Genomic DNA, 57,671 nt, shown 5'->3' on the forward strand with positions numbered 1-57,671 from the left:
GCTCGCGCGGCGGCGTCGGCCCCTGGCGTCTCCTCGCCCGGCGCGTTCACTTGCCGACGGCCTCGGTCCAGGTGTTCAGCCACTCCTCGCGGTGGGTGGTGATCTCCTTGGGCTCGACCTTCACCGGCGACTTCGACAGCGGCCCAAACTTCGTGAGGGCCTCGGGCAGGGCGGCGTCGGGCAGGACCGGGTACATGTACATCTGTCCGGGGATGTCCTCCTGGACGGCCTTGGAGAGCATCCACGTCACGAAGGCCTTGCCACCCTCGGGGTTGGCGGCGCCCTTGAGGACCCCGGCGTACTCGACCTGGCGGAAGGCGGTGTCCAGCAGGGCGGAGGTGGAGCTGGAGCTCTTGTCCTTGGAGACCGTGAAGGAGGGCGAGGAGGCGTAGGACACGACGATGGGGTAGGTGCCCTTGCCGCTGCCGGAGAAGTCGGTCTCGTAGGCGGCGCTCCAGTCCTCGGCGATTCGGGCGCCGTTGGCCATGAGCTGCTTCCAGTATCCGGCGAAGGAGCCGGCGCCGAAGTGGCCGATGGTGGCCAGCAGCCAGGCCATGCCGGGCGAGGAGTTCGTGGGGTTGATGGCCACGAGCAGGCCCTTGTACTCGGGCTTGGTGAGGTCCTCGAAGGTGGCGGGGGGCGTCAGGCCCTTGCCGGTGAAGTAGCCGGTGTCGATGTTGAGGCAGACGTCACCGACGTCGATGGGCGCCAGGGCCGGGGTGTCGGCGACGACGTAGCTCTCGGCGCCCTTGGGGAGGGTGACGGTGGCGGAGGTGTCGATGACGCCCTGGTCGAGGGCGCGGGTGGCGTAGGTGTTGTCGATGCCGAAGACAGCGTCGCCCAGGGGCGCATCCTTGGTCAGGACGAGCTTGTTGACCAGGGCGCCGGCGTCCCCGGAGGTGGCGATCTTGAGGGTGTAGCCGGTCTCGGAGGTGAAGGCCTTCTGGAGGTCCTCCGAGACGTGGAAGGAGTCGTGGGTGACGACGGTGACGGTCTTGGAGTCGGCCTGGGAGCCGGCCTTCTTGCCCTTGCCGCAGGCGGCCAGGCTCAGGCCGACGGCGCCGGCGGCGGTTCCGGCGAGCAGGGCCCGGCGGCTGAGGGCCGGGCGGGGCCGGCCCGAACGGGGGTTGGACTGGATGCTCATGTGTGCCTCCTGGAAGGTTCTCCGGAGGGCCCGGCGACCACCTGCGGCGCGCCGGGGAGATGGTCTCGACTTCCTTCGCCGGTACTAACCGGAGCAGGTTCGAGGGTCTGCGGGCTTCCGCACTCTCAGCGCCGTCGGCGTCGGCCCGTCGGCCAGTGGCGGCCGGGCCGACGACGGGGCGCTCCCCTGTCGTTGCAGGTCAACTGTAGTTCGAGGGCGCCCGCTGACACCAACTCCATCCGGCCCGCGCCGCGCGCCCGAGCTCTGCCGCGGCTCCCGCACGTTCACCTTCCCGCGCCATCGCCTTTCCGCGCGATCGTAGGGTAATCCGCGAGGTCGTACCTTTAACCCTCGACAGCGCGACCTACGGTACGACCGCGCGCCGAGCAGCCAGAGCCTTGGCTGCGACAACGAGCGGATCCGTGGGCTCCCGGCCCAGCAGGTACGGGAGGTCATCACCCGTCCTGGCCAAGAACCCGTGCCGGATGACACTGGCGATCGAGAGCATCAAGGACTGGCGGAAGGCCGGCATCCCAACCTCGGCAAGCAGCTGCCGGTACTCACCCAGGCTGATGTCCCTCACCTCGCAGCCCAGACAGCCTGCGACGTCAGCGGCGGACACCGCACGGCTTCCCACCAACTCGTAGACCTTCCTTTCGTGCCCGCCCGGGTCACTGAGGACGGAAGCCGCCGCGCCGGCCAAGTCGTGCCGCGCCACCGCAGCCACGGCCCCGTTCCCCAGCGGTGACACAATTCTCAACGCTTCCCCGTGCTTCTCCCACGAGAGCGGAGCACCGAGAATCTCGGCGTAAACGCCGTTGCGCAGAATGGTCCACGTCATGCCGCTGGCCATGATGATTCCTTCGGTGACTCGGTGCGGCAGCGCCATTGACAGGTGGTCACCCGCACCAGTGAGGCTCGTGTAGACGAGATGGGAGACGCCGTCGCGCTCCGCGACCTCAACGGCAGCACGGTTGAAGGCAATCTGCCGGTCGTCCTCCTGCGCCCCGGCAGGCACCAGCAGCAGGGTGTCGACGCCGCTGAAGTCCAGGCTGTCCGGGACGCTGAAGTCAACATGCCGTTGCCCCTCCGACGGGGTGCGGCTGCCGCCCATCGCCGGAACGCCACGAGTGCGCAGTTCCGCCAGGAGAGCTGAGGAGAACCGTCCGCTTGCACCGGTCACCAAGATCATGAGTAGCCTCCTTCAGACTCAACCGCACCCCAGAAACCAGTTCCCGCGGCCACCGAACCTTCTGCGCATGAGCCTGAGGCATCGTGCACGCGCCTACAAGGAGGCAGTTTCTTGTCACCGACGCACAGCAATGTGACCACCGGCGATCCCAATCCGGCGCCTCTGGAGCGGTGCGCCCAGGCACACCGCGAGGATCCCGGCATCCGCGCGATCCATGACCGACTGGGGGACAAGTGGTCCCTGCTGGTCATCGTGGAGCTGACGCACGGTCCACTGCGCTTCCGTCAGCTGCAGCGCGCCGTCGGCGGCATCTCGCAGCGCATGCTCACCCTGACGGTGCGGCACCTGGAGCGCGACGGGCTGGTGCGCCGCACGGTCTACCCCACGGTTCCCGCCCAGGTCGACTACCGGCTCACCGAGATGGGGGCAAGCCTGACGCATCTGCTGAAAGCCCTTGCCGACTGGTCGCTGGCGCACCGGAAGGACATCGCCCGGGCCCAGACCGACTACGACCGCGCCCACCCGGGCAGGCCCGTGCGTTAGATCGCGGCGTGACCCTCCCGCCCGGACGGTCCGGCCACCTCACCCCAGGGAGGAGTCGGGGCACACGCCGTCGTCCGTAGGGTGGAGGGCCGGCTCCCACGAATCGTCCCAACGACGCTCACACCCACCGGCAGCCGCCTCCTAACCTGCTCATATGAGCGCAAGGCGGCACCAGCCGGCCCCGGTTCTATGATGAGCGCCGCCCCATCAGCACCCACCGTCCCGCGCCATGCCGGGAAGGCCCCGCCTTCCCCGCACCCAGGACAAACCCACCCCCTGCACCACGAGAGGAAGCCGCCCCATGAGCACCCCCTGGTTCCTCCCCGCTCCGCTGGTCGACGTCACCGCCCTAGCGCTGTGGTGGGGACTCCTCAGGCTCTCGCGGCGCCGCGACAACCGCCGGCTTCGCAACGGACTCCTGTTCCTGCTCCTGGTCGGCGCTACGGTGAGAGCACTGCTCCACCTGGCCTCCCTCATCCCCGTCCTCACGATCCCAGTGGGTCTGGGCAGTGTCGCCTTCTTCCTGCTCATCGCCCTCATGCCGTTCCTGCTCATGTTCAACGGCGTCGTCCTCATCCGCCGCGAGGGCCGGCGCCTGAGCAACCTGCTGTGCCTGGCGGCCGGCCTGGGACTCATCGCCACGCCGATGGCCGCGGTCGCCCTCGTGGCCACCGCCAACCCCTGGGCCCTGCTGGTTGCCGCGCTCATGTTCTGCGCCTGCGCCTACCTGGGCGTCTTCCTTCTCATCTTCCTGGGCCAGACGGCGGTACAGCGGATCTGGGGCGGGCGTCGGGCCATGCCGCACCCCGACGTCGTCGTGGTCCATGGCGCCGGGCTCATCAACGGAAAGGTCGGGCCGCTGCTGGGCTCGCGGATCAAGGGAGGCATCGATGCCTGGCAAGACGAGGAGGCTCTGCGCCCCGGGGCGCCGCTGCTGGTCATGAGCGGCGGGCAGGGCGCCGACGAGCCGGTCAGCGAGGCGCGCGCCATGGCCGACTACGCGATCGCCCGCGGCATCCCACCTGAGCGAATCCTCCTGGAGGACCGCTCGACGACGACCCGCACGAACATCTCCTACACCCGCGACCTGCTGGCCGAGCGCGGCATGACGGACCCGCAGGTGCTGCTGGTGACGAGCTCCTTCCACGCGGTGCGCACCGCGATCCTGGCCTCCGACATGGGGGTGCCGTGGGCGGTCGCGCCGGCGCGCACGGCCTGGTTCTACATCGTCAACGCCTGGCTGCGTGAGTACGTCGCCGTGCTGACCTACCGGCGCCGCCCGGCTCTGGCCTGCGCCGCCGTCGCCGGAGTCTTCGCCGTCCTGTACGCGCTGCTGGTCCTCGGCGCGCAGACGGGGCATATCGGCTGAGGGAGGCAGCCTTTCCCGCCCAAGAATTCCAGAACAGTTGTTCTTGACTGACTGTTCCAGAATGACTATTCTGGATTCATGGGACGACGACGCACCTTCATCGAGAGTGAGGTCATCGGCTCCGCCACGGCGGTCTTCGCCGAGCGCGGTTTCGCGGGAGCCTCTGTGGACGATCTGGTTCGGGCCACCGGCGTCAATCGCGCCAGCCTCTACGGGGTCTTCGGCTCCAAGGACGGGCTCTTCCAGCGCTGCCTCACTGAGGCACTGGCTGCTCTGAGTCCTGCGGCCACCCCCGGCGATTCCACCGACGCCGCAGGGACGGGACGCGAGGAGCTCGACCTGATCCTTGTGGCACTCATGGAGATCGCCCCCGGGGACCCGGCCGTGCGCGAGGCCCTCGAGGTCGCCTTGAACCGGGCGGGCATCACCGCCGAGGCGCTCGGCCGGCGACTGCTGGTGCGGGCCGGCGCCACGACGTCGGGCTCGGCCGCGTCAGCCCCGACGGCATCGGCCTCACCGCCGACGTAATCCGCTCCAGTCCCGCACTCACTAGCCAGACCACCAGCTCACTTCCACCCAACCGACCTGCCCGCGAGAGGAGCAGACATCATGAGCCGCAACACCGTCACCATCACCGACACCACCTTGAGCGTTGAGCCGCACGGGCTGGACAAGATGTGGTCCTACACCTCCCGGCTGGAGATCCCGCTCGCGCACGTACGCGGCGCCACGCACGACCCCGGCCTGCGCCACGAGCCCAAGGGCTGGCGCGGGCCCGGACTGCAGGCCGGCAGCAAGCTCTCCGGGACCTTCCACGCCGAGGGCACCGCGCAGTTCTGGAACATCTCCGGTTACGAGAACACCCTGGTCGTCACCCTGGAGGACGAGCGCTTCACGCACCTCTACCTCACGGTCGACGACCCCGCGGGCTTGGCCGCACAGATCAACGCCGCCATCCGTCCAGCCCAGGAGTGAGCCCAGGCCTGAGCCGCTGCCTCACCCAGGCCGCGGCTCAGCACCACACACCACGACACCCATCACTCTCCCGCGCGTTCGTGGGGTGGGGCGCCGCTTCGAGCCCTGACCCCCGAACGCGCGGCGCACAGTACGAACGCCCGGGCTCGGCAGTTGGCGCCACGCGAGCCCGGACTGGCTGCGCCGTCGGCCCGGGAGGTACCACACGCCCCGACCACCCTCACACATGAAGGGGGAGGCCACCTCCAAGCGCGGGTCCGGCGGCTGGCGTCACGCGGGCGGGCACTGGCTGCGCCGTCGGCCCGGGAGGTACCACACACTCCAACACCCTCACATACGAAGGGGGAGGCCACCTCCAGCCAACTGGCTCAACCAGATTGCTTCAGCCCCACCTTCTTTGAGGACCTCCAGGTTCGCCAGCAGGCGACTCCGACCAACAGAACCAGCGGCCCAATGACTCCCGCCGCGGAGCCGGCGTTCGTCCACATCGCCACCAAGGGCAGCGGCACGAGGAGAAGCGCGGCACCGACAGCCGCGGCGAAGGACTTTGAGTGAAGCGCCATCAATGCGCAGGCAATGACGGCAACAGAAGCCAGTGACAAGACTCGTCCCGAACCCGACCAGTTGACAGCAACAAAGAGCACTGCGAAAACAATGACAATGACATACGTCAGTAGGGCACTCACACTACTGTTCTCTCGCAGCATTCATGCACCCCCATCAAGCAAGCGCGGCACCTACTCTTCAGCAGACGAGCCCACCAGCAGGCACCCCCTGGAAATCCTGACTGTTCAAGACGAATCGAGAGACTTCCAACACCTCATGAAAGAAGGTAACAGGGCGAACTGACGAGTACAAGGCACCTGCCACTCAGTTTTCTGGGAACCACTGAGGCTCTCCCTGAAACGTCTTAACAATCCAATGCATTGATGCCATCCGCCCTGCTCGTTCAAGCGCCTGGCGCCACGAGAATCCCCCCAGCCGGGCCCGGCAGTTGGCACCACGCGGGCGGGCACTGGCTGCGCCGTCGGCCCGGGTACGGCATGATCGGGACGGAACGGACCGACTCCGTCGGCCCCACCACCAAGCAGGCAGGTACCCACGACACCGCCCGGCCCGGGCGCAAGGAGGACTCATGAGCGCACAGGACCCCGCCGAGATCGACCAGACCACCGACTTCATGTGGAAGGCGACCGCGGCCGTGGCCACGCTGGCCTCCGGGTTCGTGGCCGAGAAGGTCGTGGCACTCGGCTGGCGAGCCATCTCCGGCAAACCGGCCCCGCGCGAGGAGGACCAGCTCCTCAACTACAAGCTGGCTGAGATCGTCACCTTCGCCATCATCTCCGGGGCCACCGTCACCCTGGTACGTGAGCTCGGACTGCGCCAGGCCGCCAAGTGGTACAGCGCCCGCCGCCCCGACTCCCCCTACGCGCAGCGCGCCATCAGCGCCTGAGGACTCCATCGGTGCCGGCCCCAGTGCGGGGTCGGCACGCTTTTTTGCGGTCCCGTGTCACGATTGGCGACTTTTCCCGCCCGACCACCGTTCACGAGGGACCTCCACACACTCGACACCACAGCATCTTTGCAGGTCAGAGCCGATCTCCGGGGAACCGGCCGAACTCGCGGCCACCGGCCGCGCCTTGAAAAGTCGCCAATCGTGACACTTTTTCCTCTGCCGCGCCTCACCTGCCTCTTCCAGCTCCCCGCCGACCCACAGGTAGGCTGAAGGGAAGCGCCAACGGTGTGCCGCGCAGGCGACCCTCCGGGGCGCCACCGGCCACCTCCCAGCGCTTCCGCCTTTGCCTTCGGAGACCTGAGGAAACCCGCCCCGATGAGTGCCGTGCAGATCGCCTGTGTCGTCATCGTCGTCATTGCCACGACGATCGGTATCGCAGTTTTCGCACGCGCCTGTTGCACTATTGGCGCCCGCATGGCCGTGGGCCGCGCGACCGCACCGGAGCGCCTGCGCCCGGTCGGCCGGCGCCTGGCGCTCACACTGAGCGCACTCGTGGGCCACACCGCCTTCAAGGGTCGCCCCTTCGTCAAGGCCGCCCACTGGCTGGTCATGGTCTCCTTCCCCCTGCTGTTCCTCACGCTCGTGGCCGGCTACGGGCAGGTGCTGGGCGGTCCCGACTTCGCGCTGCCTCTCATCGGGCACGCCGCCTGGTGGGCCTGGATCGTTGAGCTCATCGCCTGGCTGTCCACCTTCGGGATCGTGGGGCTGACAATCCTGCGCTGGCGCCTGACCCGGGCCGGCCGGGCCGCCCCGCCCTACGCCCCGGACTCCGACGGCGGTAAGCGCCCGCGCACATCCCGCTTCGCCGGCTCGACGTCGGCCCAGGCGAAGTTCGTCGAGGCCACCATCATCGGCGTGGTCGCCTGCGTGCTGGCGCTGCGGATGCTGGAGCACGCCCACCTGGCCGCCTCCTCCGACCCGGCGCAGCGGGCCCTGGCCTCCTGGACGCACTTCCCCCTGACGGCATGGACCGGCCCGCTGCTCGCCCCCGCGAGCGCCGGCGCCCTGGCCAACGCGATCCTCGTCGTCGCCACCATCAAGGTGGTGCTGTCGATGACCTGGTTCGTCGTCGTGGGCCTGCAGCCCTCGATGGGGGTGGCCTGGCACCGGTTCCTGGCGATCCTCAACGTCTACGCGCGCCGCGAGGTGGACGGCTCCAAGGCGCTGGGCCCGCTTCAGCCGCTCATGGTCGGCGACGAGCCCCTGACCGAGGCCACCATGGACACGCTGGAGGAGGCCATGGAGGCCGCCGACTCCGGCGAGGGCCCCGAGGTGCGCCTGGGCGTGGGCCGCATCGAGGACTTCACCTGGAAGGGCCTGCTGGACTTCTCCACCTGCACCGAGTGCGGCCGCTGCCAGGACCTGTGCCCGGCGTGGAACACCGGCAAGCCCCTGTCCCCCAAGCTGTTCGTCATGGCGCTGCGCGACCACCACGCTGCGGCCGCCCCCTACCTGCGGGCCGCGAGCGCCCTGGGGGTCGAGCCCGACGACGTCACCGAGGAGATGGTGGCCTCCCGCCCCACCTCCGGCGGGCTGGTCGGCAAGGCGCTGGGCATGCACGACGGGCTGGCGCGCGAGACGAACCTGGGCCTGGTGCCGGGTACCGCCCACACCGGCGACGTGCTCGGCGCGCTGCTGGCGGCCAAGGCGGCCCCCACCGAGACGGGTGTGGCCACGCGGCCGGCGCCCCTGGCCGGGGAGGTCATCCCCGCCGACGTCCTGTGGGCCTGCACCACCTGCGGGGCCTGCGTGGACCAGTGCCCGGTGGACATCGAGCACGTCGACCACGTCGTCGATGTGCGCCGCCAGCAGGTGCTCATGGAGTCGGCCTTCCCCAAGGAGCTCGGCGGCATGTTCCGCAAAATGGAGTCCAAGGGGAACCCGTGGGGGCTGCCGGCACGCAAGCGCCTGGACTGGGCCAAGAACCTGGACTTCGAGGTGCCGGTCATCGGCGACGACGTCGAGAGCGCCGCGGACGTCGACTACCTGTTCTGGGTGGGTTGCGCCGGCGCCTACGAGGACCGGGCCAAGAAGACGACGCGGGCGGTGGCCGAGCTGCTGCACACCGCGGGGGTGAGCTTCGCGGTCCTGGGCGACGCCGAGACCTGCACCGGCGACCCGGCCCGCCGCGCCGGCAACGAGATCCTCTACCAGATGCTCGCCGCTCAGAACGTGGAGACCCTGGGCGAGGTCGGGGCGCAGCGGATCGTGGTGACCTGCGCGCACTGCTTCAACACGATCTCGCGGGAGTACCCGCAGATCGGGGGCCGCTACGAGGTCGTCCACTACACCCAGCTGCTCAACCGGCTCGTGCGCGAGGGCCGGCTGCGTCCGGCGCCGCCGCAGGCCGCGGGTGGTTCGACGGCGCCCGACGCCCCGTCCGCCTCCGACGCCCCGGCCACGCCGGCACCCGCCGCCGGGCAGGACGGGGGCTCACTGACCGAGGACGCCCCGACGTCGAGCACCGAGGCCGCCGAGCCGCAGGCCGAGGCCCCGGCGGCGCCATCGGGCGGGGAGACCGCCAGCAAGGCAACGGGCGAGTCGGTCATCCCGACGGTCACCTACCACGACGCCTGCTACCTGGGCCGCCATAACCAGGTCTACTCCCCGCCGCGCGAGCTGCTGGAGGCGACCGGCGCGACCACGGTGGAGATGCCGCGCAGCCGCGAGCGGGGCTTCTGCTGCGGCGGCGGCGGGGCGCGCGCCTTCATGGAGGAGACCATCGGGACGCGCATCGCCGTCGAGCGCTCGCGCGAGGCCATCGGCACCGGCGCGCAGGTCATCGCCACGGCCTGCCCGTTCTGCACCACGATGCTCTCCGACGGTGTCGCCTCCGAGGGCGCCGACGTGCGGGTCACGGACGTGGCCACCCTCATGCTGGAGGCCGTGCGCCGCGGCGGGGAGTAGGCGGACGTCGGCCTCACCCCGTCGGCTCGGCTGGGGGCACTCCACGCGGCCGGGGACACTCCCCTCCTCCCACCGGGGACATCACACGCGGTGGGGGACATTCCCCTCCGGCCGGGGACATCCTGCGCGTGCGGGGACCGGATTCCTGTCCCCAAACGCGCGAACCGCACCCGGCCGCACAGAAGTGTCCCCGACGGCGTCGATTGTCCCCGGCCGGGGCAGTACGTGTACGCGATGACGGAACGCCGGAGAGCTACACACCGCCCGACAGGCAGGACAATTCCCACCATCGGGCTGACATGGCCCCTCCACCCGGGGGAGACTACGAGGTGCGCGGCCCCGCTGCCGACCCCCGCACACGGGGCCGCCCGCGACACGACCGGCAGGACCGGCGGCGTCCCACCACGGCGCCTCCACTCGGGAGGACACACCCCATGACCTTCACCTACACGCTCACCTGCACACTCGACACCACCACAGCCCTCCCACCCGTGGCCGGCAGTGAGGAGCAGCGCGCCTACTGGGTCACCCCCACCATCCTGGCGTGGCCGCTGTCGCTGCTGCCCCGGGGGATGGACCGCGAGGTCGTCGTCACCGACGCCGGCGCCCCCCTCCCCGGCTCCGGCCTCGCCCTGCGTCTCATCACGGCGCCCGACGGCGGCGCCGCAGCCATCCACGGCCGGATCCTGGGCGCGGACGGCATGCCCGCCCCGACGGTCACGCCCCTGCGCATCGTCGGGAACCTTCCCGGCGAGGTCCTCGCCGCGCACCCCCACCTGGAGGGCTACATCGCCCTGAGTGCGACCGACGCCGCCGGCACTCCCCTGCTCGACGACGCCGCCGTCGCCTCCGCCCTGACCGGCCAGGTCGCCATCGCCCAGTACGTCGGGCTCCCGGACCCCACCGAGGACGCCGACGTCAGTGGCGCCCGCCTCGACGCCTTCACCGGGGTGCAGACCGCCATCCTCCTGGACCATCTCTACGCCGAGGCCGCCACCCGCGCCGAGCTGGGCGTCACCTTCACCGACGGTCTCCCCTCCTTCGCCCTGTGGGCACCCACCGCGCAGGCCGTCACCCTCCTGACCTGGGAGACCGGCGACCCGCTGGGATCGGTGCCGGAGGTCCCCGGCCCGCCGCGACGCACCCCGGCCGTCCGCAAAGGCGACGGCCGCTGGGTCGTGGCCAACCGCCCCGATTCCCCGGCCGACGCCGCCTCGAGCACCCCCGGCGGCGAGCCCGGCCCGAGCCGGCCCGCCGCCCCCATCACTGCCGGCTGCCAGTACCTGTGGGAAGTGCGGGTCTACGTACCCAGCACTCGGCGCGTGGAGACCAACGTCGTCACCGACCCCTACTCGACGACGCTGACAACGGACTCGACCCGCTCGGTCGCCGTCGACCTGGCCGACCCCCGCCTGGCCCCCGAGCAATGGGCCACCACCCGGGCTCCGGCGGTCCGCAACGACTCGGCCCGCAGCATCTACGAGCTCCACCTGCGGGACTTCTCCGCTGCCGACGGCACCGTCCCGCCCGAGCTGCGCGGCACCTACCGGGCCTTCACGGTGGCGGGCTCAGCGGGCGTGCGCCACCTGGCCGAGCTGGCCCGGGCCGGCATGAACACGATCCACCTGCTGCCCACCTTCGACATCGCCACCATCCCCGAGCACCGCGGCTCCCAGCGCCACCCCGACATCCCCGACGGCGCGCACCCGGCCTCGGCCGACCAGCAGGCGGCCATCGCGGAGGTGGCCGACCACGACGCCTACAACTGGGGCTACGACCCGCTCCACTGGGGCGCCCCCGAGGGCTCCTACGCGACCGAGGGCCACCAGGACGGCGGGGCGCGCGTCGTCGAGTTCCGCGAGATGGTGGGGGCCCTGCACGACCTGGGCCTCCAGGTGGTCCTCGACCAGGTCTACAACCACACGGCCGCCTGCGGGCAGGACCCGCGCAGCGTCCTGGACCGGGTGGTGCCGGGCTACTACCACCGTCTCGACGCCGTCGGGCGGGTGACGAGCTCGACCTGCTGCGCCAACACGGCCACGGAGAACGCCCTGTGCGCGCGCCTCATGGTCGACTCGGTGGTGCGCTGGGCGCGCTGGTACCGGGTCGACGGCTTCCGATTCGACCTCATGGGCCACCACCCGCGCGCCGTCATGGAGCGCGTGCGGGCGGCCCTGGACGAGCTGACGCTGGAGACCGACGGCGTCGACGGCCGCTCCATCTACCTGTACGGGGAGGGCTGGAACTTCGGCGAGGTCGCAGGCAACGCCCTGTTCGTGCAGGCCACCCAGGGTCAGCTCGACGGCACCGGGATCGGTGCCTTCAACGACCGCCTGCGCGACGCCGTCCACGGCGGGGGCGCCTTCGACCCCGACCACCGCGTCTTCCAGGGCTTCGGCACCGGCCTGCTCACGCAGCCCAGCGGCCTGGACCATCGAGGCTGGCACGAGCAGTCGGCGGACCTGGCCCACCGCACCGACCTGGTGCGCTTAGGGCTGGCGGGCAACCTCAAGGACTATGTCATGACGATCTCGGACGGGTCGGTGCGCCGCGGCATCGACCTCATCCACAACGGGGCGCCGGCGGCCTTCGCCTCCCACCCCCAGGAGAACGTCAACTACGTCGACGCCCACGACAACGAGACGCTCTACGACCTGCTGGCCTACAAGCTGCCCCAGGGCATGCCGGTGGCCGAGCGGGTGCGCATGAACACCGTGTGCCTGGCCACGGTGGCGCTGGCGCAGTCACCGGCCTTCTGGAGCGCGGGCACTGAGCTGCTGCGCAGCAAGTCGCTGGACCGGGACTCCTACAACTCGGGGGACTGGTTCAACGCCATTGACTTCACGGGGCAGTCCAACGGTTTCGGGCGGGGCCTGCCGCCGGCCAGCCGCAACGAGGGCTCCTGGGCGATCCAGGGACCACTGCTGCAGGACGACTGGCTGCGGCCCTCACCCGAGGAGATCGCGGCGGCCCGCTCCCAGGCCCTGGATCTGCTGAGGCTGCGCGCCTCGACGCCGCTGTTCAGCCTGGGCTCGGCCCGCCTCATCCAGGACAAGCTGAGCTTCCCGGGGGCGGGCTTCGGGGCGCCGGCGGGAGTGATCGTCATGCTCATCGACGACACCCGGGGCGCAAGCGACGTGGACCCCGAGCTCGACGCCGTCCTGGTGGTCTTCAACGCCTCGGGGCAGACGCTCACTCAGTCGCTGCCCGAGCTGGCGGGCCGGGACTTCCACCTCTCCCCCATTCAGGCCGAGGGGGCCGATGAGGTGGTGCGCCGCACCGGTTTCGACCGTGCCAGCGGGACGATCTCGGTGCCGGCGCGCACCGTGGCCGTCCTGGTAGAACCCCAGAGCCGCTGAGGCGGCGCGCGAGTTCCCGGACGGCTCCTCGATGAGGAAAACTGTCACGTTTGGCGACTTTTCCCCGGCCTTAGGTACCCCGCGGCAACCAGCAAACCGTCCTAACCTGGGCATATGCTCACGAACCGCGGAGGACCGAGGAGGCGATCAGCTCTAAAAGTCGCCCGCAGTGACACGAAGCGGCCCCGGACGGCTGATTCACAGGGCATGCGCGGGCTCAGTCCCCGCCTAAGACGTCAGCGGGGTCGACGACACCGCCGCGCAGGGCCAGCAGCACCAGCTGAACCCGGTCTCGGCAGCCGGTTGTGGACAGCAGGTGGCTCACGTGAGTTGTGACCGTGGGCATGGACAGCCACTTCCGGTCGCAGATCTCCTGGTTGGTGAGCCCCAGGGCGATGAGCGCCAGGATTTCGCGCTCGCGTTGGGTCAGGCCCGCGACCTGCTGGGAGGCCTCGGCGGCCCGGAGTGCCTCGACTGAGTCCTCTGAGGCGTGGCGCCCGGCCCCCTCCCTGGCCCGTACACCACTGACGTGGCCGGTACGCGCGGCGGTGAGCAGCCGGCGTGTGGGCCCCGGGGAGATGACGGAGCTGCCGTCGTGGACGGCACGGATCGCGGCGGCGAGCTCCTGGGGTGGGGTGCTTGTGAGCAGGAGGCCGGAGGCACCGGCCTCGATGGCGTCCATGACGGGGCCGTCGGTGTCGGAGGCGGTCAGGATGACGACTCTGCCGGTCGCACCGCGGGCCATGAGCTCGCGGGTGGTGGCCGGGCCGCTCAGGCCCGGCATCTGCACGTCGAGGAGGAGGACATCGGCCGGGTCGGCGGCGTTGCGCGCGAGCGCTTCCTTGCCGTCGGCGGCCCGCCAGATGATCTCCATGTCCGGCTGCGCCCCCAGCAGCGTGGCCAGGCCCATGATGTGCAGTGGCTCGTCGTCAGCCAGACCCAGACGGATCACAGGCGCCTCCCCTTCTTGACGGCAACTCACCGGAAGTATCCGCCCTTCCGGTTCGGCCGGTGCGGTTTTGTCCTGATGAAGTGCCGACGGCGCCCTGCGAGGTTCGCCATATCAGAGTGATTGGCTCTCACTGTGACCAGGCGGGGAGCCTTACTGCCACCCACCACCCCGGCGGAGCCGGCCAATCCGACCGACCCCGCCGGCGCCCGGCCCTCACGCGCCCTTGGCGAAGTGGTTGAGCAAGGAGTCGATGTCCTGCTGGATGCGGCCCCAGCGCACGACGTGGGCGCCGGTGTCCTCGTAGCGCTCGTAGCCGATGCCAGCGCCGTCGAGCACCTTCTCGAAGTTCTGCTGGCTGGGCAGCACGATGCTCTCGTAGCGATCGCTCTCGGTGCCGCAGACGAGGAAGACGCGCTTGCCGCGGTAGCTCTCCACGTGCTCGACCGGATTGTCGGCACTCACCCGCGCCTGGTCCCACGGGATCCCGTAGATGGTGCCGCCCTTGAGGTCAGTGGCGCTGGCGGTGAAGTTCGCCCAGTGGACCACCGCCCCGTCCTGGATGCGCAGGTCGGCCGGCCCCGAGTGGCTGGAGACCGACGCGAAGAGCTCGGGGTACTTCGCGGCGTACTTCAATGCCCCGAAACCGCCCATCGAGAAGCCGGAGATCGCGCGACGGGAGGCCTGCCCGGTGGTGGCGAAGGTGGCATCGACCCAGGGGAGGAGCTCCTTGATGTGGAAGGTCTCCCAGTTGCGCGGCCCCACGTTGGAGGACTCGGGGTCGCAGTACCAGCCGGCCGCCCCGCCGTCGGGCATGACGACGATGAGGTCGCGCCCCGCGGTGTGGTTGCGGATGTCGTACTTCGTGTCGAAGGTCGAGTAGTTCTCGCCGCCGCCGTGCAGCAGGAAGAGCACCGGGTAGCGGCGCGAGGTGTCGTAGCCGTCGGGCAGCAGCACGTTGACGCGTGGCAGCCAGCCGATCGAGGACGTGGTCAGCTTGTAGTACTGCATGCGGCCGTGATCCTCGTGCTCGGCCACCGTGAGGGCGGCCTGGGCCGGGGCCGCTCCGGCGACGACGGCGCCGCCCCCGATGACGGAGGCGGCGGCGAGACCACCCACCCCCTTGAGCAGGGTCCGGCGGCTGAGCCGGTGGACGCAGGCACGGTTGGGCTGAAGGTGGGATGGCGAGTCAGCGGGCGGGGTCTGTGCACTGAAAGGCATGGTGTGTCCTTGGATGTCGACGGTGACGGGCATGGCGGGGCGGACCTGCCACCCCGAGGACCGGCCGGCCGACGGGCACCGGCCGACCCTTGCGACAGGGCCTCACGGCGGCGCCTCCATCGGCATCCACCTATGAGACTTGCTTCACACCATACGCTAACCGATCGGTTAATACCACCCCTTGTCGTGTCCGGCCCGGAGGAGCTCAGGCGTCGAGCAGGGCGCGCAGGTTGTGCACGTACCGCTCGAAGGCCACGCGCCCCTCAGGGGTCAGCGCCAGGTAGGTGGCAGGACTGCGCCCGGCGTAGGTCTTGTTCTGCTGCACGTATCCCGCCCCCTCCAGCTTGGACAGATGGGTGGACAGGTTGCCCGCCGTCATGTCCAGCAGCTCGCGCAGCCGCGGGAAGTGCAGCTCGTCGCCAACGGGCACGGCGGCCAGGGTCGCCATGATCCGCAGGCGGGCCTGGGCGTGAATGACGGGGTCGATGTCGACGGCGGAGGCCGTCGCGACAGCCGGAGCTTCAGCACCGCCCGGCTCCGCCGACTCCCCCGCCCTGCCGGCATCCTCCGGTTCCCCAGGCCGCTGAGCCCGCGCTTCTCCGGTCACCTCACGCACCTCGCTTCGATTCTGCGGCAGCAGCGACGACGGCGGCCACCAACATGCCGCCCCCACCGGCCACGGACATGATCCACCAGGCCCAGGGCATCCCGACAATCGTGACCACGAGGGTCACCAGGAGGATCCATCCGCCCAGGACGCCCATGACCGCCTCATTCCACAGTGCGGCACTCATGAGGAAGATGACGCCGACGACGAGGCAGGGCACGGCGTTGGACACCACGCTCATCACCTCATTGGCCTCACTTGTGTTGAGGGTACCCAGGAAGGCGTTGACCCGGCTGAGGATAATGGCCCCCAGCGGCATCCCGAGGAACCAGGCGAGACTGTAGTAGGTGCCCTCTCGGCTGCTCCGGCCACGGATGCCGCGCACCTTGGGGACGATATAGGCGAAGGTGAACAGCAGGGCCGCCGCGAGGCAGCCGCAGAAGAACAGGTAGGGCACCAGCGGCAGGCTGTAGTCCGCCCTGCGGGAGAGGGCCAGGGCGGCATAGCCGATCAGCCAGGCCAGCCCCCAGGCGACCAGGACCGGAGTCGCCTTGACCCTGTGCCGCTTGAGATAGGCGCTCCGCTGGGCCTCGACGACGGCGAGGGCCTCATCGGGCCCCGCCGGAATCCGCTGATCCTCAGTGGCAGCACTCATGGTGAACCTCCTCGTCAACAGGGGTTTGCGTTTCAAACCAACTCCAGGATAGCGCCCATCGGTTTGTGTCGCAAACTACTTTGAACAAGCCAACGCCGCCGCGCGGCTCCTTCCGGCGTAGGAGGGTCCGCCCAGGCTCTCCCCCTAGAATCGGCGTCATGACAGATGCGGCACCAGGGTCGCCCCCGCCGGCCGGCGACCTCGACCACGCCTCGACGCTCACCTCGCCTCCTGGCGAGTCCCCCACCGCCGTCGACCAGCAGGCATCTGCGGCCGCCGTCCCGTCGGCCACCTCGTCCACCTCCGCGCCCTCCGCGGAATCGACCTCCACCTCTCCGGTCGGCATCCCGGTCATCGGGGTCGCCCCCATGGCCGAGCCCACCCCGGCCTCCGGCCCTGCCGCCCCCCGCTCAACGACGCTCCTGGTGGACACCACCGCGCACCGCCTGCGCCGCACGGAGGACCTGCTCGACCTGACCCTGACGCTCCTGGGCATCTTCGCCGTCCTCGTCCTGGCGATCTACGCCCACGAGACCACCACCGGCGTCACCCAGGACGTCCAGAACGCCCTGGCGGTGGTCCTGCGCCGCATCCTCGTCTTCCCCCTGCAGACCGTTGAGGGCCTGGTCACCTTCATCGTGCCGCTGGCGGTTCTGCTGGACCGGGTGCTGCGCCGCTCCTGGCGGTCCTTGGGCCAGGCCGTCCTGTCGGGGATCGCCGGCCACCTGGTCGCCGTCGCCGCCATGACCGGCCTCGTGGCCTGGGGCCCCACCGCCCTGGTCATGGGGCTGACGGTCACCGCCTCGGGCACCGCCCAGCTGGGCATCTCCACGGTCTTCGCCTCCATGGCCGGCCTGCTCACGGGCGCCGGCGACCGCAACAGCTCCACCGTGATGCGCTCGGGCTGGGCGTCCCTGTGGGTGGTCCTGGGCATGGCGGTCCTGCGCGGCGCCCTGACCCTGCCGGGCGCGGTGCTGTCCCTGCTGCTGGGCCGCGTCGTCGGCCTGCTGGTCCGTTACGTCTTCGGGGTCGAGGACCGCCGCGCCCACGGGGTCACACTCGTGCGCGCCCTGCGCCGGGCCGGGATCGACGCCGTACGCGTGGTCCGTATGGACCGCGCCCCCGAGGCGCGCGCCTGGGTCGTCACCACCGATGCCCCCCTGGGCTACACCGAGCAGGTTCGTGAGCAGGTGCGTGAGCAGGTTCGTGAGGAGGTGAGCGAGAACCCGCTGGCCCCGGCCCCGCAGGAGCCGGCGGGCCTCGAGCCCACCACCGACGACGCCTCCGCCCCCACCGACGCGCAGGTCACCGACACACCTACCGGCTCATCGAGCGGCGAGACCGCCTCCCCCCTCGACTCGACGCCGTTGGACACGGCCGGGACCGGGGGCCCTGGGGCGCCGGCGGGCGCGAACACGATCAGGCCGGCCACCGACGTCGACCTGGCCGCCGTCCTGGCCGAGGCCTCCAGCGAGGCCCTGTCCCAGGAGCGCGCCTCGGTCCACCGCATGTACGCCGTATGGGACTCGGCCGGTGAGCGCCACAACGTCACCCTCCTCGACGCCGACCGGCAGGTGGCCGGATTCCTCTCCAACATCTGGGACCAGATCCGCGTTCGGGGCCTGTCCCCCACCCGCGACCTGTCCCTGCGCCCGGCCGCCGAGCACGCCGCCCTCATGACGATGGAGGCCCGCCGCGCCCGCGTGCGCACCCCCGGCCTGCTGGGGATGGCCGAGGCCGCCGAGTCCGTGCTGCTGGTGACCGACCACGTCGTGGGCGCCCGGTCCATCAGCGACCTGGGGGCCGAGGTGGACGACGACATCCTGGACCAGCTGTGGAGCCAGCTCCAGCGCGCTCACGCCGCGGGGCTGGCGCACGGCAGCATCGACGCCTCGAGCGTCGTCGTCGACGAGTCCGGGCGGCTGTGGCTCCTGGACTGGGCCTCGGGCGAGACGATCTCCACCGAGCTCTCCCGCCGCGTGGACCTGGCTCAGGCCCTGGCGCTGACGGCGCTGGCGGTCGGTGCCCAGCGGGCCATCGACGCCGCCTCCCGCTCACTGACCACCGCCCAGCTGGCCTCGATCGCCCCCATGCTCCAGCGGGTGGTGCTGCCACGCCAGACCCGCGAGGTCATGGGGCGGCGCGGAGCGAGCCGGCAGGTCCTCCAGGATCTGCGCGACGCCCTCGTGGCGCTGACCCCCACGGCCGACGCCGAGCCGGCCCGCCTCAACCGCTTCTCCACGCGCACCGTCCTCATGGCCGTGGTGGCCCTGGTGGCGGTATGGACGCTGCTGGCCCAGCTGGACTTCCAGCAGGTCTCCGCGGCCGTCTCGCAGGCCAACATCTGGTGGATGCTGGCGGCCCTATTCTTCTCGGTGGCGACCTACGTGGGCGCGGGGCTCACGCTGGTGGCCTTCAGCCCCGAGCGGCTCTCCCTGTGGCGCTCCACCGAGGTGCACCTGGCCAGCGCCGTCGTCTCACTCGTGGCCCCGGCCGGTGTGGGCGGGGCGGCCATCAACCTGCGCTTCCTCAACCGCAAGGGGGTGCCCACCGCGGTCGGCGTGGCCACGGTGGCCCTGGTCCAGGTGGTCCAGTTCGTCGTCACCGTGGTGCTGCTCGTGGTGCTGGCGGCCATGACCGGCCAGTCGACCGGACTGACCCTGCCGTCCGGCTGGGTGCTGGTCGCCGCGGGCGCCGTCGTCGTGGTGGCGGCGGTGGTCCTGACCATCCCCAAGGCACGTACCTGGGCCTGGGCCAAGATCGAGCCCACCTACCGCCAGGTGTGGCCGCGGCTCGTGTGGGTCATGTCCAACCCGGTGCGCCTGGTGCTGGGGGTCGGCGGCGCGCTCATGCTGACCCTGTCCTACATCCTGTCCTTCAGTGCGAGCCTGTGGGCCTTCGGCTACACGGTGCCCTTCGCGGTCCTGGCCATCACCTACCTGGCCTCCAACACGGTGGGCTCGATCGTGCCCTCCCCCGGCGGTATCGGGCCTGTCGAGCTCGCCCTGACCGCCGGGCTCGTCGCCGCCGGCGTCCCCTACGGGGTGGCGCTGTCCACGGCGATCGTCTACCGCCTGGTGACCTTCTGGATCCCGATCCCGGTGGGCTGGCTCAGCCTCCAGCGCCTCCAGAAGGTCGGGGACCTGTAGAGCGCGCGCAGGGACACGGCTCTAACACGAAGGCGTCTTCGGTGCTGGCTAGTCACGCCCGGGCCGAGACACACACTCGATAGATAGCCCACAGTCACCGTGCGTCAATGGGCTCGTCAGCAACACGGTTGTCACCCTCAATCCAGGCGTAGGGGGCAAAGGGACCCCTATGCCTGACTTGGCTCATTGTGGGGTGGTTGGGTTGCTTGGGGGCTGGTTGTTGTTGGGATTGTGGGGGTTGCGTGGGTTGGGGTGCGCACTAACGTGGGGGTATGAGTCCGTACGTTCGCACGGTCAGGACGGCGTCGGGGGCCCGTGCGGTGCAGATTGTGCACTCCTCCCGGAAGGGGCGCGCAGCATCGAGCACATTGGCTCGGCCCATGATGACGCTGAGCTGGCGGTGCTCAAGGAGGTCGCCAGGCAACGGCTCAACGCCGGCCAGCTCAGCTTCGACCTGCTGGGCCTGAACAGCGAGAACGACGCAGGTTCTGCGCCGCAGGAACCGGCTGGGACGGGGTGCGTGGCACCTATCGCCTCCAACCGGATGGGAGTGCTCCTGGAGGCCCTGGAGGTGGCTTGGAAGGCGGTGGGGCTGGACAGGCTCGATGGTGCTGACGAGGTCTTCCGCCAGCTCGTTACCGCCAGACTGATTGAGCCGACCAGCAAGCAGGACTCGTTGCGGGTCCTTACCGAGGCGGGCCTGTCACCGGTGTCCTACGCGACAGTCAAGCGTCATCTGCCCAGCTACGCCGCTGAGGACTTCACCCGGAACCTGTCACGCCTGCTGGCCGGGTACGCCCGCATCGGCCGGGCCTCGCTGGTCCTGTTCGACGCGTATGACCCTGTACTTCGAGACCGACAAGGCCGACGGCTTTCGCGAGCCGGGCTTCTCCAAGGAAAGACGCCTGGAGCCGCAGATCACGGTAGGGCTGCTCACCGACGAGACAGGGTTCCCTCTACGGGCCGGGGCTTTCGAGGGCAAGCAAGGCCGAGACCGCCACCATGATCCCGATGATCAACGACTTCATGGACGCCTACGACCTCGACGACGTGGTGGTCGTGGCTGACGCCGGGATGATCAGCGCCGCCAACAGGCAGGCCCTGGAGAGAGCCTGCCTGTCCTACGTGCTGGGCTCACGTACCTCACGCGTCCCCCACGTGATCAGCTCCTGGCACGACAACCACCCCGACCAGGACGTCCCCGACGGGCTGACCCTGACCCAGCCCTGGCCCGCCGGCCCCAGTGACCAGCGCCGCGACGAGACCATCTACTACCGCTACAGCGCCGACAGAGCCCGACGCACCCTACGCGGGATCGACACCCAGGTCGCCAAGGCCGAGAAAGCCGTCGCAGGAAAGATCCCCGTCAAGCGCAACCGCTTCGTGCACCTGTCCGGCGCCACCCGGAGCATCAACCGCGACCTGGAGAAAAGGGCCCGCACCCTGGCCGGGTGGAAGGGCTACGTCACCAACCTGCCCAACCCCGACCCCGAGACAGTCGTCAGCGCCTACCACCGCCTGTACAACATCGAGAAGTCCTTTGCGTATGTTCAAGTCCGACCTGCGAGCACGCCCCATCTACCACCACCTGCGCCAGTCCATCGAGGCCCACCTGACCATCGTCACTGCAGCCCTTGCCATGGCCCGCTGGCTGGAGACCACCACCGACTGGTCCATCAGACGCCTGATCACCACCGCACGCCGCTACCGCACCATCACCATCAATATCGCCGGACACACCCTCACAGCCGCTGACCCTCTCCCACCCGACCTCACCCAAACCCTCCACAACATCCACCACGACACTAAATGAGCCAACTCAGGAGGCGACCCATCATGAGGGCGGGTCTGCTCGGCGTTCTGGTTTCCCTCGATGGGGTGGATCCTCATTTTCTTGGTCGTCAGGCTCGGTGCCCCGAAGAGCGATCGGCTCGCTTTCTTGCGGTCCACGTACAGCTTTGTTCTCTTTCCCCTTGAGGAGCCACATGCGCCTCGTCTCGGCCTCGTGCTCCACGCGGACCTCGTCGTCGGTACAGGGCTCCCGGCCGTCCTGGAGCAGGCCGGCGACCTGGTCCCGGGTCTCGGCCATCCGCCTGGTGATGGCCTTCTCGTCGCGGCGCTCCACGAACGGGTCGGGGAGCAGAGGCTCATGCCCGACAAGCGCATGAGCAGCCAGTATGAGGACTCCGACCTGTACTCGACGCCGAATCTGATCAGGCGCGACATCCTCAAGGAGCCGGAACGTCCCAGAGCTCGGCCCAGGCGCCCGCCTCCGATGGCGGCTTGTTAAAAATCTCCTCCCGCTCCTCCTTCTGCGCCCTCCTGAGCTTTGCCGCGTTCCTGCCCACGGCGTGACCGGTTACCACGGAGCTCAGTCTGCGCCTCCGCCACTGTGACAGCCACTTGCGCACTGTCTTCTCGGCCCGCTCGACCATCTCCATGATAATATCCAGGCCGACGCCGCGGGCAGCGTACGCAATCGCCTCCGCCTTCATTCTCACAAGCCTGTAGGTGTCCGAATAATTCTTCCACCTGATGAGGACGCCTCGCTCCTCGTTTGTCATGTCGATCTGCACGAGGCGATCCTCATGCGCGATCCCCGTAAATACCAGCCAGCAATCTCGCAGCAGCCGCCCCAGAATGTCGTTTTGTTTAATTCCGGCCATGGGACCCAGACAAATTACCGACCCCGGCAGGGGGTGGGATACCGGAGAGCGGGGTGGCTGGAGGTGGCTGAGGTTCGGCTGGGGGAGGGCTGAGAGTGGTTGAGGCGGTTGGCGCGGCATGGCCGGGTGGAGGCGACTGCGGCGGCCCTCAGCCGGCGGCCAGGGCCATGTCCCCCGGTTTGATCCAGCCGCGGGCCCGCATGAGCTCGCTGATCCCCAGGGTCAGCAGCGCGGGGATGAGGATCTGGAAGACGACTATGAGGGCGATGAGCCGCCCGGTGGAGGTGGAGCCCGACATTGTCTGGAAGGTCATGATCTGGCCCACGAGCCCCGCCGAACCCATGCCCGAGCCGATGGCATTGGACTGCATGCCCAGCACCATGGTGGTGATGGGGCCCAAGATCGCCGAGGCCAGGGTGGGCGGCACCCAGATGAGGGGGTGGCGCACGATATTGGGCACCTGAAGCATGGAGGTGCCCAAACCCTGGGCGATGAGCCCGGCGAAGCGGTTCTCCCGATAGCTGGCCACGGCGAAGCCCACCATCTGCGTGGTGCAGCCGATGGTGGCCGCCCCGGCCGCCAGGCCCGAGAGGTCCAGGATGATGCCCAGGGCCGCCGAGGAGATCGGCAGGGTCAGGATGATGCCCATGAGGGCAGAGACGATGATGCCCATGAGCAGGGGCTGGCGCTCGGTACCCCAGTTGACCAGCTGGCCCAGGCTGATCATGAGGCGCGAGATCGGCGGGCCCACCAGCAGGCCCGCGCTGCCGCCGGCGCATACGGACAGGGTGGGGGTGACGAGGATGTCCAGGCTGGTGCGGCCCGCCACCAGGCGCCCGGCCTCCACTGCTGCCCAGGCGGCGATGAAGGCGCCCAGTGGCTCGCCGGGGCCGTTGAGAACCAGGGCCGGTGCTCCGCCGTCGGACTGCAGGGCGGTGCCCGACAGCAGGGCCGCGGCGCGGGCGCCCACCTGCCCGGCCACCATGGCGCCCACGACGACGAAGGTTGGCGCCTTGAGGCGGTGGGCCACACCGACGCCGATGCCCGCCCCGGTCAGGGAGGTGGCGATCGCCCCCAGGAGAGTGAGCCAGGTGCCGGCGGCGCCGGGCAGGAGCCTGCCGAGCTGGCCCAGGATCGTTCCCAGGATGAGGGAGGCGAACAGGCCGTGGGCCATGCCGGTCATGGCGTCGATGAGGACGCGGTGGGCCAGGGCGCGCAGTGCGGGCAGGAGGTGGCGCAGCAGGGAGGCTGCGGAGGTGGTGGCGGTGCTTGCGGCGCTGGTGGCGGGTGTGCGGTTGGTGGTCACGGGGCTGCCTTGGAGTCGAAGGGGGGGCGAGGCCCATGGGTGTCAAGACACCTGGCAGCCTATCCCTCGGATGCCGTCAGTGTCATGACACATGGGTGGGATGCGTGTCACGGAGGCAGGGGTGGCCTGGGGCGTGGGGGAGTGCGCTGCGGGAAACGGGCGGGACACTACCGCAGGAAGCCGAGCTCCCCCATCCGGGCCTCGACCGCATCGAGGGCGGCCTCGTCGTCGGCCTCGATGGTGTGGGTGTGCCAGCCGTTGGTCAACTCGGACAGGGCCGTGGACCGGGGCAGGCGCGCCAGGAAGTGGGCGAGGTCCTCGGGGCTGCGGATGAGCAGGTCGACGGTGATCTGCCCGTAGAGGCGGTGCTCCACCGAGACGTCCAGAACGCTCCCCCCGACCTTGATGATGGCGCTCAGCTCGATGGCGATGTCCTCGCGGGTGTGCTGGACGAAGATGGAGCGGTGCGGCCGGGTGGCGGGACGGGCCAGCACGTAGCCGCGGTTGGTGGCGCGGATGGGGTGGCCCTCGGCGCGCAGGAGGGCGACGTCGCCGACGATGACCTGGCGCGAGACGCCCAGCTGCGCGCCCAGGCGGGTGGCGGCCAGGGGCCTGCGCGTGGCCGCGAGGCGGTCGAGGATCTCCTGACGGCGTATCCCGGCGTCCATGGGCGGTCCTTTCTTCTCGGGGCCTCTCAGGCTCGTGGTGCGGCCGCCCTGCGGTGGCCAGCGCGGGGACCGTGGCGGTAAGCCTATGCGCGGTGAGGGGGCTGCGGGGAGGGCGAGCGGCGGAGCCTGTGCGGCGGTGACTGGCGCCTTGCGGTTGGCGGGCTGAGGGCTGGTGGGCTGGCGGCTGCTGGTTGGTGGGCTGGCGGCGGTGGCGACCTACGTGGGCGCGGGGCTCACGCTGGTGGCCTTCAGCCCCGAGCGGCTCTCCCTGTGGCGCTCCACCGAGGTGCACCTGGCCAGCGCCGTCGTCTCACTCGTGGCCCCGGCCGGTGTGGGCGGGGCGGCCATCAACCTGCGCTTCCTCAACCGCAAGGGGGTGCCCACCGCGGTCGGCGTGGCCACGGTGGCCCTGGTCCAGGTGGTCCAGTTCGTCGTCACCGTGGTGCTGCTCGTGGTGCTGGCGGCCATGACCGGCCAGTCGACCGGACTGACCCTGCCGTCCGGCTGGGTGCTGGTCGCCGCGGGCGCCGTCGTCGTGGTGGCGGCGGTGGTCCTGACCATCCCCAAGGCACGTACCTGGGCCTGGGCCAAGATCGAGCCCACCTACCGCCAGGTGTGGCCGCGGCTCGTGTGGGTCATGTCCAACCCGGTGCGCCTGGTGCTGGGGGTCGGCGGCGCGCTCATGCTGACCCTGTCCTACATCCTGTCCTTCAGTGCGAGCCTGTGGGCCTTCGGCTACACGGTGCCCTTCGCGGTCCTGGCCATCACCTACCTGGCCTCCAACACGGTGGGCTCGATCGTGCCCTCCCCCGGCGGTATCGGGCCGGTCGAGCTCGCCCTGACCGCCGGGCTCGTCGCCGCCGGCGTCCCCTACGGGGTGGCGCTGTCCACGGCGATCGTCTACCGCCTGGTGACCTTCTGGATCCCGATTCCGGTGGGCTGGCTCAGCCTCCAGCGCCTTCAGAAGGTCGGGGACCTGTAGGTCCGACGACGCCTGACGGCGCCCTGCGGGCATCTCGCCCGCACTGCACCCACGAGCACCCATGTGCGCCCTCCAGTCAGGTATATCGGCCTTCACCCGATCCCTCTCGCCGTGCCGGTGGCGATCGGCCTCGCGCTGACCGGGACGGGGACAGCGACGCTGCTGACACATGTGCCGGCGGTCTGACTCCTGCCGCACGCCCTGGTCACCTGCACGACGCAGATCGGAGCGACCAGCAAGGGCGCCACCCTTGTCCTCGCCGCCCAGGAGGTCACCTGGACGAGCGCTGCCGTCACGAGTGCCACCAGCGCAGCACTGGGCGCCTTCGTCGTCCTGGCCACCTCGGCGATGCTCGGCCGCACCGACGCGCGGAACTCAAGGCGCCCTTCCGCACCGACGACGTGAAGGGCGCTCGGGCTTCACGTCGATGCGGCGAGCAGAGCTCGAGTGATCGTCGTTGAGATGTTGAAAGTGGGGTGAAGGTGCTCCTCTCCTGGCCATGCACGGACTTCTGCAACCCGCACTGGCCTAGGAAAAGGAGCACCTTCATTGCCTATTCACTGCTGTTGTCGAGGTGGCCGCCAGCAGGGGCTGCACGTTGGTGACGGTCCGCATTTCCGCCGGCCAGAGATGAGACGACCGAACCTGCACCCCTCCTCAATGACTATTGAAAACCATATTACTTGCGCCTCTTTCCAAATGAGACTCCAAATGCCACAATCGAAATGATAATAATTCCGATAGACAAACCTTGAAGCCAGTGGTTGCCGAGAGTAACTGCAATCGCCTCAATCCCCATTCCGACAAGAAACAGACTCCAGGCTAGATTACGCGAAGACGAGGTAGTCATTTTGCTTTCCTTTCATGAAAGATAAACGCACTGTGAAGGGCTGAGCGAGATGATTACTCGCAACCCACCCAGCCCTTCACAATCGCGATTGTCAACGATGAGTCAGGTCAAGGCAGCGGCGCCAACTCCGACTGCGATGAGGCCGACGCCGACTCCAACACCCGCCTCGAAGTCCCCCCAACCGGGGGCATCCAGGTCCTCCAGGGGAGTGATCGTGGTGCACTGCTTAGTGATCATGATGTTCCTCTCTTCCAGTTAACGACTGATTCACGTCAAGGCGAGACCAATGCCGGCGGCAGCGGCTGCACCAAGCGCACCGACTCCAACGCCTTTGGCGAAATCACCCCATTCGGAGGGTGCATCAAGAGGCTCGAGCTCGATGATGTGAGGGCTCATGTTCATGAGAAGTTCTCCTTGTATCTCGTGATGGTTCTTGTCTGCCCGTTTGCCGGACGGAGCCCGTCCCTCCGGACTGACATGTGCTATTCAACCCAACAGTTACCGGCTGGGGATCAGTCAACCGGGGGGGTCGATTGGCGGAAATTTGAGTGATTCATTCTCCCCCCATTGCGCCGTGGACATAGCACCATGGGAACTACGCAAGCGCAGGACGGTTGAGTCTTGCGCTGGGCAACTATGAGCATGAAGCAGACCTGCAGATGAGCGTCAGTCGTGGAGCTAGTCCCGGTCGGTGACGGCACGCAGACTGCCTACTGTCCACAGAACCGACAGTGCCGAGACAGTCCACTTGCTGGGTTCACAAACTGGCGGAATCAAGCCGGTTTGCTGGCCATGCCCCCCAACGAGGCCCTACATCCCCATCGACAGGGGAACCGGGGTAAGAGCCCCTCCGCATGACTGAACCGATCGGCCGATGACCTCAGGCACTCGCCGGTGCCAACCTGTCACATGACAACACGTTCGTCCAGCAGAAGAAAGGACAGGCCGATGTCCAGGGTGCTATCAGTCAACCACCTCACCAAGCGGTTCGGCTCCACTACAGCAGTTGAAGAGATCAACTTCAGCATCGAACCCGGCCAGGCCCTAGGCCTTCTGGGGCCCAACGGCGCAGGCAAGACCACCACCATGCGCATCCTTCAGGGCGCCCTACGACCTACCAGCGGCTCGATCTCCATCTTCGGGCATGCACCTCTGTCCGTGCCGAACATTAATCGGCACGTCGGCTTCGCCTTCGATGCCTCCGGTTTGCCGACTTCCCAGACAGTAAGCAGCCATCTCACCGCGTACCGCTTCGCCAACGGCCTTACTCGACGAGAGATCGGAGATCTGATCGACCGGTTCGATCTCTCTCGCCTACTGAGACGCCGCATCAAGCAGCTGTCCACCGGGGAGCGCAAGCGCGTGAGTCTAGCAACCGCGATGGCATGCCGGCCCCATCTTCTCGTTCTAGACGAGCCCACAAACGGCCTAGATGTAGAAAGCTGCCACTGGCTGCGTCAGATTCTTTTACAACACGTTGCAAGCGGCGGCTCCCTTCTCATTTCCAGTCACATTCTGAGCGAGGTTGAGCAGGTCGTTGACAGCATAGTCACCATTAAGCGCACCCAGCTGTTCCATGGCAGCCTCAACGAGCTGCGCAGTCACGGCGGCCCTACTCTCGAGGACGCCTACCTCTCCCTTGTCAGCACCACAACCAACACAACGAGGTTTGCAGCATGAGCACTGTCACCACCACTCGGACCAGCCCATCTCTCAGTACTATGGCCACCCGCCACTCCGTACAAAGGAATAGGACAGCCCCAGAACCCCATGGGCACTCCATCTGGGCACTCATATACTCAAACCTCACTGACAGCTCTCTCATCTGGTTCCTGCTCATCGGCATCAGCCTGACAGTACTGAGCGCAGTCGGTTCAGCCAGCAAGATCGTTGATAACCTCAACACCTCCAATCAGAACGCCGTTGATGAAGCTGGCCTACATTTCTTGCGACTCGGATTCGCGCTCCTACTCTTCGTCGCTATGTGGGGAGCCGGCCGAATCACCAAGGAGTTCCAAGACGCCACCATCGCAACCCACATTGCCGAGCACGGAGGAACAGGCCGCCTCATCCTCCACTACGCCCTTGCCTCCCTGCCAGGCGGTATCCTCTTCGGCGTCGCCGGACTGTTCAGCGGCGCAGTACCCGGATATCTCATCCTACACCGGCACGGCGCTGCAATGACCATCGACGGCGACGTCTACCGAACGGCCCTGGGAATCATTCTAGTCTCGACACTCGCGGCACCCTGGGGAACCTGCTTCGGCTGGTTACTACGCCGCGCTATTCCCAGCGCCCTTGTTCTGATCGCTTGGACCACCTTCCTCGAGCCCATCGTAGTGAACTGGCTACCTGAGCGCGTGGGTAAGTACCTTCCCGGGAACCTTCAATCAGTACTCGTCCTCGACCCGAAGGCGACCGGTGATATCCACCAGGCTCCAGCAGCCGCACTGCTCATAGCTTGGACTGTCACGCTGAGCGTCATTGCCTTCATCGGGACCAGAAGCCGTGATCTCCGTGGCTGACAAGACCATTACCCCGGCCCATCTCCATCTCGCGACAGGGGTGGAAATCCATCCCCCCACGGAGGAAGGGATGGGGTGGGTGGTCCGACGAACAGACCAGCGTCTCCTCAAGGTCAGCCCCGAGCTCGGAGAACTTCTTCAAGCTCTGCAGAATGCGCCCCAGTCCCCCACTATCGCAGAGTTGGCGGACTTGGTTCCGGAACCCTGGAGCCCGGAGGAGGTGACGATGGCCGTTCGGGCCATGGAGCCTCACGGACTTCTTGCTGGAGCGACGCAACCAGTCCCGTGTCGGCATCATCGGTTCAGTCTCGACCACGACGGAGCCTTTATCTTCAAGATCTGCGACAACGGCGCCCAGGCCTTATTCCAGCGTCTGGCGCCCTGGGCGGCACGGCTGCGGCACTCGCCCCTGCGATGGGCTCCGCTCCTTGTCTCATTGGCAGGGCTTCTACCTCTCGCGCATACCGTCATCGCCCCGGAGGGAGCGCTCTACCAGCCTCTCGCGGCCATGACTTACCTGGGTGTCGCTGCGGCACTCATCTTGACCACTGCGGTCCATGAGTTCGCACACGGTTTGACGCTCACAGCCTGTGGCCGTACCCCCCGTCGATTCGGGATCATGCTTTTCTACTTCTCACCCGCGGCCTTCTGCGACGTCACAGATGCCTGGATGCTGCGACGCCACGAGCGCGTTGCAGTAGCCTCAGCGGGCATTATCGCCCAGACCTGCTTGGGGGCTAGCTGCCTGTTCGTCGCCCCCGCGTTCGACGGTGATCTAGCCGTAGGACTGACCTGGTACGGCACCATGACCTACCTAGGCGCAATGGCTAACATGTTGCCCTTCATCAAGCTCGACGGCTACATCGCCCTTGTTGGTTGGCTGAACCACTCAAACCTGCGCGCGAACTCGATGCGGGCACTGCGCAACAGACTTGCAGGTATTCGTCAAGACGACGCCACAGCACCTCGCTGGCTCGCCCCGTTCGGCCTGGGATGCGTACTGGTTCCCGTCTTCCTGGTGTGGTTGAGCCTGACTGCGCTCTCCCCCACCCTCATCCAGTTCGGCACGGCGGGGAGAGGGGCTTTCATCGTGCTACTCGTCGCTGTCATTCTCGCTGCAGCAGTTCAGGGGACCAGAGCACTTGTCTCAGTTCCCACGGGGCACCGACTCCGACTGGCGATCGCAGGCACCCTCCTGGCAGGGCTCGTCCTGCTCCTACCCATAGGTACCAGTGACTCGCACGGCTTCATCTCACAGCGGGATGGAACGCTTCTCGCTCCGATGGTGGTCACCGACCCCGCACCTGCCACAGGTACCTCGGTCGACATCCACCGAGGAGGTCTGCTGACCGGCCCGTCTCTCACCACCGGCACAGTCACAGGAACTCAGCGCTGCCGCGTTCCTGCGACTGCAGCCTCCCCGATCCGCTCCGAGATGCTCATGCCCGAGAGCACCTGTCTGCGGATCACCCCTGCGACCGTTCAACCCGCCGGCTCCACAGGCCGGATCACGATCAACCATCCACCACGCCCCCTCGGCCTCGTCACTTGGAATCAGGCCGAGTCCCTGATCCGAGCCCTGATCACCACTTAAAGCAAGCACTTTTACAGAAAGGCGCCGTCATGATCGACCACAATCCCTCCTCCGGCCTGAGTGACCTCCATCGTTACCTCATCGCAAGTCCCACCCAGCGCCATATCGTCTGGCTGGGCGAGGGCGTCCCCTACGTTCCGGACACATTGCCCGACTCGGCTCTCATCATTTCCACCGAGTCCGCCGAGTCCATCGAGACAGCACCCGGGCATGAGGTACTCCAGCGTGAGGGAGAGCTCGATGCAGACTGCGAGCAACTCATCATCGACAACGCCTTCGAGATCAGTGTCATGAGTTACACCCTGTCCGCATATCTCCCATGCGTTGGCCCCGTCCTCGTCCGGCTGTCCAGCGAGGAGGACTGGCAGGCCTTTCTCACGGACGCCGACGACGCCGTTGCCACCGGATTCGTTCCCGACCAGCTCCTCCACCTACCGGCTGTCTTGGAGGACAGTGAGGCTCTGCGCACAGGCACACCAAACACGAACCGCCTCACCATCACCACCGAGGGCACCACTCGCCATCTGCCGGGCACGGACCTGAGTCCGACCCGCCGCGACACCGGTGGTCGGTACTGGCTCCCCCGTTACCTGACGATCCTGAACGTCCTGCGCAGCCTCAGCCTGAAGGAGCCCGGACCAGTCGAAGTCTCCGGCTTGGGCATGCGTCTGAGCGATAGCTCTCCCGACAGCCTCGTTGAGCCCCCCGATGCACCCATCGTGCTGCGCTCGCCGTCAGGTTTACGCTGCGTCTGCCCGGATAGCGGACGTTTCTTCGCCCTTCCAGAATCCGCGGCCACCGCCATCGAGCTCATCGGTGCCCTGGGTGCGAACGCGGAAGAGCTTCCTGACCTGCTTCATGTCCCCTCCGCCATGGCATCCCAGACGGTCGCCGCCCTCGTCGACCAGAGGCTTGTCTCTCCCGAGGTGGTCTACCATGGCTGAGCCATCAGCAGCAGGGCATGTACCCAGTCTTTACCGCGGCGTCGGCGCTCAGCGCTACCATGATCTCTCACACCAGGACGGCACGGAGATTGCCTCAGTCCTCGGTTTGCTTGAGAACCTGCCCGATCAGGCACTGGCCGGACTGCGAGTCCTCGAGCTCGCTTGCGGCTCGGGACGCGTTACTCTACCCATGGCGGCCGCCGGGCACCGAGTGCTCGCCACAGACCTGAGCACCGACATGCTCAGCCTTCTCGCCAAGCGGTTGACTGAACCGCGGGCCATCCAGTTAGGAATCGCGGACCGGATCGAGATCCAGCAGGCGGACATGGTCTCCTTCGACATCAAGGAGTCCTTCAAGGCGATATGCCTCCCCACCGCATCCATCACGCTCCTGAATCCTGAACAGCGACGAACCGCCTTACAACACGCGGCCGCCCATATGGCGACCGGCGGTGCCCTCATTATCTCCACTGATCGTGTACTGCCTGAAGCAGCCGCAACCAGCACCGTCTGGCTTCGACCGGGTATCCGTCTCACTGAGGAGATCGACCATGCGGGCCGCAGACGACGCACCATCCTGCGCTGTCATGACGAGGAGTACGTCTCCGAGCTCTACCTCGTCACACCTGAGGACCTCGTCAACGACCTTCGGGAGGTTGGCCTGTTCGTGACCACTCAGCACTCCACCCCCGATCCAGTTCTGCCCCATCACATCAACGTCATCCTGGGCGCTGTCAACCAGCGGTGACCGGGACGACCAACAACCAGGAGGAGCTCTCATGCCTGGCACAACCCAGTTCTTCACCCCGCCAAGCAGCTTCACTGCCTCATCCATACCAATCAGCGCCCATGGCACCACCATCACCTATGCGGACGGCTCCCAGTGCCTTGATGGGATCTCCGGCCTATGGAACGTCCCTCTTGGCTACGGGCACCAAGGGGTGGCCGACGCCGTGCATCAAGCGCTCCTGGAGGCCTCCTACCTGACCTGTTTCCGCTCCACCCACAGGTGGGCCGAGCGCGCTAGCGACGCTCTATTGAAGGCAGCCGGCCCGGGGCGCTATGGGCGCACAATCCACGCCACATCCGGGTCCGCGGCCCTCGACTCCACGATGAAAGTCGTCCGTCAGATCCAGATACTGCGCGACGAGCCGAACCGCCGCGTGATCGTATCCCTCAAAGGCTCCTACCACGGCACCACCCTGGGCGCCATGTCCCTCACGGGAGAGGACCTGGGGCAAAAGATGTACGGCATCGATACCCGCATGATCCGCCACGTCGATCACCACCGCCCTCGCGACCTCGAGCGTCTTCTGGACCGAGAGGGCGACAGGATCGCCGCTGTCGTCCTGGAGCCGGTGCAGGGCTCCGGCACCCACGTCGTCGGTGAGCAGTTCCTCGCAGCAGTATTCGAGGGGCGCAGACGTCATGGCTACCTGATTGTCGCCGATGAGGTGGCCACAGGATTCGGCCGCACTGGACCGCTGTTCGCCAGCCAGGCGTGGGCAGAGGACCCGGACATCCTCGTCACGTCCAAGGGCCTCACCAACGGAACCCAAGCCGCCTCGGCTATCCTTCTGTCACACACGGTGACCCAGACACTCGATGAGACCGACTCCCCCTTCATGCACGGGGAGACCCAGGCCGGGTCCCCCGCCTCCTGTGCAGCTATCCTCGCCACTCTGCGCGCCTTCGAGGAGGAGGACATCCTCGGCCACGGACGCCTCGTCGCGGCCCATCTCGACGCCCGCATCCGAGCAGTGGTGGAACGTGTTCCCGGCGCCAGCTCGACCGGCACCGGATGCTTCCGCTCCATACGGCTCCCCGGCAACAGCGATATTCCCGGCATCGTCTCTCGGTGCCGGGCCCACGGGGCCGTCGTCCAACCCGGCCCCTCCTCTATCCAACTCGTTCCAGCCCTGGTCTACACACCCTCCGCGCTCGATCACCTCATGGATCGGGTTGAGGACACTATCGCGAGTCTCAAAGACTCGCACGGGACGGTAGCCGCATGAGTACCACCCCCCTTGTCGCTCAGGCGGGCCCTGAACTCGGTATCGGCTCCTGGCAAGCCGCGATCCCCCCGGGCAGCGGAGTCGTGCTCATCGACGATGCCGTGAGGGAATCAGTCGCGTCCGCCCTGCCTTGTGACACCCTTATCATTCCGGTGCATCAGACCACAGACGCCAGGACCGTACGCGCCACCGCGCTTCTCATCGAACGAGCTGACCCAACCTGGGTCGTCGGCATCGGAGGCGGCGCGACCATGGACCTCGCCAAACTCGCCGCAGTCGCTGCTGAGTGCCCGGGTTTCATGACTCATATTGAGCGCGCCTCCATCAGATGCGGCCATATCCGTCTTCCCCGAGCCAGACGCCGTCGTCGCCTCCACCTCGTCCCCACCACCATAGGCACAGGTTCTGAGTCGAGTCAGGGCGCATGCTTCGATCACCCTTTGGAGCCAAGAACTCCTGGGGAGAGAGCCCGGACACTCGTGACCAGCCCTGCCCTCGCAGCCAATCAGGCATGGCTCGACTCCTCCTTGCTGACCAGCCTCCCCGAGATCCTTGTCCGCGAGGGACTTGTCGAGGCGCTCAGCCGGGTCCTCGTCAGCGCCGTCGTCTCGCCCTCGTTCCTGGCGCCCCCGGAGTGGGAGGCGGAGATGCTCACCAGTAGACTCCTAGCGCTCCTGAGCAGAATTTCCGGCACTCACTCCCTTGACGAGCGTTTTCTCAGAGAGGCCTCCATCGCCTCGACACTCACTCACCGAGGTACCAGCCTCTTAGGGCGCGGCCCCGCACCCTCACCGCTCTGGTTCGTTGCCACGGAGATGTCAATGACAGCGCACACCCGTAAAAATCAGGCCATCTGTGCCCTTCTCGGACACTGGGCCAGGCTGGTCATGGACGGCCACCACGAATGGGGAGACCCTGAGCGCCTCACCTCCGTGTGGCCGCTGCGGGGAGAAGACCCCAGAACCGTCATCCGCCGCTGGGGGCTGGTCGATCATGTGACCTGCGCTCCTGGCATGACACTTCGCTCCGTGGAGCGCATTGAGCAACGTTGGGGCGGGAGACTACCTATGATGTCACGCTTTTCTCGCCCACAGCTCCTCACTCTTGTCAAAGGGGCCATGAAGGAGCGAAATGATGGCTGATTTCCGAGTTGTATTTGACCCCGCCTCCGGATTGGTAGACCAGGTCCACGTACGCCCACCCGTACCCGGTTGCCGGATGCTGTGGTCGATAGGGGCGACTCTCGGTCCGGCACCTCAAGAAGAGTCCTTCCGCATCGACCTGGCTGGGGCGTGCGGCCCACGCCGCAGCGAGACTCTCGTGCGCGCCGCCGGTGAGATCGTCGAGCGCTGGGGGGTTACAGCGCAGGAGCACCATGGCCCAGCACCCACGTACCCTGACGCCGGTCCGTCAGGAGCCGCGGCCGGACCGAGCACCACATTCTGTCGTGATCGCGGACTAGGTGAACTAATTGAGCGAGACGCCGCAATGCGGGGGTGGTACACGTGCGAGGGGATCGTTGAGCTCGACTCCGCCACTCTCCTGCCTGAGCTCGGCGATCTGCGCCAGCCCGTGGAGTCCTGCTGCGAGCAGGGTGCCCAACTCATCATGCTGGCACTGCCCTCGCGATGCAGGGACCTGGAGGTCATCATGGGAGTGCTCGTGCACTCAGAACCCGGCATCGTCGCCTGCGGGTTGGGATGCGCATCCACCCGCCGACAGGCTTCCCAGACAGCGGTACGGGAAGCCTGCCAGATCCACGACCTCTACACGGAGATGCAGCAGGCACTAGGACGTCCGAGCACGCCCACAGCTATCCGTGACGACCGCGACCGGGCATGGTGGTGGGGCTCTCCACAAAACGAGGCGGCCTTGAGGCACTGGCTCACGCTCGTCCGTGAACGTTCCGGCAGCGGGAGCGAGCTGGAAGTTCTGGGCTGGGACGAGCTACTCGAGTCATCCGTTTTCGTGGACCTCACAGACCTCCTACCGGAACCGGTTCGCCGGACCGGATGGTGCGCAGGTAGGACTGAGAGCCCAGATCTGGTCCCCCTCGTCATGGATGAAACCGCCGCTCCCGCTCGAGCGCTCAGCAGCAGCGCCCCGCACAATCTGCCGCATCCGATCATCTGATCCGGATGCGGCAGGCCACGGGGCCGGACCTCCATCCGCGCAGCCAATCGCTCATGGAACGCCCCCACACGCACAGCGCCAGCCCTCAGCTACGCACACCACCCGACTAGCTGCGTCACGAGAACCTCTTGACATACTCACGATTCATCCGGTAGCAAAGTTTCGTGAGAATCCTCTCTTGCCCTCCTTTCCCTACTTTCACCCACAGCCACAGGTGGTCGGGTGGGCGTCTACGGAGCGCATCCCGATCCCAGCAACGATACATTGCTATCGGAGCCATGGTTGGTGTCGCCAACCTGGTACTCATGCTCACCCTTACCGACTCACCCAGCACAGAACGCCTCATTTTTCTTCTCTTAACAGTTATCATTCTGTCCTTGATTCCTGCATACCCCATACCAGGATCCCTCTGCTACCTGGCCCTCTGGTTTGCGCTCCTTCAGGTACCGCACGTTCCAGCCAGCGACATGACTATCACCAACGCAACCTTCTTTTTTTCTTGGCGATATTTCTCCCATTGCGGGTGGCAGTCATTCTCGCGACAATCGTCCCGGTGACGATCATCATACCAACAGGCCCTATCTCGGATGCAGTTTCTCAGTCGTTCCTCGCAGCCTGCATGTTTCTTTCCGGGAAAATGCTGAAACGTACGGAGACGAGGTTAGAAGAAGAGGTCTCCGCCGTGACGGGGCAACTGGCATCCGTTCGCACCGAGATTGCGCGCGAGATGCACGATCTCGTCGCATACTCGATGTCTCAAACCGCATTGCGAGCACAACGCGCAGCCGCAGACTCCTCCTTCCCTCCTGCCGCCCGACAGGAGTTCACCAGGATCAGTTCCACCGCAACCGACGCGCTTCACGAACTGCGGCTGGTGCTACGCGCCCTGCGAAACAACGATGAAAACTCTGACCGAACACACGCCACCGGGTTGGGAACCGTGGTGCTGGATCTTGAAGAATCGATCCGAGCTGTTGCCGATGACCTGTCCGCATCCGGTTACTCCGTGACCTATCAGTGCAGGGGAGGCGGGCACTACAACCGTCTTCAAACCGCTATCCTCTCCCGGGTACTTCGGGAGATGAGCTCCAACGTTCTCAGGCACGCGGACCACCATCGACCAGTCACCATCACCTTAAGCCAGGAGGTGGATAAAGCTCGCCTAGTGGTGACCAATGGGGTCTCCCTTTCACATCATACGTTCCCCTCCTCCGGGATGGGGATTCTTGGTATGCAGGAAAGACTTTCAGCCATTGGCGGCTCACTCGATACGCTAATGGACAACGGCACCTGGCTAGCATCCGCCTCCATCCCTCTCTCACAGCCACCTACACTCGCAATAGAGGATGAGTCATGATCCGTATTGGTATCGCAGACGACGACGCCCTGGTTCGTCAGACACTGGGGGATCTTCTCTCCAACCAGGACGACATTGTCGTTGCCTGGACAGCCAAGGACGGCCAGGAGGCACTCGACCTCTTCCGCTCCTCGAAGGTCGACGACGAGGTTCGGGCCGTTCTCGTGGACATCCAGATGCCCAAGATGGATGGGCTTACACTGGCTAAAGCACTTCTCGAGGAGAACCCAGATATTGCGATCCTTATCCTGGCCACCTTCACGGCCGACTCCATCGTTGACGACGCCATAGCGTTGGGGGCACGTGGATTCGTCGCTAAGGAGGATGGCGCGTCATCCTTGGCCGGCGCCATCCGACAAGCGGTCGCGGGCAATCTCGTCCTGTCGCCAACATCGTCGGCCATCATCAGCGACCAGGCCAGACTATGGATGAACGGCTCTGCCCATCCCCAGGAGTCCACCGCGAGGCCGACACAGACACGCCAGCCCCCTCCTCAGCTCCCCTATGGAATCACCCTCTCAGAGCGAGAGCACGAAGTACTGACACTTGTCGTCGACGCTAAGACCAACAAGCAGATCGCAACCCGGCTGGGGCTCAGTGAGGCCACGATCAAGACTCACGTCTCCACGATCATTGCCAAACTCGGAGTCCAGGACAGGGTGGGAGCAGTAGTCTACGCCCTGCAGCACAATCTGATTTGAGCGGGCTCATCCGATCTGCCTATCCGGATGGGTGATCCACTCGTTCACCCAGCACGAGATACTTGGTACGTTACCAACATCGACATCCGGAAAGGTAGAATCATGCCCTACTTCACCCTCTCACTTACCTCTGCTCCTTTCAGCAAGAGATTCGACTGGTTAAGCTTCTGGAAATGGAGCATCCTTCTTTAATCTGAAAAAATTCATAAGATATGATTTCTCACAGCACTAGGCAAGAAGATCCGACATTGCTGAGTCAACATCAACTATCGCTCCCAAACCAACTGATATCTCTCTCTGCACCGCTGCGTCCCTTCATTGGCCGTACGCGACGCCTCACACATCGCTTCGGTCTACTGGTCACGGTGTTAGCAGCATTCACCGCCTTCGGCCCCTCGGCCTACTCGGTGCCCCTGGAGCCTTCGCCTCCCAACGGCACCTACGTGGCCCTGGGCGACTCCTACGCCTCCGGAGTCGGGGCACCGCCCTACGCCAGTGGCACGGATGTCCAAGGCGGTAACGGGTGCAAGCGGGCCGCGGGTGCCTACGCCCACCAAGTGGCCGGCCAGACCGGCAAGACACTCGACTTCGGCGCCTGCTCAGGAGCCCGGATCCCCGACTTCTACAACCCCAGGACCTCCTGGAACGAGCCCGCCCAGCTCAACCACCTGAACTCCTCCACGAGCCTGGTCACCTTCTCCATCGGTGGCAACGACGCCGGCTTCTCCACGATCCTCACCAAGTGCATCACCGCCGCCCCCTTCACCACCTGCTCCGGCAACAAAGAGGTCTCCGAGCAGGTTGACGGCGCCATCAGCGCCCTGGCCGGCAAGACCACGCGCGCGGGTATCACCAGCTATGACACGCTCGTGGCCGACATCGCCGCCCGCGCCCCGGGCGCAACCGTCGTCGCCGTCGGCTACCCGCGCATGTTCACCCCGCAGGGAGCCGGCCAGATCCTCCCAGTACCGGGGCGCTGCGAAGGCGTCACCAAGGTGGATCAGCGCTGGATCAACGCCAAGACCAACGAGATCAACGCCGCCGCCAAGGCCGCGGCCCAGCGCCACGGCTACCGGTTCGCCGACCCCTCCGGTTCCTTCGCCGGACACGAGCTGTGCGGCAAGCAGTCCTCCTGGTTCGACGGCCTCATCAACGACGGACGCTTCCACCCCAACGCCGCCGGCCACAAAGCCATCGCCGGCTCCGTCATGGGCGTCCTGAAGGAGCAGCCGGCCGCCGCACAGGAGCTGCCCGCCGCCGCACACGCGCAGGTGGACAACACGCGCCCCGCCGGTTCCTTCACCCTTGCCCGCAATGGCGACCAGCTGGCCCTGGACGCCTCGGCCTCCACCGACTCCGACGGCACGATCGCAAACATCGACTGGTACATCCAGCGCGCTGACGGCTCCGAGGAGATCCTCACCGGGGCCCAGGCCACCGCCACCGTGCCCGCCGATGAGCAGGTCTCCGTCACCGCCGTCATCACTGACAACCAGGGCAAGGAGGACTTCACCACCCAGATCGCCCCCGCCGCCTGAGCCGCCACGCGTTCCTCCCGGCGGGTCGCCCCTGCGCGGCCCCGGTCGTCGAACGCACACCCTCAGTGACGTGAGCGGGCGGGCCGAGTGCACCTCGGCCCGCCCGCTGACTCGTTGGCTACGCGCCTACTCGTTGCCGTGGCAGGTCAGACCCTTCTTGGGCATGGTGCCGGAGATCAGGTAGGCGTCGACGGCGTCGTTGACGCAGGAGGCGTCGCCGCCGTAGGCGGTGTGCCCATTGCCCTCCCAGGTCAGCAGCTGGCCGGAGTCGAGCTGCTCGGCCAGGGACTTCGACCAGGCGTACGGGGTGGCCGGGTCCCCGGTGGTTCCCACCACGAGGATCGGCGCCGCCCCGCGGGCATGGATCTGCGTGGGCTTGCGGGTCCCGTTGTGCCCCCACACGCTGCACACCAGGTCCATGCCGACCGCGGTGTTCCCGAAGACCGGGGCCTCTCGCTGGGCCTGCTCGTACTGCGCGGCCCAGGTCGTCTTGTCGCCCTCCACCGGGTAGTCCAGGCAGGTGACGGCCTGGAAGGCCCCACCGCCGTCATCCTTCGAGGAGGTGTCCTGCTCCTCGGAGGCCGCGAAGGCTGAGCCGTCGCGGTGGTTGATGGCCTGGTCGAGGGCCTTGTTCAGGGGCTCCCAGTTCTGCTCGGTGGTGTAGAGGTACTCGCTCAGGGCGGTGACAATGTCCGCGCCGGTCACGGTGCGGTTCGGGTCACCGGTCGCCAGGGGCGTGCTGTTGGCGGAGGTGATGAGGTCGCGGATCTGCTGGACTCCGGCGTCAGTGCCCCCGCTCAGCGGGCAGCCGGTGGAGTTCTGGCAGTAGTCCACGTAGGTGCGCAGCGCCTGCTCGAAGCCCTTGGCCTGCCCCAGTCCCTGCTCGGCGAGGGATAGAGAGGGGTCGATGGCGCCGTCGAGCACCATGCGGCCCGTGTTGCCGGGGAAGGTCTCGGCGTAGACGGAGGCGAGGTAGGTGCCGTAGGAGAAGCCCAGGTAGTTCAGCTTCTCCTGGCCGGCCAGCGCCCGCAGGATGTCGAGGTCCCGGGCTGCGGAGACGGTGTCGACGTGGTCGAGCAGGGCGGCGGGCTCGGTGTTGGCGGCGCACTTCTCGGTCAGCTCCTGGAAGGACTGCCGGGTCGACTCCGCCCACTCCTCGTAGGAGTCGCCGCCCGAAGCGGTCCCGGCGGAGGCCTCCGCGGAGGGCTCAGTACCTGCCGACGGCGTGCCCGAGGCCGACGGCGAGGCCGTGGCCCCAGCCGAGGCGGAGGGCTCAGCGGTGCCGGAGGATGAGTCGTCGTCGCTGGAGCAGGTGATGGCCGTGGAGGAGCCGACCCCGCGCGGGTCGAAACCGATGATGTCGTAGGCCTCGAGCAGATCGGGGCTGAAGGCGTTGCCCGCCCGCTCGGCGAAGGAGACCCCGGAGTCGCCGGGACCACCGGGGTTGATGAACAGGGCGCCCTGGGCGTGGCCGCCGGTGGCGGCGCGCTTCTTCACGGCGATCGAGATGGTCTCGCCCTTGGGATTGGCGTAGTCCAGGGGGACGGTGATGACGGCGCAGCTGAAGGTGGCCGTGTCGGTCTCCTCCTCGGAGGAGCCGGCCGTCCCGGTCGCGCCGGTCGCGCCGTCGGCGCTCGGGGTGGCGGTGGTCTGCGCCGGGGCCGTGGCGGCCGTCGTGAAGGCGCTCGCCTGGGCGGTCTTCTCGGAGGCCTTCTCCACGCCGTCGGTGGCGGCGCAGGGGTACCAGGTGACGGCCTGGCGGTAGAAGGACTCCAGGCCGGAGGGAATCGGGCCCGGGACGGTGGCCGAGCCGCCCGCTGCGGCGGACAGTCCCGTCCCGCAGGCGCTCAGGCACCCGCCGACGAGGACCGCCAGGGCACTGATGCCCGTGCGACGACGGCGCGGTGCGCCGCCTGTCATCGAGGACTGCGCGGACGTCTGCGCCGCGCTGGCGCGCCCTGGATCGACCGGACGCCGCCTTGGTGTTCTTGTCATGCGCGGCATCTTACGAAGGCCACCTGTGTCCCCCATATGCCCGGCGTGTTCGTCGGGTAAGTCACGCGGTCGTACTCTGAACTCTCTCGCGGCATCACCCTCGTCCGCGCGGGAGCACGATCACGAGGCGAACAGGTGCGAGACCTCTCGCTTCTGGCGCCGCCCGGGGACGGTCAGGGCCAGGTGGATCGCGACGGCGAGCATCACCGCGGCCCCCGCCCCCAGGCTGACGCTGAGCCCCGCATCCGTGGCGGAGCGGACCAGCGGTGCCAGGTGGGAGCGCATGTCAGCCGTCATGGCGGTGGGCCAGCCGTCCAGGGCCCGCAGCCCCTTGCCGGAGGCCACCAGGGAGATGAGACGCTCCCGATCCGCGGCCCGCCCCAGGACACCGATCTGCGGGGCCGTCGTCATCACGCTCCGGATGACGCGCTCATAGCTCACACCCATGACCGCGACCCCCATGACGATGCCGAGCTGCCGGGCCGAGGCGGAGAATCCTGAGGTCATCCCCGCGGTGTCCTCATCGGCCGAGGAGACCGCCAGCTGGTTGACGATCGTCCCGGTGGCCCCGGTGGCGGCCCCCGCCAGGACGAGCCCGGGAATGAGGACCAGCCAGGTACTCGAACCGCGCAGGAGCATGAGCAGGCAGGAGCCGACGACGCCGCCCAGCACGATTCCCAGCAGGCTCGCCCTGGCTCCGTGGCGTCTGACCGCTCCCCCGCAGGTGGCGGCCACGATGAGGGCGGAGGCGCTGAAGGGCAGGAAGCACAGTCCGGTCTGGGCGGGGGTGAGCCGGTAGATGTTCTGCGCGTACAGGGACAGGAAGGCCATCGGGCCAATGAGGGCCGCCTGGATGATGAAGCCGACCAGGACGCTGCCGGCATAGGTGGGTTCGGTGAGGATCGAGACGTCGACCATGGGGCTGGCCGATCGTCTCTCGACGAGGCAGAACGCGGCGAGCAGCACCGCCGAGCCGGCCAGCAGGGAGACGATCACGGGCGAGGCCCATCCCCACGTGTTGCCCTGGAGGAGCGCCAGTGTGAGCGCCCCCGTCATGGCGACGCACAGCACCGTGCCCGGCCAGTCGACCTTCCTGGATGCCGCCTTGCCCGCAGCGCCGCCCCGGTCCGCGCCGACCTCGGGAACCCAGCGCGATCCGAGCCAGACCGCCAGGCCCACCGGGACGTTGACCCAGAAGATCGAGCGCCAGCCCGCCATCAGCACGAGCCCTCCGCCAAGGAGCGGGCCCAGGGCGATCGCCGCACCGGAGACCGCGCCGTAGACACCGATCGCCCGCGCCCGGGCGGGGCCGGCCTGGTAGCGGTCCGAGATCATGGGGACGCCCACGCCCAGGAAGATCGCGCCACCGACCCCCTGAATGAAGCGGCTCCAGTCCAGGACACCGACCGACGGCGCCAGCGCGCAGACCAGGGAACCGGCCGTGAACAGGACAACGCCCCAGCGGAAGAGGCGCAGCCGCCCCACCGACCCGCTCAGCGTCGCCGCCGACATGAGGAGTGTCCCCAGCGGCAGGGTGTAGGCGTTGACGACCCATTGGAGCTCGCTCAGCGACGCCCCCAGTGCGGCCCCCATGTCAGGCAGCGCGACGGAGACGACCGTGACGTCCAGGACGTTCATGAAGCTGGCGGTGCAGATCAGCAGCAAAACGAGTGTCTGCCTCACATGGCGCACCTTTCGCGAGGGTTCCCGGGTGGTGGCACGCGCCCCCAGACCTAAACGACCGCCACACAGATTAACACCGGGGCGACCACCTGTGCGCAGCGCTCACCCGGCTGCACGACCGCGCGGTCGTAGGGTAGGTCGCGCGGTCGCACCCTTGAACCCTCGATCTCGAGGCACAAGGCACGACCGCGCGAAGGCGGGCGCCTGGCCCGCCGCAGAGAGCCTCAGGCCCCGACGGCGCGCAGGTGCCCCAGCACCTCGGCGTGGGCGGTCGGGGTGCCCACGAGGAGCGAGCCGGCGCGGCGCACGTCGAAGGGCGCCCCGTCCATCCGGGTGAGGACCGCGCCGGTCTCGGTGCACAGCAGCGCACCGGCCGCGACGTCCCAGGGCTGGAGCCGCGGCTGGGCGTAGACGACCGCGCCGCCCGCGGCCACCTCCGCCATCTCCAGGGCGGCCGCCCCGTAGCAGCGCATGCCGCGCGAGGCCTCGATGGCCTGGCCGATGCCCGCGTCCTGCGTGAGCTGGTAGTGGGCGATGAGCATGCCCTCGCTCAAGGGCAGGTCCTCCAGCCGCTCCAGGGCCCGCGGCTCCGCGTCGCCGGTGCCCGCCGACCCCGCCAGAAGCGGCTGCACCCATGCGCCCCGCCCGCGGATGGCCGTGTAGAGCCGGCCCGCCACGGGGTCGGCGAGGACGGCGAGCGTGGGCACGCCGTCGTCGACCAGGGCCAGGGAGATGGCCCAGTCGCGGTGGGTGGCCACGTAGTTGAGGGTCCCGTCGATGGGGTCGAGCACCCAGGCCCGCCCGCGGTAGGTCTCGAAGTCCTCGACACGGTGCGCCTCCTCACCGTGGATGGGGACGCCCGTGGCCTCCAGGTGGCCGGCGATGCGCTCCTCGACGCCGCGATCGACCTGGGTGACCAGGTCGTTGCGGTGGGCCTTGGCCTCGATGCGCAGCTCCTCACCCGGGTCCAGGGCGAAGGCGGCCGCCTGGCGGACCGCAGCCACCCCGCGGGCGAGCAGCTCCTCCAGGCAGGCCGACGACGTCGGCCCGTCCGACGGCTCCGGTGTCACTGACCCACCACCGGCACTCACGACTGGAGCTCCTGCTGCCTGGCGAGCCGGCGGCTGTGGACGAACCAGGCCACGCCCAGCGTCACCAGCCACAGGGGGGCGGCGAAGAAGACCGCGACACGGGTCTCGAACGCCAGGGTGAGAGTCCAGATGACGAAGAGGAAGAAGGCCAGGCTCAGCCATGCCGTCACCCGCCCACCGGGCATGCGGAAGACGCTGGCCTCGTGCAGCTCGGGCCGCAGGGTGCGGAAGCGCAGGTAGCTCACGACGATGATGCACCACACGAGGATGAACAGGACGATGGCCACCGACGTCACCTTCGTGAAGGCCTCGATGATGGAGTCGGATGTATAGAGCAGCGGGATCGAGGTGAGCAGGCTGGCGCAGGTGACGGCCAGGGACACACCCGGCACCGAGCGGGTCGTCAGCCTGCGGAAGACGTGGGGGGCGTTGTCCGCCCAGGACAGGCCGAAGAGCATGCGGGAGGTGGAGTAGACCCCGGAGTTGGTGGATGACGCCGCGGCCGTGAGCACCACGAAGTTGACGACGCCGGCGGCCACACCGAGCCCCGCCAGCGAGAACATGGCCACGAAGGGGCTTGCCTCGGGGTTGATCTCCCGCCACGGCGTGACGGCCATGATGGCCGCCAGCGCCCCCAGATAGAACAGGACAATGCGCACCGGGATGGCGTTAATGGCCCGGGGAAGGGTCACCTCCGGGTCCTTGGCCTCGGCGGCCGCGGTTCCCACGAGCTCGGTGCCCACGAAGGCGAAGATGGCGATCTGGAAGGCCCCGAAGAACCCGCTCGCACCCTTGGGGAACAGGCCTCCGCTCCAGATGTTGGAGATCTGGGCGTGGGCGCCGTTGGGCGCTGTGAAGCCCATCACCACCATGACGATGCCGACGGCGACGAGCGCCATGATGGCCACGATCTTGATGATGGAGAACCAGAACTCGATCTCCCCGAAGGCCTTGACGGTGGCGAGGTTGAGGACGAACAGCAGGACCACGGTGGCCACCGGTGTGACCCACTGAGGCAGGTCCGGCCACCAAAAGTCCATGTATCCGGTGATGACGATGACCTCGACCACGGCCGTCACCAGCCAGCACACGTAGTAGGTCCAGCCCACGAAGAAGCCGGCCCACGGCCCGATGAGGTCGTGGGCGACGTCGGCGAAGGACTTGTAGGACAGGTTGGACAGCAGCACCTCGCCCAGGGCCCGCATGACCAGGAAGAGGAAGAAGCCGATGACCGTGTAGACGAGGAACACACCGGGGCCGGCCAGGGAGATCGTCTTCCCCGACCCCATGAACAGCCCGGTTCCGATGGCCCCGCCGATGGCGATGAGCTGGACGTGGCGGTTGGTGAGGTGGCGCTGGAGCTGGGGCTCGGCGTCGTGGTCCACCATCTGGTCGAGGTCAGGCCGCTGAGGCGGCGAGAACTCGGCCGCCGAGGTGGAATCGGCGGGCGGCGGCGTGAGGGGCATCTCGTCTCCTGATCGTGGGTGACGCCACGAGCCTAGCGCTACCAGGTTCATCCCCGATTCACACGGGTAGGCTCGGCGCCGTGAACCTCAAGGAGCAGATCCGCCACTCGATTCCGGCTGCGATCGTCGTCGTCATCGGCGCCTGGGTGATGATCTACTACTCGATCGTCCAGTGGGAGACGATGAAGCCGGTGCCCAGCTGGGATCTGGCGATCTTCTCCGAGCTGGCCAAGGCCTACGCCCACTTCCAGACCCCGATCGTGCCGGTCAAGGGTGACGGATACAACCTCCTGGGTGACCACTTCCACCCGATCCTCATTCTGCTGGGGCCGATCTGGAGGCTCTTCCCCACGCCCCTGAGCCTGCTCATCACTCAGGACCTGCTGCTGGCGTTCTCGGCCTGGCCGCTGACCCGCCTGGCCAGCCGCCTGACGAATCAGTGGGTGGCCGGCGGGCTGGGGCTCGTCTACGTCCTGTCCTGGGGGATGCAGGGGGCCGTGGCGGCACAGTTCCATGAGATCGCCTTCGCGATGCCGCTGCTGGCCTACGCCTCGGTGGCCTTCGTGGAGCGGCGCTGGGGGGCGGTGACGGCCTGGTCGGTGCCCCTGGTCCTGGTCAAGGAGGACATGGGGTTGACGGTGCTCATGATCGGGGTGGCCGTCATCCTCACCTCAGCGGTCCCGGCCTGGTACCGCACGTGCACGGTCATCCGGCCCGGTGGCCGCGGGGCCGACGGCCTCGACGCCGCTGGGGATGCCGCTGGGAACGCCGCTGGAAGCGCTCCCCAGGACGACACCGCCCGCAACCGGCGGCGGGGGCTGCGCCTGGGCGTGGGCATGATCGTCGGCGGGATCGCGGCCTTCCTCTTCGCGATCCAGGTGTTCCTGCCGGCCTTCAACATCAATGGGGTGTGGGACTACGGCCTGAGCTCACAGGACCAGCCCACCTCACCCGACGCCCTGACCCAGAAGGCCACGGTGGTCGTCATGCTGATCCTCACCAGCGGAATCATCGGGGTCACCTCGCCGTGGCTGCTCGTGGTGCTACCGACGCTGGCGTGGCGGTTCCTGGGGCCGGTGGAGTTCTACTGGGTGTGGGACAACTGGCACTACAACGCCACCCTCATGCCCATCGCGCTGGGGGCGCTGCTCGACGTCGTCGCCCGGCGCCGGGCGCACGGCTCCTACGTGGCCGACCACCCCGTCAGGCAGGTGGGGGTCGATGGCCGAGCGGTCATGGGGCGCTCCGCCCGGGCCGCCCTGGCCGCCGGGGCCACCGGGGAGGCAGGGGAGGCAGGCACCGCCGATGAGTCCGACGTCGACGGCCCGCGCCGGCGCCCGACCGCCTTCCCCACCTGGCTCACGGTGCCGATGCGGCACCGCTTCGTGGTGGCCACGAGCATCCTCACCGCGGTGGCCACCGGGGTGCTGACCGCCCCCTACCTCCCGCTGTGGCAGGCCACCAACAAGAACTTCGACCCGCTCGCCGCCGAGGCCAAGCAGAGCGACGAGGCGAAGAGAACCGAGACGCATCGGGTGGCCGTCGCCCACGAGGTCATCGCCACGATCCCCGAGGGGGCCACGGTGGTCACCGATCTGTCGCTGCTGGCTTACCTGGTGCCCCGGGCCGAGGTCTCCTGGGCGGGCACGAGCGGCCCCGACAAGGAGTACATCGTCATGACCCCGACCAGCGCCAACCAGTGGGGCAGTAGCGATGCCGCCGCCTGGGGCAAGAAGCACTCCAAGCAGGGGGCCACCTACACCCTCATCTACAACAAGGACAACTACCAGATCGCCAAGCGCAATGGCTGAGGCAGTCCCCGGCGCCGGCGCCGGAACTCGCGGCGCCTCCGAGGCCGGAGGCGGGGATGCTCCCGCGCCGGGGGCGGTCGCCCGCCCGGGGACCGGGCCGGGCACCGGGCCGGGGACTGAGCCGGCCCCAGCCATGGCCCCCTCCCCACCGGCGGCCGGCTCCCCCTCAGGAGCCGCCGCAGACTCCCCGCCGGCAGCCGGGCGGGCCTCATCCGTGGCTGCGTCCCTCGCCCCGTCCATGGCTGCGTCCCCCTCTGCAGCCCGCTCCCCACCAGCGGCCGGCTCCCCCTCGGCAACCGGGCGAGCCCCGTCCGTGGCCGCCTCCCTGGCCCTGGTCGCCACGTGCGGATGCACGGGCACGCTGGTGCGCGCTGCCCTGGAGCGGGCCTGGCCCGCCTCCCCCGGGCACCTGCCGGTCACGACCCTGGCCCTCAACGTCGTCGGGGCCCTCGCCCTGGGGCTGCTGCTCGGGGCGCTCGGCGAAGGCCGCCCGCGCCTGCGACTGGCCCTGGGCACGGGGGTGCTGGGCGGGCTGACGACGCACTCGACCTTCATCCTGGAGAGCCACCGGCTCCTGACCTCCGGCGGGGACGGCGGCCACCCGGTCCTCGGCGCCGCCTACCTGGTGGGGTCGATGGTGGCCGGGCTGGTGGCGGCCGGGCTCGGGCTGTGGCTGGCCGGCCGTCTGCGCCACCCGGACGGCGCGGGCAGTGTGAGCCGAGCGGGCCGTGCAGGCAGCGACCCCCTCCCGGAGGCGTCATGAGCGGGGCCGCCGCCGGGCTGGGGACCTGGCTCACCGACTGGCTCCCCCTGGCGCTGGCCGGCGGGGTGGGGGCGGCCTGCCGCTGGGGCGTGGACACCTCCGTCAGCCGCCTCAGCGGCCGAGTCGCCCGGGAGGCTGCGGCGGGAGGCCGGCAGCGGCGTCGTTCCGGGCTGCGGGCGCCCTGGATGTCACGGATGCTGCGGATGCCGTGGGGCACGGTCGTCGTCAACGTGACCGCCTGCCTCCTCATGGGCCTGCTCGTGGGCTGGACGGCAGACCCGCCGCACTCCGGGACCTGGGCCGCCACCGCGCTGACCGTCCTGGGCACCGGCTTCCTGGGCGGGTACTCGACCTTCTCCACGGCCTGCGTGGAGGGGGCGCGCCTGCTGCTGGCCGGGCGGTGGGGGCCGGCCCTGGCGCACGCGACCCTCATGACGGCGGCGACGCTGGGCGCCGTCGGACTCGGGCTGGCTGCCGGCGCAGCCCTGCGTTAGAGCGCCGCTGGGCCGGGACCCCGCCTCACTTCGACCAAAACTTCACAAACGACGCGGCTCCGGGTCGATTATGAAGATTCGGTCGAAGTGTGTGGGTCGGGGATGGGCGACGGCGCCTCCGGGGCCGATGATTTTCGGTGACCTTCGTGAGCGCGCCGTAAGCGGCTCGTGAGCGCCCCGTGAGGTTGGCGGGCCTGCCGAGATCGGCCTGAGACGGCTGTGACGAACTGTGCTCTCATCAGCCATATCAGGCGTATTGCGGGGCCTGTCTCCTCTGACAGACTCGCTGCCATGAGTGTTCAGCCGCCTTCTTCGACGCCGACGCAGACGCAGTCGAAGACCAACCGCGCCACGGTCATCACCCTCGTGGTCATCGCCGTCATCCTGGCCGTCCTCGCCGCAGTGCTGCTGCAGAACGTCGCCTCCCGCCGCCATCAAGCCGCCGCCGCCAGCCAGGCGCCCGCCTCCTCCTCCGATTCGGCCGCCGCGGTCCCCGAGCCCGTACCGGCCCCGCCGGTCGCCGACCAGCAGACCCTCGAGCTCATCCACTCCGAGATCCACCGCGACCCGGCCGACGGCCAGGCCAAGGGCAAGGTCGACGCGCCGGTCGTCATGGTCATCTACTCCGACTTCGCCTGCCCCTTCTGCACCCAGTTCGCCCAGAACGTCGAGCCCGAGCTGAACAAGCTGGTGAAGGAGGGCACGCTGCGCATCGAGTGGCGCGACCTGGCCCAGATCAGCGAGACCTCGCCCCTGGCCGCCCAGGCCGGGCGGGCCGCCGCCAAGCAGGGCAAGTTCTGGGAGTTCCACGACGCCGTCTACGCCGCCGCCGACCCCAAGGGCCACCCGGCCTACACCGAGGACTCCCTGGTCGACTTCGCCAAGAAGGCCGGGGTGGCGGACCTGTCGAAGTTCCGCACCGACATGACTGCCGCCGAGACCGTCAAGGCCGTCTCCGAGTCCACCCAGCACGTCCACTCCATCGGCATTCAGGGAACCCCGTTCATGATCGTGGGCGAGACCTACATCAACGGGTACAAGGACGCCGACTACATGACGGCCGTCGTCAAGAGCCAGGCCGCCAAGGCCAAGGAGGCCAAGGGAGCCCAGGGCACTACCGGGACCGCGAGCCCGACGAGCCCGGCGGCACCGGCGTCGGCGCACTGACCGCCGCGCAGCGGAGCGCCGACGGCGCCCCTCGGCGCCCGCGCGCCCACCCCACCGGGGCTCCTCCCCCGACTCGCCCCATGGGCGGGCCGGGGGACGCTATTCTTCCACCACCTATCCCATTGATCGTCTGACGAGCAGCGACGCAAGCAGCGACATCAGCAACGGTCGTTTCACCAAGGAGCGCGAGCATGGCACTGAGCATCGGAGTGGATGTCGGCGGAACGAAGATCGCGGCCGGCGTCGTCGACGACGAGGGGAAGGTTCTTCAGACGATTCGGCGCGACTCCCCCGCCGCCGACCGCCAAGCGATCATTGACACGATCACGACGGTGGTGCGTCGGCTGCGGGAGGACTTCCCCGACGTGGCCACCGTGGGCATCGGGGCGGCGGGCTTCGTGTCCTCCGACCGCAACACGATGGCGCACGGCACCAACCTGGACTGGACCGGGATGCGGATCGGCGACGTCGTCTCCGAAGGCGTGGGCCTGCCCGTCGTCGTGGAGAACGACGCCAATGCCTTCGGGTGGGCCGAGGCCCGTTTCGGGGCGGCCCGCGGCAAGCGCAACGCCCTCATCGTGGCCATCGGCACCGGCGTGGGCGGGGCCATCATCGTCGACGGACACCTCCTGCGCGGGGCGGCCGGATTCGGCGGGGAGATCGGGCACATCAACGTCGTCCCCGGCGGGCGCCCCTGCGGGTGCGGCCTGCGCGGGTGCCTGGAGCGCTACAGCGCCGGCACGGCCCTGGGTGTCAACGCCTGGGAGCTGGCGCAGTTCCGCCCCGACTACGCAGCCCGCATCATCGAGCTCTCCGGCGGCAACCCGGAGCACATCTCCGGCAAGGCCGTCACCGCAGCCGCCCGCGAGGGGGACCCCGCCGCCCTGGAGTGCTACGAGCAGCTCACCCACTGGCTGGGGGTGGGGCTGGCCGATATGTGCGCGCTGCTGGACCCCGAGGTCATCGTCATCGCCGGCGGCCTGGCCGAGGCCGGCGACATCCTGCTCGCCCCCACACGCAAGGCCTTCGCCGAGAACCTCACGGCCGGTACCCACCGCCCCGCCATCCCGGTGGTCCTGGCCGAGGGCGGTCAGGAGGCCGGGCTCGTCGGCGCCGCGGACCTGGCCCGCCAGCCCTGAACCACCCGGGCACCATCCTCGGGTCGGCCTGGAAACCATCAGCCATCCGGGCTCTTACGGGAACCTTGCGAGATGACGCGGCGTCAGCGTGCGCTATTGCACCGACCCTCCTATTGTTAGGTATGCCTTACCTCGGTTAGCGTCAGCCTGTTCGACCGATCTCTCCTGATCGGCTCTACCAGAGAAGAGGCCTCGTGACCGTCTCACGCAAGTCATTCATCCTTGGCACCGCGTCCCTGTCCACTACCACTCTCCTGGCGGCCTGCGGCCGCTCCAAGAGCGCATCGTCCACCACCTCCGGCAAGACCATTTCGATCAAGCACGTCTACGGCACCACCGAGGTTCCCGCAGACGCCACCAAGGTCGCCACCGTTGCCTGGGCCAACCAGGACGTCCTCCTGGCGCTGGGCATCATGCCGCTGGGCTTCTCCAAGCAGACCTGGGGAGTGACCGACGGCTCCGGCATGCTGCCCTGGACCAAGGAGAAGGTCGACGAGCTGACCGCTAACGGTGCCGCCCAGCCCAAGCTCTTCGACGACGACGGTGGCGTCAAGATCAACCCCCAAGCCGTTAACGCCACCAAGCCCGAGGTCATCCTGGCCGTCTACTCCGGCATGTCCAAGGAGGAGTACGAGACGCTGAGCAAGATCGCCCCCACCGTGGCCTACCCGAAGGTCGCCTGGGGCACACCCTGGCGCGAGACTATCGCGATCAACGCCACAGCCGTCGGCAAAAAGGCCGAGGGCGAGAAGCTCGTGGCTGACCTGGAGAAGCAGGTGGCCGATGCCGTCGCCAAGCACCCGCAGATCAAGGGCAAGGCCGCTGCCTTCTGCTACACCGCCGAAGGCGATGCGACCAAGTTCGGCTACTACACCACCGCCGACCCTCGTACCGCCTTCCTGTCCGACCTGGGGATGAAGGTGCCGGCCTCCGTGGAGAAGGCCTCCAAGGAGAACGCCTCGGCCTTCAATGTGGACGTCTCCACCGAGAACGCGGACTCGCTCAACGACTTCGACCTCATCGTCATGTACGGCACCGAGTCCGACCTGGCAGCCATGCAGGCCAACAGCCTCCTGAGCCAGGTGCGCGCCATCAAGAACGGCGCAGTCGCCTTCGTGGGCAATAGCGATCCGATGGCTGCCTCCACCAACCCCGGCCCGCTGTCGATCCCGTGGGGCATCGAGAAGTACGTGGGGCTCATCGCCACCGCGGCGGGCAAGGTGAAGTGAGTACCAGGGCCCGGTGAGTACCTCAACAGCGACAACCGATCCAAGCACTGGCGTCAGCAGGCAGGTGCGCCGGTGCCTGGCCGCCCTGATCCTTCTGACGGCGCTCGCCGTCACCGCTGCCCTGTGCTCGATCGCCTTCGGTACTCGGGTCGTGGGGATTGGGGAGATCATCGGAGGCCTGTCCGGCTCGCGCACCGACATCGGCGCGCTGGTGGTCGCCGAGCGTCTGCCGCGCACCGCCGTCGCCCTTGTGGCCGGGGCAGCCCTCGGGGTCTCCGGCGCCCTCATGCAGGCGGTGACCCGCAACCCCATCGCCGACCCCGGGATCCTCGGCGTCAACACCGGTGCCTCGCTGGCGATTCTCATTGGTGTCGCCTTCCTCGACATCTCGGGGGCCTCACAGTTCCTATGGTTCGCCCTCATCGGGGCGACCCTGACGGCGGTGTTCGTCTACGCCGTCGGCTCCCTGGGTCCGGGCGGTCCGACGCCGGTCAAGCTCGCCCTAGCAGGTGTGGCCACGAGCGCCGCCCTGTCCTGCGCCATCAGCGCCGTCATGCTTCCGCGCGCTCAGGGCCTCGACGACTACCGCTTCTGGCAGATGGGTTCCCTGGGGCGCGGCAACTGGAGCTCCCTGACGACGATCGCCCCCTTCCTGGCCGTGGCTACCGTCCTGGCGCTTCTGGTCGCAGGCCCTCTCAACTCACTGGCGCTGGGCGAGGAGATGGCCATCGGGCTGGGTGTCAACGTCACCCGTACGCGCCTGGCGGCGGCGAGCGCCGGCGTGCTCCTGTGCTCGGCGGTGACCGCCGTCATTGGCCCCATCGGGTTCGTCGGACTCATGGTCCCCCACACGGTGCGCATGCTCTGCGGCTCCGATCACCGCTGGCTGCTGCCGCTATCCGCCCTGTGCGGAGCCGACCTGCTGACCCTGTCCGATGTCGTCGGGCGGGTCGTCTCCCGCCCCTCGGCCGCGTTGCCGGTGGCGGTGGTGACCGCCTTCATCGGCGCCCCCATCCTCATCATGATCGTCCGTGGAACGAAGGTGCGCGAGCTATGAGCACCCCGAGCATCACCGAGGCCACCACCAGCGCTCCCAACATCCAGTCTCTGCATCCGGGCTTCTCCATCGCCGGTCGCCGACGCCGCACCCTCCGCTTTGCAGCCGTCACCATCGCCCTGGCTCTGACAGCCGCAGCGCTGTGGGTGGCCATGATCCTGGTCGGCGAGACCTGGTACAGCCCGGATGAGGTGCTTGCGGTGCTCTCCGGCAACATCGTGCCGGGAGCCTCCTTCGACGTCGGAGAGATCCGACTGCCCCGAGCGATCATCGGACTGCTGGCCGGGATGGCCTTCGGAATGGCCGGAACGACCTCCCAGACAATGCTTCGCAACCAGCTGGCCAGCCCCGACATCATCGGCATCACCTCGGGCGCCTCGGCCTCGGCGGTCTTCGCCATCCTGGTGCTGGGCTGGTCTCCCGCCGGCATCGGCGTCAACATCCTGACCATCGCCTGCGGTCTGGGCACCGCGCTCACCATCTTCCTACTGTCCGGTCAGGGGCGCTCCCAGGGCGGGCGGCTCATTCTTATCGGCATCGGCGTGTCAGCGATGTTCACCTCCCTCATCTCCTATCTCCAGCTTCAGGGCAACGTGTACAAGGCCATCGAGGCGATGCGCTGGCTGACCGGCTCACTGGACTCGGTCAGCTGGAACCAGGTGCCGGTGCTGGCTGCGGCGATGGCGGTGTGCGGGGCACTGCTGCTCGTCATCGGCCGTGATCTGGGGCCCCTGACCCTGGGCGAGGAGACCGCCACCGGACTGGGCGTGCCCGTGGACCGGGCCCGCCTGGCGCTTGTCATCACGATGGTGGCGCTGTCGGCCTTCGCCACGGCGGCCACCGGTCCCATCGCCTTCGTCTCCTTCCTGGCCGGGCCAATGGCGGCCAGGCTCATCGGGCAGACCGACCGCAGCCTGTTGGTGCCAGCGGCACTCATGGGCGCGGTCATCGTGCTGGGATGCGATCTGGTAGCCCAGTGCTTTCTGTCCGCCGCACTGCCCGTGGGCGTGGTCACCGGCCTCATGGGCGCCCCTTACCTCATCAGCCAGCTCATCCGCATCAACAGACAGGGCGCCTCGGCATGACCTCCTCTGCGACCTCCGCCCCCTCCCCGGTCCCCGAGCTCGCCACACAGGGCCTGCGTTCCGGATACGGTCGGCACATCGTCGTCGACGGCGTGGACGCGACGATCCCCAGCGGCAGAATCACCGTCATCGTGGGGGCAAACGCCTGTGGGAAGTCAACGCTTCTCAAGACCATGGCCCGGATCCTGGCGCCGACGTCGGGCCAGGTCCTGCTCGACGGCAAGCCCATCGACCAGATCCCCACCCGAAGGCTGGCAACGCGACTCGGTCTGCTACCCCAGCAGCCGATCGCACCTGAGGGGATCGCTGTGGCCGACCTCGTGAGGCGTGGGCGCCACCCACACCAGTCCATGTTCCGCTCCACGGGCGCCGAGGACCGTCGGATCGTAGAGGAGTCGTTGCTGGCGACCCGCACCGCCGAACTGGCCGACCGATCCATCGACGAGCTCTCCGGCGGTCAACGCCAGCGCGTGTGGATCGCCATGGCACTGGCCCAGCGCACACCGGTGCTGCTGCTGGACGAGCCCACGACCTTCCTGGACCTCACCCACCAGGTGGAGGTCCTCGATCTGCTCACCGACCTCAACCGCGAGCGCGGCACCACCGTGGTCATGGTGCTGCACGACATCAACCTGTCGGCCCGCTACGCCGACCACATCATCGCTATGCGCGCCGGCAAGGTTGTGGCCGCGGGACCACCGCAGGAGGTGATCGACGCGGAACTGGTGGCGACAGTCTTCGACCTGGACTCCGATGTCATCACCGACCCGGTCTCCGGCACCCCCCTCATCCTGCCCAAGGGCCGCCACCACGTACGCGAGGCCTCACACGGCAGCTGACCCAAAGGAGCATCAATGAGCCCAGCCAGACCGTCCGCCTCACCGACATCTCCGTTCCGCTTCTTCCATGTCACGGTGGCGGCAGTCCGCGACGTGACGCCGTCCATGCGGCGCTTCACCTTCATCGGGGATGATCTGGTCCACTACGCCGACCCGGGCTGGGACCAGCGGATCAAGCTGGTGCTGCCGGCGCCGGCGTCGGGTTACAAGCAGCTACCCGACGGCGAGGACTGGTACGGCCGGTTGATGAAGCTGCCCGAGGAGCACCGGTGCCCGATCCGTACCTACACGACGCGCACGGTTCGCCACGAGGTGGAGGTTCCGGACGGAACGCGTGCGGAGGTGGACGTCGACATGGTGGTGCACGATCCGCTCGGCCCGGCCTCTCGGTGGATCCTTGAGGCTGAGGTCGGTACCGAGGCGGTCCTGCTGGGGCCGAACCGGCAGTGGGACGGCGATGCCGGGGGCGTGGACTTCGTACCTCCGCAAGTGACCGAGCGCTACCTGCTGGGCGGTGACGAGACGGCGGCACCGGCGATCGCCCGGATCCTAGAGGACCTGCCCGCGAGCGCGCGGGGAGTCGCCGTCGTCGAGATGCCCGGTGACGCGGATGCCCCTTACCTGCCTACGCACCCCGGGATCGAGGTGCGGGTGGCGGGGCGCAACGGCCGCTCGCACGGGGAGTTGCTCGTCGAGGGTGTACGCCGGGCCGCCGAGGAGCTGTGTCCGGTAGGGGTGCCGCAGGAGGTCGAGGAGATCGACGTCGACCGTGAGCTGCTGTGGGACGTGCCGCGCCACGCCAAGGGCGGGGACGCACTCAAGCGCACCACCCTGTACGCATGGCTCGCCGGGGAGGCGGCTGCGGTGCGGACGATGCGTCGCCACCTGGTCAGCGAACGTGGCATCGACCGGCGCTCTGTGGCCTTCATGGGCTACTGGCGCCAGGGCCGAGCCGAGGCCTGAGCCCGAGGGCTCCCGCACCGGCCAGCTGAACGGCAGATCGCGTCATCGAGAACGTACTTTCTGCACGAGGACTGCGTTCTCCTCCAGATGACTGGGGACGGACCTCAGTGATCTGGAGGAGAAGTACGTTCTCGGGGCGAAACGCAGTCGCCGATTCCCTGAGCGCCAGGCTCGCCCTGCGGCCATCAGTGCGCCGGGGCGCAGGCCTGAGCTCAGTCCTTGGTGGCCCGGCTCGAGTCCGCGGGCGCGGAGACCTCGACGTCGTCGCCGTCCCCACCGCTGCTGGCGCGCGTGGCCGACTTGCCGGCCTTCTCACGCTCCTTGATGACCTCAGCGCGCTTCTCGACGACGGCCCGGCCGTAGTCGGGGTCGGCCTCGCCGACGCCGTCGCCGTCGAGGTCGAGCTCGTCGAGCACGCCCTGGTCGAGCTCATCGGGGTCGCGCACGGGCGAGTCGCCGGCGGACAGGAAGATCCCCACCCAGCGCGAGCGCGGGTCGGAGTCGATGAGGAGGGCCTTGACGAACAGGGTCAGCGGCACCGCCAGGATCGTCCCCAACGCACCGGTGACGGTGGACCAGAACAGCAGGCACAGGAAGGTCGTCGTCGTGTTGAGCCCCACCGCGTCCCCAGTGAACTTGGGCTGGATGAGGGACTGGATGACGAAGTTGGCCGCCGTGTAGGACAGCACCACCCACAGCGCCGTCCAGGGGCCGGAGTCCACCAGCCCCAGGATCGCCGGCGGCACCACGCCCAGGACGAAGCCGATATTCGGGATGTAGTTGGTGATGAAGGAGACCACGCCCCAGGTGATGGCCATCGGCACGTTCAGGTACCACAGGGTGACCGCGTTGATGACGGCCACGATGAGACCGAAGACCGTTGAGACCATCCAGTAGGAGCGCACCGCCTCACAGAAGGACACCAGGGCGGAGGCCATGCCCGGCTTGAGGACACCCAGGGCCGCGGTGCGGATCTCGATCTTGGCGGTGTCGAACATAAGGAAGACGACCACCATCGACATGACGCCCATCATCGCGCTGGCCGAGGTCAGCTGCCCCAGGACCGACTGAGCCACCATGACGAGCTGGGAGGTGTCCAGGACGTTGGTGACCTGTTTGAGCACCGCGGACTGGTCGACCCCCATGCCGTTGAGCTGGGTCTCGACCTGCTTCCAGATCGCCTGGAACTTGGGGGCGTACTGCGGCAGGGTGTCGACGAGCTGGGCGACGGCGACGGCCAGGGCCGCGAACAGCAGGACGACGAAGGCGAAGATGAGCGCGATCGCCGCCGTCGCCGCGACCACGCGCGGCACCCGGTGGCGCGTCATCCAGGACACCAGCGGCCGGACCGTCACCACGAGAGTGAGGGCGAAGAAGGCCGGGGCGAAGAGGTCTTGGATGAGGTAGAGCCCCACCGCGCCAATGGTCAGTGCCGCCAGGAGATAGGCGATGGTTTCCCCCTGCGTGCGTTCCCCGGGGAGGGGAACGGCGGCCTTCCGAGCTTTTTCCGACACAACTGCCATGGGCGCATCCTCCCACGGACGGGCGGCGCACTGCGCCCCGACGGGCCTGTGCGCGCCGTGGGAGCTCTCCCCCTTTTCCGCGGTCACGGTGGTGGCGCGGCAGTGGCGCGACGGCGCGGCGACGGCAGTCCGGCGGCCGGGTGGAGACCTGGTGGCCTGCAGTCCCGCCTCAGCCCACCGGCAGGACCTCGGCCAGCCAGGTGTCGACGGCGCGGTAGAAGGCCTGCGGGTCGCTGCGACGCACCTGGTGGCCGGCCCCGGGCACGAGGACCGGGGTGATGCGGGGGTTGCGGGCGGCGGCGGCCAGGCCCTCGCTGCCCACGCGGGCGCTGCCGGGCCGGTCGCCGGTGAGCAGCAGGGCGGGGACCTCGAGGGCGGCCATGGCCTCGTCCCAGGGGACCTCGGGGGCGACGACGCCGGAGAGCAGCAGGCCCGGGTCGGTGCGCTGGGAGGCCCACACGCCCGGGAGGGCCTCGGCGTCGGGCATGGTCTCCAGGGCGC

The 57,671-nt window shown here is 68.2% G+C and carries 48 protein-coding genes, 1 pseudogene and 1 riboswitch (1 of these 50 running past the window's edge); of the genes and pseudogenes, 31 read left to right on the forward strand and 18 right to left on the reverse strand.

The window, feature by feature from the left end:
- Positions 1 to 46 precede the first annotated feature (46 nt).
- Both HMPREF9058_RS07760 and HMPREF9058_RS07765 read right to left on the reverse strand, forming a co-directional pair.
- Entirely contained in the window at positions 47 to 1,144 is a 1,098-nt protein-coding gene (locus tag HMPREF9058_RS07760; protein ID WP_009406898.1) for a thiamine ABC transporter substrate binding subunit, read from the reverse strand.
- 53 nt (positions 1,145 to 1,197) lie between these two features.
- Positions 1,198 to 1,342, reverse strand: a riboswitch (TPP riboswitch).
- A gap of 166 nt (positions 1,343 to 1,508) precedes the next feature.
- On the reverse strand, positions 1,509 to 2,336 hold the full coding sequence (locus HMPREF9058_RS07765; protein WP_009406766.1) for an NAD(P)H-binding protein: 828 nt from the start codon (positions 2,334 to 2,336) through the stop codon (positions 1,509 to 1,511).
- A 111-nt stretch (positions 2,337 to 2,447) separates the two neighbouring features.
- Between HMPREF9058_RS07765 and HMPREF9058_RS07770 the strand changes: the two genes are divergently transcribed.
- The 4 genes from HMPREF9058_RS07770 (at position 2,448) to HMPREF9058_RS07785 (ending at position 5,223) form a co-directional block, all read left to right on the forward strand.
- Positions 2,448 to 2,879 (forward strand): helix-turn-helix domain-containing protein, encoded by a 432-nt coding sequence (locus HMPREF9058_RS07770; protein ID WP_009406743.1) that lies wholly within the window; start codon positions 2,448 to 2,450, stop codon positions 2,877 to 2,879.
- A 301-nt stretch (positions 2,880 to 3,180) separates the two neighbouring features.
- Complete coding sequence (locus HMPREF9058_RS07775; protein WP_009406721.1) at positions 3,181 to 4,248, forward strand: YdcF family protein; 1,068 nt, start codon at positions 3,181 to 3,183, stop codon at positions 4,246 to 4,248.
- Positions 4,249 to 4,326: 78 nt separating this feature from the next.
- Positions 4,327 to 4,776: a TetR/AcrR family transcriptional regulator gene (locus HMPREF9058_RS07780; protein WP_009406837.1), complete on the forward strand. Its 450-nt coding sequence runs from the start codon at positions 4,327 to 4,329 to the stop codon at positions 4,774 to 4,776.
- 81 nt (positions 4,777 to 4,857) lie between these two features.
- Entirely contained in the window at positions 4,858 to 5,223 is a 366-nt protein-coding gene (locus HMPREF9058_RS07785) for a hypothetical protein (RefSeq protein WP_009406736.1), read from the forward strand.
- 368 nt (positions 5,224 to 5,591) lie between these two features.
- Here HMPREF9058_RS07785 and HMPREF9058_RS13100 read toward each other — a convergent pair whose 3' ends face one another.
- Positions 5,592 to 5,909, reverse strand: a complete 318-nt coding sequence (locus HMPREF9058_RS13100; protein ID WP_139019000.1) for a hypothetical protein — start codon at positions 5,907 to 5,909, stop codon at positions 5,592 to 5,594.
- A gap of 449 nt (positions 5,910 to 6,358) precedes the next feature.
- Here HMPREF9058_RS13100 and HMPREF9058_RS07790 point away from each other — a divergent pair, with 449 nt between their 5' ends.
- From HMPREF9058_RS07790 to pulA, 3 genes are all read left to right on the forward strand, one after another.
- Complete coding sequence (locus HMPREF9058_RS07790) at positions 6,359 to 6,676, forward strand: DUF4235 domain-containing protein (protein WP_003788704.1); 318 nt, start codon at positions 6,359 to 6,361, stop codon at positions 6,674 to 6,676.
- Between the two features lie 378 nt (positions 6,677 to 7,054).
- Complete coding sequence (locus tag HMPREF9058_RS07795; protein ID WP_009406903.1) at positions 7,055 to 9,646, forward strand: (Fe-S)-binding protein; 2,592 nt, start codon at positions 7,055 to 7,057, stop codon at positions 9,644 to 9,646.
- A gap of 434 nt (positions 9,647 to 10,080) precedes the next feature.
- A complete protein-coding gene (gene pulA / locus HMPREF9058_RS07800) occupies positions 10,081 to 13,005 on the forward strand; it encodes a pullulanase-type alpha-1,6-glucosidase (protein ID WP_009406920.1) in 2,925 nt (974 codons plus the stop codon).
- Between the two features lie 217 nt (positions 13,006 to 13,222).
- On the opposite strand, the gene HMPREF9058_RS07805 is transcribed toward pulA, so the two are convergent.
- The 4 genes from HMPREF9058_RS07805 to HMPREF9058_RS07820 form a co-directional block, all read right to left on the reverse strand.
- Entirely contained in the window at positions 13,223 to 13,957 is a 735-nt protein-coding gene (locus HMPREF9058_RS07805) for a response regulator transcription factor (RefSeq protein ID WP_009406783.1), read from the reverse strand.
- Positions 13,958 to 14,170: 213 nt separating this feature from the next.
- The gene (locus HMPREF9058_RS07810) at positions 14,171 to 15,175 is read right to left on the reverse strand and encodes an alpha/beta hydrolase family protein (RefSeq protein ID WP_009406866.1); all 1,005 of its coding nucleotides are present in this window, start codon (positions 15,173 to 15,175) and stop codon (positions 14,171 to 14,173) included.
- Between the two features lie 205 nt (positions 15,176 to 15,380).
- On the reverse strand, positions 15,381 to 15,782 hold the full coding sequence (locus HMPREF9058_RS07815; RefSeq protein WP_009406834.1) for a transcriptional regulator: 402 nt from the start codon (positions 15,780 to 15,782) through the stop codon (positions 15,381 to 15,383).
- Between the two features lies 1 nt (position 15,783).
- Entirely contained in the window at positions 15,784 to 16,437 is a 654-nt protein-coding gene (locus HMPREF9058_RS07820; RefSeq protein WP_009406717.1) for a hypothetical protein, read from the reverse strand.
- A 158-nt stretch (positions 16,438 to 16,595) separates the two neighbouring features.
- Here HMPREF9058_RS07820 and HMPREF9058_RS07825 point away from each other — a divergent pair, with 158 nt between their 5' ends.
- Positions 16,596 to 19,586: a lysylphosphatidylglycerol synthase transmembrane domain-containing protein gene (locus HMPREF9058_RS07825; RefSeq protein ID WP_009406843.1), complete on the forward strand. Its 2,991-nt coding sequence runs from the start codon at positions 16,596 to 16,598 to the stop codon at positions 19,584 to 19,586.
- A 320-nt stretch (positions 19,587 to 19,906) separates the two neighbouring features.
- Positions 19,907 to 21,399 (forward strand): annotated as a pseudogene (locus HMPREF9058_RS13615) (IS1634 family transposase).
- A 415-nt stretch (positions 21,400 to 21,814) separates the two neighbouring features.
- Here HMPREF9058_RS13615 and HMPREF9058_RS07840 read toward each other — a convergent pair.
- The 3 genes from HMPREF9058_RS07840 to HMPREF9058_RS07850 form a co-directional block, all read right to left on the reverse strand.
- Positions 21,815 to 22,162, reverse strand: coding sequence for a helix-turn-helix domain-containing protein (locus HMPREF9058_RS07840; RefSeq protein WP_009406735.1), 348 nt, complete (start codon positions 22,160 to 22,162; stop codon positions 21,815 to 21,817).
- A 238-nt stretch (positions 22,163 to 22,400) separates the two neighbouring features.
- The gene (locus HMPREF9058_RS07845) at positions 22,401 to 23,558 is read right to left on the reverse strand and encodes a PTS transporter subunit IIC (RefSeq protein WP_009406924.1); all 1,158 of its coding nucleotides are present in this window, start codon (positions 23,556 to 23,558) and stop codon (positions 22,401 to 22,403) included.
- A 167-nt stretch (positions 23,559 to 23,725) separates the two neighbouring features.
- On the reverse strand, positions 23,726 to 24,226 hold the full coding sequence (locus HMPREF9058_RS07850) for a transcription repressor NadR (protein ID WP_008732358.1): 501 nt from the start codon (positions 24,224 to 24,226) through the stop codon (positions 23,726 to 23,728).
- A 169-nt stretch (positions 24,227 to 24,395) separates the two neighbouring features.
- On the opposite strand from HMPREF9058_RS07850, the gene HMPREF9058_RS07855 reads away from it, so the two are divergent.
- Positions 24,396 to 25,208 (forward strand): lysylphosphatidylglycerol synthase transmembrane domain-containing protein, encoded by an 813-nt coding sequence (locus tag HMPREF9058_RS07855; protein WP_083816377.1) that lies wholly within the window; start codon positions 24,396 to 24,398, stop codon positions 25,206 to 25,208.
- 952 nt (positions 25,209 to 26,160) lie between these two features.
- Here HMPREF9058_RS07855 and HMPREF9058_RS13965 read toward each other — a convergent pair.
- Together HMPREF9058_RS13965 and HMPREF9058_RS13970 are read right to left on the reverse strand one after the other, a co-directional pair.
- Entirely contained in the window at positions 26,161 to 26,295 is a 135-nt protein-coding gene (locus tag HMPREF9058_RS13965; protein ID WP_302621223.1) for a daptide-type RiPP, read from the reverse strand.
- Positions 26,296 to 26,325: 30 nt separating this feature from the next.
- Positions 26,326 to 26,460 carry a daptide-type RiPP gene (locus tag HMPREF9058_RS13970; RefSeq protein ID WP_302621224.1) on the reverse strand — a complete coding sequence of 45 codons (135 nt, stop codon included), beginning with the start codon at positions 26,458 to 26,460 and terminating at the stop codon, positions 26,326 to 26,328.
- 546 nt (positions 26,461 to 27,006) lie between these two features.
- Between HMPREF9058_RS13970 and HMPREF9058_RS07865 the strand changes: the two genes are divergently transcribed.
- From HMPREF9058_RS07865 to HMPREF9058_RS07910, 11 genes are all read left to right on the forward strand, one after another.
- Complete coding sequence (locus HMPREF9058_RS07865) at positions 27,007 to 27,738, forward strand: ABC transporter ATP-binding protein (RefSeq protein WP_009406729.1); 732 nt, start codon at positions 27,007 to 27,009, stop codon at positions 27,736 to 27,738.
- Positions 27,735 to 28,583, forward strand: coding sequence for a hypothetical protein (locus HMPREF9058_RS07870; RefSeq protein WP_009406921.1), 849 nt, complete (start codon positions 27,735 to 27,737; stop codon positions 28,581 to 28,583). Before HMPREF9058_RS07865 ends, HMPREF9058_RS07870 begins: the two co-directional genes overlap by 4 nt.
- On the forward strand, positions 28,576 to 30,177 hold the full coding sequence (mpaP, locus tag HMPREF9058_RS07875; protein ID WP_139019001.1) for a daptide biosynthesis intramembrane metalloprotease: 1,602 nt from the start codon (positions 28,576 to 28,578) through the stop codon (positions 30,175 to 30,177). The genes HMPREF9058_RS07870 and mpaP overlap by 8 nt, the downstream gene beginning before the upstream one ends.
- A 29-nt stretch (positions 30,178 to 30,206) precedes the next feature.
- Positions 30,207 to 31,121 (forward strand): hypothetical protein, encoded by a 915-nt coding sequence (locus HMPREF9058_RS07880; RefSeq protein WP_009406902.1) that lies wholly within the window; start codon positions 30,207 to 30,209, stop codon positions 31,119 to 31,121.
- A complete protein-coding gene (mpaM, locus tag HMPREF9058_RS07885; RefSeq protein ID WP_009406714.1) occupies positions 31,114 to 31,869 on the forward strand; it encodes a daptide-type RiPP biosynthesis methyltransferase in 756 nt (251 codons plus the stop codon). The genes HMPREF9058_RS07880 and mpaM overlap by 8 nt, the downstream gene beginning before the upstream one ends.
- 31 nt (positions 31,870 to 31,900) lie before the next feature.
- Positions 31,901 to 33,136, forward strand: coding sequence for a daptide-type RiPP biosynthesis aminotransferase (gene mpaD, locus HMPREF9058_RS07890; RefSeq protein ID WP_009406919.1), 1,236 nt, complete (start codon positions 31,901 to 31,903; stop codon positions 33,134 to 33,136).
- Complete coding sequence (locus HMPREF9058_RS14015; protein ID WP_009406879.1) at positions 33,133 to 34,278, forward strand: iron-containing alcohol dehydrogenase; 1,146 nt, start codon at positions 33,133 to 33,135, stop codon at positions 34,276 to 34,278. The genes mpaD and HMPREF9058_RS14015 overlap by 4 nt, the downstream gene beginning before the upstream one ends.
- Positions 34,279 to 34,354: 76 nt before the next feature.
- On the forward strand, positions 34,355 to 35,269 hold the full coding sequence (locus HMPREF9058_RS14020) for a YcaO-like family protein (RefSeq protein ID WP_368072135.1): 915 nt from the start codon (positions 34,355 to 34,357) through the stop codon (positions 35,267 to 35,269).
- 553 nt (positions 35,270 to 35,822) lie between these two features.
- The gene (locus HMPREF9058_RS13620; protein ID WP_175284710.1) at positions 35,823 to 36,626 is read left to right on the forward strand and encodes a sensor histidine kinase; all 804 of its coding nucleotides are present in this window, start codon (positions 35,823 to 35,825) and stop codon (positions 36,624 to 36,626) included.
- Positions 36,623 to 37,327 (forward strand): response regulator transcription factor, encoded by a 705-nt coding sequence (locus tag HMPREF9058_RS07905; protein WP_009406884.1) that lies wholly within the window; start codon positions 36,623 to 36,625, stop codon positions 37,325 to 37,327. Before HMPREF9058_RS13620 ends, HMPREF9058_RS07905 begins: the two co-directional genes overlap by 4 nt.
- A 365-nt stretch (positions 37,328 to 37,692) precedes the next feature.
- The gene (locus HMPREF9058_RS07910) at positions 37,693 to 38,865 is read left to right on the forward strand and encodes an SGNH/GDSL hydrolase family protein (protein ID WP_009406724.1); all 1,173 of its coding nucleotides are present in this window, start codon (positions 37,693 to 37,695) and stop codon (positions 38,863 to 38,865) included.
- A 126-nt stretch (positions 38,866 to 38,991) separates the two neighbouring features.
- On the opposite strand, the gene HMPREF9058_RS07915 is transcribed toward HMPREF9058_RS07910, so the two are convergent.
- From HMPREF9058_RS07915 to HMPREF9058_RS07930, 4 genes are all read right to left on the reverse strand, one after another.
- Positions 38,992 to 40,869 (reverse strand): alpha/beta hydrolase, encoded by a 1,878-nt coding sequence (locus HMPREF9058_RS07915; RefSeq protein ID WP_009406897.1) that lies wholly within the window; start codon positions 40,867 to 40,869, stop codon positions 38,992 to 38,994.
- 111 nt (positions 40,870 to 40,980) lie between these two features.
- Positions 40,981 to 42,543 (reverse strand): MFS transporter, encoded by a 1,563-nt coding sequence (locus HMPREF9058_RS07920; RefSeq protein WP_009406811.1) that lies wholly within the window; start codon positions 42,541 to 42,543, stop codon positions 40,981 to 40,983.
- A gap of 224 nt (positions 42,544 to 42,767) precedes the next feature.
- Entirely contained in the window at positions 42,768 to 43,634 is an 867-nt protein-coding gene (locus tag HMPREF9058_RS07925; RefSeq protein WP_009406923.1) for an inositol monophosphatase, read from the reverse strand.
- Positions 43,631 to 45,100 (reverse strand): amino acid permease, encoded by a 1,470-nt coding sequence (locus HMPREF9058_RS07930; RefSeq protein WP_009406799.1) that lies wholly within the window; start codon positions 45,098 to 45,100, stop codon positions 43,631 to 43,633. Before HMPREF9058_RS07930 ends, HMPREF9058_RS07925 begins: the two co-directional genes overlap by 4 nt.
- Before the next feature lie 80 nt (positions 45,101 to 45,180).
- Between HMPREF9058_RS07930 and HMPREF9058_RS07935 the strand changes: the two genes are divergently transcribed.
- The 10 genes from HMPREF9058_RS07935 to HMPREF9058_RS07980 all read left to right on the forward strand — a co-directional run bounded on the left by HMPREF9058_RS07935 (position 45,181) and on the right by HMPREF9058_RS07980 (position 55,647).
- The gene (locus tag HMPREF9058_RS07935; protein WP_009406878.1) at positions 45,181 to 46,911 is read left to right on the forward strand and encodes a DUF2079 domain-containing protein; all 1,731 of its coding nucleotides are present in this window, start codon (positions 45,181 to 45,183) and stop codon (positions 46,909 to 46,911) included.
- On the forward strand, positions 46,904 to 47,674 hold the full coding sequence (locus tag HMPREF9058_RS13830) for a CrcB family protein (protein ID WP_254654104.1): 771 nt from the start codon (positions 46,904 to 46,906) through the stop codon (positions 47,672 to 47,674). The genes HMPREF9058_RS07935 and HMPREF9058_RS13830 overlap by 8 nt, the downstream gene beginning before the upstream one ends.
- A complete protein-coding gene (locus HMPREF9058_RS07945) occupies positions 47,671 to 48,168 on the forward strand; it encodes a CrcB family protein (protein WP_009406794.1) in 498 nt (165 codons plus the stop codon). The genes HMPREF9058_RS13830 and HMPREF9058_RS07945 overlap by 4 nt, the downstream gene beginning before the upstream one ends.
- 219 nt (positions 48,169 to 48,387) lie before the next feature.
- Positions 48,388 to 49,335, forward strand: a complete 948-nt coding sequence (locus HMPREF9058_RS07950) for a thioredoxin domain-containing protein (RefSeq protein ID WP_009406926.1) — start codon at positions 48,388 to 48,390, stop codon at positions 49,333 to 49,335.
- Positions 49,336 to 49,526: 191 nt separating this feature from the next.
- Positions 49,527 to 50,474: an ROK family glucokinase gene (locus tag HMPREF9058_RS07955; RefSeq protein WP_009406815.1), complete on the forward strand. Its 948-nt coding sequence runs from the start codon at positions 49,527 to 49,529 to the stop codon at positions 50,472 to 50,474.
- Between the two features lie 194 nt (positions 50,475 to 50,668).
- Entirely contained in the window at positions 50,669 to 51,703 is a 1,035-nt protein-coding gene (locus HMPREF9058_RS07960) for an iron-siderophore ABC transporter substrate-binding protein (protein WP_009406861.1), read from the forward strand.
- 13 nt (positions 51,704 to 51,716) lie between these two features.
- Positions 51,717 to 52,760: an iron ABC transporter permease gene (locus HMPREF9058_RS07965; RefSeq protein WP_009406880.1), complete on the forward strand. Its 1,044-nt coding sequence runs from the start codon at positions 51,717 to 51,719 to the stop codon at positions 52,758 to 52,760.
- Positions 52,757 to 53,845, forward strand: a complete 1,089-nt coding sequence (locus tag HMPREF9058_RS07970; protein ID WP_009406742.1) for an iron chelate uptake ABC transporter family permease subunit — start codon at positions 52,757 to 52,759, stop codon at positions 53,843 to 53,845. The genes HMPREF9058_RS07965 and HMPREF9058_RS07970 overlap by 4 nt, the downstream gene beginning before the upstream one ends.
- The gene (locus HMPREF9058_RS07975; RefSeq protein ID WP_009406865.1) at positions 53,842 to 54,684 is read left to right on the forward strand and encodes an ABC transporter ATP-binding protein; all 843 of its coding nucleotides are present in this window, start codon (positions 53,842 to 53,844) and stop codon (positions 54,682 to 54,684) included. Before HMPREF9058_RS07970 ends, HMPREF9058_RS07975 begins: the two co-directional genes overlap by 4 nt.
- A gap of 15 nt (positions 54,685 to 54,699) precedes the next feature.
- Entirely contained in the window at positions 54,700 to 55,647 is a 948-nt protein-coding gene (locus HMPREF9058_RS07980; protein WP_009406867.1) for a siderophore-interacting protein, read from the forward strand.
- Between the two features lie 212 nt (positions 55,648 to 55,859).
- Here the strand turns inward: HMPREF9058_RS07980 and HMPREF9058_RS07985 are convergent, their stop codons facing one another.
- Both HMPREF9058_RS07985 and HMPREF9058_RS07990 read right to left on the reverse strand, forming a co-directional pair.
- Complete coding sequence (locus HMPREF9058_RS07985; RefSeq protein WP_009406795.1) at positions 55,860 to 57,170, reverse strand: AI-2E family transporter; 1,311 nt, start codon at positions 57,168 to 57,170, stop codon at positions 55,860 to 55,862.
- Positions 57,171 to 57,339: 169 nt separating this feature from the next.
- Positions 57,340 to 57,671, reverse strand: the 3' portion of a protein-coding gene (locus HMPREF9058_RS07990; RefSeq protein ID WP_009406733.1) for an alpha/beta fold hydrolase. It continues 493 nt past the right edge of the window; only the last 332 of its 825 coding nucleotides appear in the window; its start codon lies off the right edge, out of view; the stop codon is at positions 57,340 to 57,342.

The organism is Actinomyces sp. oral taxon 175 str. F0384, from assembly GCF_000223355.1.
GTDB classification, from domain to species: Bacteria; Actinomycetota; Actinomycetes; order Actinomycetales; family Actinomycetaceae; genus Actinomyces; species Actinomyces oris.

Coding starts and splice junctions, on each gene's coding strand:
- mpaD (WP_009406919.1), top strand. CDS start 31,901: ATGCCTGGCACAACCCAGTTCTTCACCCCGCCAAGCAGCTTCACTGCC.
- HMPREF9058_RS07985 (WP_009406795.1), bottom strand. CDS start 57,170: ATGGCAGTTGTGTCGGAAAAAGCTCGGAAGGCCGCCGTTCCCCTCCCC.
- HMPREF9058_RS07775 (WP_009406721.1), top strand. CDS start 3,181: ATGAGCACCCCCTGGTTCCTCCCCGCTCCGCTGGTCGACGTCACCGCC.
- HMPREF9058_RS07865 (WP_009406729.1), top strand. CDS start 27,007: ATGTCCAGGGTGCTATCAGTCAACCACCTCACCAAGCGGTTCGGCTCC.
- HMPREF9058_RS07810 (WP_009406866.1), bottom strand. CDS start 15,175: ATGCCTTTCAGTGCACAGACCCCGCCCGCTGACTCGCCATCCCACCTT.
- HMPREF9058_RS07880 (WP_009406902.1), top strand. CDS start 30,207: ATGATCGACCACAATCCCTCCTCCGGCCTGAGTGACCTCCATCGTTAC.
- HMPREF9058_RS07820 (WP_009406717.1), bottom strand. CDS start 16,437: ATGAGTGCTGCCACTGAGGATCAGCGGATTCCGGCGGGGCCCGATGAG.
- HMPREF9058_RS07870 (WP_009406921.1), top strand. CDS start 27,735: ATGAGCACTGTCACCACCACTCGGACCAGCCCATCTCTCAGTACTATG.
- HMPREF9058_RS07930 (WP_009406799.1), bottom strand. CDS start 45,100: ATGCCCCTCACGCCGCCGCCCGCCGATTCCACCTCGGCGGCCGAGTTC.
- HMPREF9058_RS14015 (WP_009406879.1), top strand. CDS start 33,133: ATGAGTACCACCCCCCTTGTCGCTCAGGCGGGCCCTGAACTCGGTATC.
- HMPREF9058_RS07905 (WP_009406884.1), top strand. CDS start 36,623: ATGATCCGTATTGGTATCGCAGACGACGACGCCCTGGTTCGTCAGACA.
- HMPREF9058_RS07955 (WP_009406815.1), top strand. CDS start 49,527: ATGGCACTGAGCATCGGAGTGGATGTCGGCGGAACGAAGATCGCGGCC.
- HMPREF9058_RS07785 (WP_009406736.1), top strand. CDS start 4,858: ATGAGCCGCAACACCGTCACCATCACCGACACCACCTTGAGCGTTGAG.
- pulA (WP_009406920.1), top strand. CDS start 10,081: ATGACCTTCACCTACACGCTCACCTGCACACTCGACACCACCACAGCC.
- HMPREF9058_RS13830 (WP_254654104.1), top strand. CDS start 46,904: ATGGCTGAGGCAGTCCCCGGCGCCGGCGCCGGAACTCGCGGCGCCTCC.
- HMPREF9058_RS13965 (WP_302621223.1), bottom strand. CDS start 26,295: ATGATCACTAAGCAGTGCACCACGATCACTCCCCTGGAGGACCTGGAT.
- HMPREF9058_RS07790 (WP_003788704.1), top strand. CDS start 6,359: ATGAGCGCACAGGACCCCGCCGAGATCGACCAGACCACCGACTTCATG.
- HMPREF9058_RS14020 (WP_368072135.1), top strand. CDS start 34,355: ATGCTGTGGTCGATAGGGGCGACTCTCGGTCCGGCACCTCAAGAAGAG.
- HMPREF9058_RS07780 (WP_009406837.1), top strand. CDS start 4,327: ATGGGACGACGACGCACCTTCATCGAGAGTGAGGTCATCGGCTCCGCC.
- HMPREF9058_RS07970 (WP_009406742.1), top strand. CDS start 52,757: ATGAGCACCCCGAGCATCACCGAGGCCACCACCAGCGCTCCCAACATC.
- HMPREF9058_RS13970 (WP_302621224.1), bottom strand. CDS start 26,460: ATGAACATGAGCCCTCACATCATCGAGCTCGAGCCTCTTGATGCACCC.
- HMPREF9058_RS07795 (WP_009406903.1), top strand. CDS start 7,055: ATGAGTGCCGTGCAGATCGCCTGTGTCGTCATCGTCGTCATTGCCACG.
- HMPREF9058_RS07825 (WP_009406843.1), top strand. CDS start 16,596: ATGACAGATGCGGCACCAGGGTCGCCCCCGCCGGCCGGCGACCTCGAC.
- HMPREF9058_RS07945 (WP_009406794.1), top strand. CDS start 47,671: ATGAGCGGGGCCGCCGCCGGGCTGGGGACCTGGCTCACCGACTGGCTC.
- HMPREF9058_RS07975 (WP_009406865.1), top strand. CDS start 53,842: ATGACCTCCTCTGCGACCTCCGCCCCCTCCCCGGTCCCCGAGCTCGCC.
- HMPREF9058_RS07760 (WP_009406898.1), bottom strand. CDS start 1,144: ATGAGCATCCAGTCCAACCCCCGTTCGGGCCGGCCCCGCCCGGCCCTC.
- HMPREF9058_RS07915 (WP_009406897.1), bottom strand. CDS start 40,869: ATGCCGCGCATGACAAGAACACCAAGGCGGCGTCCGGTCGATCCAGGG.
- mpaM (WP_009406714.1), top strand. CDS start 31,114: ATGGCTGAGCCATCAGCAGCAGGGCATGTACCCAGTCTTTACCGCGGC.
- HMPREF9058_RS07765 (WP_009406766.1), bottom strand. CDS start 2,336: ATGATCTTGGTGACCGGTGCAAGCGGACGGTTCTCCTCAGCTCTCCTG.
- HMPREF9058_RS07850 (WP_008732358.1), bottom strand. CDS start 24,226: ATGGACGCCGGGATACGCCGTCAGGAGATCCTCGACCGCCTCGCGGCC.
- HMPREF9058_RS07980 (WP_009406867.1), top strand. CDS start 54,700: ATGAGCCCAGCCAGACCGTCCGCCTCACCGACATCTCCGTTCCGCTTC.